50 protein-coding genes and 3 tRNA genes (1 of these 53 running past the window's edge) are annotated in these 56,750 nt (G+C 73.8%); 21 read left to right on the forward strand and 32 right to left on the reverse strand.

Going from position 1 to position 56,750, the window contains the following annotated elements; all coding sequences use genetic code 11:
- Positions 1-530 precede the first annotated feature (530 nt).
- A complete protein-coding gene (locus tag PKE99_RS31670; protein WP_271214951.1) occupies positions 531-1,421 on the forward strand; it encodes an HNH endonuclease signature motif containing protein in 891 nt (296 codons plus the stop codon).
- A 29-nt stretch (positions 1,422-1,450) separates the two neighbouring features.
- Here the strand turns inward: PKE99_RS31670 and PKE99_RS31675 are convergent, their stop codons facing one another.
- Together PKE99_RS31675 and PKE99_RS31680 are read right to left on the reverse strand one after the other, a co-directional pair.
- Complete coding sequence (locus PKE99_RS31675; protein ID WP_271214952.1) at positions 1,451-2,287, reverse strand: alpha/beta fold hydrolase; 837 nt, start codon at positions 2,285-2,287, stop codon at positions 1,451-1,453.
- A 128-nt stretch (positions 2,288-2,415) separates the two neighbouring features.
- Positions 2,416-3,129, reverse strand: a complete 714-nt coding sequence (locus PKE99_RS31680) for a TIGR00266 family protein (RefSeq protein WP_037047503.1) — start codon at positions 3,127-3,129, stop codon at positions 2,416-2,418.
- 143 nt (positions 3,130-3,272) lie between these two features.
- On the opposite strand from PKE99_RS31680, the gene PKE99_RS31685 reads away from it, so the two are divergent.
- Both PKE99_RS31685 and PKE99_RS31690 read left to right on the forward strand, forming a co-directional pair.
- The gene (locus PKE99_RS31685) at positions 3,273-3,701 is read left to right on the forward strand and encodes an ester cyclase (RefSeq protein ID WP_051737635.1); all 429 of its coding nucleotides are present in this window, start codon (positions 3,273-3,275) and stop codon (positions 3,699-3,701) included.
- Between the two features lie 119 nt (positions 3,702-3,820).
- Positions 3,821-4,486 carry a maleylpyruvate isomerase family mycothiol-dependent enzyme gene (locus PKE99_RS31690; protein WP_051737636.1) on the forward strand — a complete coding sequence of 222 codons (666 nt, stop codon included), beginning with the start codon at positions 3,821-3,823 and terminating at the stop codon, positions 4,484-4,486.
- Here the strand turns inward: PKE99_RS31690 and PKE99_RS31695 are convergent.
- The gene (locus PKE99_RS31695; protein WP_037047504.1) at positions 4,449-5,090 is read right to left on the reverse strand and encodes a LysE family translocator; all 642 of its coding nucleotides are present in this window, start codon (positions 5,088-5,090) and stop codon (positions 4,449-4,451) included. The two genes, PKE99_RS31690 and PKE99_RS31695, sit on opposite strands and share 38 nt — an antisense overlap.
- Before the next feature lie 166 nt (positions 5,091-5,256).
- On the opposite strand from PKE99_RS31695, the gene PKE99_RS31700 reads away from it, so the two are divergent.
- The 3 genes from PKE99_RS31700 to PKE99_RS31710 all read left to right on the forward strand — a co-directional run bounded on the left by PKE99_RS31700 (position 5,257) and on the right by PKE99_RS31710 (position 7,836).
- Positions 5,257-5,640, forward strand: coding sequence for a cupin domain-containing protein (locus PKE99_RS31700; RefSeq protein ID WP_037047506.1), 384 nt, complete (start codon positions 5,257-5,259; stop codon positions 5,638-5,640).
- Positions 5,641-5,783: 143 nt separating this feature from the next.
- The gene (gene rox, locus PKE99_RS31705) at positions 5,784-7,271 is read left to right on the forward strand and encodes a rifampin monooxygenase (RefSeq protein ID WP_081924251.1); all 1,488 of its coding nucleotides are present in this window, start codon (positions 5,784-5,786) and stop codon (positions 7,269-7,271) included.
- Positions 7,272-7,293: 22 nt separating this feature from the next.
- Positions 7,294-7,836 (forward strand): dihydrofolate reductase family protein, encoded by a 543-nt coding sequence (locus tag PKE99_RS31710; RefSeq protein ID WP_037047508.1) that lies wholly within the window; start codon positions 7,294-7,296, stop codon positions 7,834-7,836.
- A gap of 16 nt (positions 7,837-7,852) precedes the next feature.
- Here PKE99_RS31710 and PKE99_RS31715 read toward each other — a convergent pair.
- The 6 genes from PKE99_RS31715 to PKE99_RS31740 all read right to left on the reverse strand — a co-directional run bounded on the left by PKE99_RS31715 (position 7,853) and on the right by PKE99_RS31740 (position 12,065).
- A tRNA-Arg gene (locus PKE99_RS31715) sits at positions 7,853-7,923 on the reverse strand.
- Positions 7,924-7,959: 36 nt separating this feature from the next.
- The gene (locus tag PKE99_RS31720) at positions 7,960-8,394 is read right to left on the reverse strand and encodes a DUF6616 family protein (RefSeq protein WP_051737637.1); all 435 of its coding nucleotides are present in this window, start codon (positions 8,392-8,394) and stop codon (positions 7,960-7,962) included.
- Positions 8,395-8,751: 357 nt separating this feature from the next.
- Positions 8,752-8,824 (reverse strand) — tRNA-Leu (locus tag PKE99_RS31725).
- A 98-nt stretch (positions 8,825-8,922) separates the two neighbouring features.
- Complete coding sequence (locus PKE99_RS31730) at positions 8,923-10,284, reverse strand: NAD(P)/FAD-dependent oxidoreductase (protein ID WP_037047510.1); 1,362 nt, start codon at positions 10,282-10,284, stop codon at positions 8,923-8,925.
- Between the two features lie 78 nt (positions 10,285-10,362).
- Entirely contained in the window at positions 10,363-11,124 is a 762-nt protein-coding gene (locus tag PKE99_RS31735; RefSeq protein ID WP_051737689.1) for a uracil-DNA glycosylase, read from the reverse strand.
- Complete coding sequence (locus PKE99_RS31740) at positions 11,121-12,065, reverse strand: Ppx/GppA phosphatase family protein (protein WP_037047512.1); 945 nt, start codon at positions 12,063-12,065, stop codon at positions 11,121-11,123. Before PKE99_RS31740 ends, PKE99_RS31735 begins: the two co-directional genes overlap by 4 nt.
- Before the next feature lie 110 nt (positions 12,066-12,175).
- Here PKE99_RS31740 and PKE99_RS31745 point away from each other — a divergent pair, with 110 nt between their 5' ends.
- Both PKE99_RS31745 and PKE99_RS31750 read left to right on the forward strand, forming a co-directional pair.
- Positions 12,176-13,792 (forward strand): acyl-CoA dehydrogenase family protein, encoded by a 1,617-nt coding sequence (locus PKE99_RS31745; RefSeq protein ID WP_037047515.1) that lies wholly within the window; start codon positions 12,176-12,178, stop codon positions 13,790-13,792.
- Between the two features lie 180 nt (positions 13,793-13,972).
- Entirely contained in the window at positions 13,973-14,635 is a 663-nt protein-coding gene (locus PKE99_RS31750) for a DUF998 domain-containing protein (RefSeq protein WP_051737638.1), read from the forward strand.
- Positions 14,636-14,642: 7 nt separating this feature from the next.
- Here the strand turns inward: PKE99_RS31750 and PKE99_RS31755 are convergent, their stop codons facing one another.
- The 3 genes from PKE99_RS31755 to eno are packed head-to-tail and all read right to left on the reverse strand — an operon-like array spanning position 14,643 to position 16,943.
- The gene (locus PKE99_RS31755; RefSeq protein WP_037047517.1) at positions 14,643-15,125 is read right to left on the reverse strand and encodes a DUF501 domain-containing protein; all 483 of its coding nucleotides are present in this window, start codon (positions 15,123-15,125) and stop codon (positions 14,643-14,645) included.
- Complete coding sequence (locus PKE99_RS31760; RefSeq protein WP_037047518.1) at positions 15,122-15,649, reverse strand: FtsB family cell division protein; 528 nt, start codon at positions 15,647-15,649, stop codon at positions 15,122-15,124. The genes PKE99_RS31755 and PKE99_RS31760 overlap by 4 nt, the downstream gene beginning before the upstream one ends.
- A gap of 4 nt (positions 15,650-15,653) precedes the next feature.
- On the reverse strand, positions 15,654-16,943 hold the full coding sequence (gene eno, locus PKE99_RS31765) for a phosphopyruvate hydratase (protein WP_037047520.1): 1,290 nt from the start codon (positions 16,941-16,943) through the stop codon (positions 15,654-15,656).
- A gap of 174 nt (positions 16,944-17,117) precedes the next feature.
- Between eno and PKE99_RS31770 the strand changes: the two genes are divergently transcribed.
- The 4 genes from PKE99_RS31770 to efeB all read left to right on the forward strand — a co-directional run bounded on the left by PKE99_RS31770 (position 17,118) and on the right by efeB (position 21,058).
- Positions 17,118-17,528, forward strand: a complete 411-nt coding sequence (locus PKE99_RS31770) for a tetratricopeptide repeat protein (RefSeq protein ID WP_037047854.1) — start codon at positions 17,118-17,120, stop codon at positions 17,526-17,528.
- Between the two features lie 202 nt (positions 17,529-17,730).
- Positions 17,731-18,555 carry an iron uptake transporter permease EfeU gene (gene efeU, locus PKE99_RS31775; RefSeq protein ID WP_037047522.1) on the forward strand — a complete coding sequence of 275 codons (825 nt, stop codon included), beginning with the start codon at positions 17,731-17,733 and terminating at the stop codon, positions 18,553-18,555.
- A 20-nt stretch (positions 18,556-18,575) separates the two neighbouring features.
- The gene (efeO, locus tag PKE99_RS31780; protein ID WP_037047528.1) at positions 18,576-19,739 is read left to right on the forward strand and encodes an iron uptake system protein EfeO; all 1,164 of its coding nucleotides are present in this window, start codon (positions 18,576-18,578) and stop codon (positions 19,737-19,739) included.
- A 92-nt stretch (positions 19,740-19,831) separates the two neighbouring features.
- The gene (gene efeB, locus PKE99_RS31785) at positions 19,832-21,058 is read left to right on the forward strand and encodes an iron uptake transporter deferrochelatase/peroxidase subunit (protein WP_037047531.1); all 1,227 of its coding nucleotides are present in this window, start codon (positions 19,832-19,834) and stop codon (positions 21,056-21,058) included.
- A gap of 174 nt (positions 21,059-21,232) precedes the next feature.
- On the opposite strand, the gene PKE99_RS31790 is transcribed toward efeB, so the two are convergent.
- The 4 genes from PKE99_RS31790 to PKE99_RS31805 form a co-directional block, all read right to left on the reverse strand.
- The gene (locus tag PKE99_RS31790) at positions 21,233-21,922 is read right to left on the reverse strand and encodes a lysozyme family protein (RefSeq protein WP_051737639.1); all 690 of its coding nucleotides are present in this window, start codon (positions 21,920-21,922) and stop codon (positions 21,233-21,235) included.
- Between the two features lie 183 nt (positions 21,923-22,105).
- The gene (locus PKE99_RS31795) at positions 22,106-23,017 is read right to left on the reverse strand and encodes a nucleoside triphosphate pyrophosphohydrolase (RefSeq protein ID WP_051737640.1); all 912 of its coding nucleotides are present in this window, start codon (positions 23,015-23,017) and stop codon (positions 22,106-22,108) included.
- Positions 23,018-23,051: 34 nt separating this feature from the next.
- Positions 23,052-23,963: a SurA N-terminal domain-containing protein gene (locus PKE99_RS31800; RefSeq protein ID WP_051737641.1), complete on the reverse strand. Its 912-nt coding sequence runs from the start codon at positions 23,961-23,963 to the stop codon at positions 23,052-23,054.
- 50 nt (positions 23,964-24,013) lie between these two features.
- A complete protein-coding gene (locus PKE99_RS31805) occupies positions 24,014-24,592 on the reverse strand; it encodes an RDD family protein (protein ID WP_037047537.1) in 579 nt (192 codons plus the stop codon).
- A gap of 247 nt (positions 24,593-24,839) precedes the next feature.
- On the opposite strand from PKE99_RS31805, the gene PKE99_RS31810 reads away from it, so the two are divergent.
- Entirely contained in the window at positions 24,840-25,568 is a 729-nt protein-coding gene (locus tag PKE99_RS31810; protein ID WP_037047540.1) for a VOC family protein, read from the forward strand.
- On the opposite strand, the gene PKE99_RS31815 is transcribed toward PKE99_RS31810, so the two are convergent.
- From PKE99_RS31815 to PKE99_RS31855, 9 genes are all read right to left on the reverse strand, one after another.
- On the reverse strand, positions 25,565-26,203 hold the full coding sequence (locus tag PKE99_RS31815; protein ID WP_037047543.1) for a response regulator: 639 nt from the start codon (positions 26,201-26,203) through the stop codon (positions 25,565-25,567). The genes PKE99_RS31810 and PKE99_RS31815 overlap by 4 nt on opposite strands.
- Positions 26,185-27,309: a hypothetical protein gene (locus PKE99_RS31820; protein WP_037047546.1), complete on the reverse strand. Its 1,125-nt coding sequence runs from the start codon at positions 27,307-27,309 to the stop codon at positions 26,185-26,187. The genes PKE99_RS31815 and PKE99_RS31820 overlap by 19 nt, the downstream gene beginning before the upstream one ends.
- On the reverse strand, positions 27,297-28,406 hold the full coding sequence (locus PKE99_RS31825; protein WP_051737642.1) for a sensor histidine kinase: 1,110 nt from the start codon (positions 28,404-28,406) through the stop codon (positions 27,297-27,299). Before PKE99_RS31825 ends, PKE99_RS31820 begins: the two co-directional genes overlap by 13 nt.
- 78 nt (positions 28,407-28,484) lie before the next feature.
- The gene (mfd, locus tag PKE99_RS31830; RefSeq protein WP_037047549.1) at positions 28,485-32,048 is read right to left on the reverse strand and encodes a transcription-repair coupling factor; all 3,564 of its coding nucleotides are present in this window, start codon (positions 32,046-32,048) and stop codon (positions 28,485-28,487) included.
- A gap of 104 nt (positions 32,049-32,152) precedes the next feature.
- Positions 32,153-35,518 (reverse strand): S41 family peptidase, encoded by a 3,366-nt coding sequence (locus PKE99_RS31835; RefSeq protein WP_037047551.1) that lies wholly within the window; start codon positions 35,516-35,518, stop codon positions 32,153-32,155.
- Between the two features lie 60 nt (positions 35,519-35,578).
- The gene (locus PKE99_RS31840; protein ID WP_037047553.1) at positions 35,579-35,848 is read right to left on the reverse strand and encodes a DUF2277 domain-containing protein; all 270 of its coding nucleotides are present in this window, start codon (positions 35,846-35,848) and stop codon (positions 35,579-35,581) included.
- Between the two features lie 45 nt (positions 35,849-35,893).
- Positions 35,894-36,925: an NAD-dependent epimerase/dehydratase family protein gene (locus PKE99_RS31845; protein ID WP_037047555.1), complete on the reverse strand. Its 1,032-nt coding sequence runs from the start codon at positions 36,923-36,925 to the stop codon at positions 35,894-35,896.
- A 62-nt stretch (positions 36,926-36,987) separates the two neighbouring features.
- A complete protein-coding gene (locus PKE99_RS31850) occupies positions 36,988-37,659 on the reverse strand; it encodes a PIG-L deacetylase family protein (RefSeq protein ID WP_037047558.1) in 672 nt (223 codons plus the stop codon).
- Positions 37,660-37,786: 127 nt separating this feature from the next.
- On the reverse strand, positions 37,787-39,016 hold the full coding sequence (locus PKE99_RS31855; protein WP_037047560.1) for a class I SAM-dependent methyltransferase: 1,230 nt from the start codon (positions 39,014-39,016) through the stop codon (positions 37,787-37,789).
- 166 nt (positions 39,017-39,182) lie between these two features.
- On the opposite strand from PKE99_RS31855, the gene PKE99_RS31860 reads away from it, so the two are divergent.
- A tRNA-Gln gene (locus tag PKE99_RS31860) sits at positions 39,183-39,253 on the forward strand.
- Between the two features lie 222 nt (positions 39,254-39,475).
- Here the strand turns inward: PKE99_RS31860 and PKE99_RS31865 are convergent.
- The gene (locus tag PKE99_RS31865) at positions 39,476-39,913 is read right to left on the reverse strand and encodes an OsmC family peroxiredoxin (protein WP_037047562.1); all 438 of its coding nucleotides are present in this window, start codon (positions 39,911-39,913) and stop codon (positions 39,476-39,478) included.
- A 113-nt stretch (positions 39,914-40,026) separates the two neighbouring features.
- Positions 40,027-40,500, reverse strand: a complete 474-nt coding sequence (locus PKE99_RS31870; protein WP_037047564.1) for a L,D-transpeptidase — start codon at positions 40,498-40,500, stop codon at positions 40,027-40,029.
- Between the two features lie 147 nt (positions 40,501-40,647).
- On the opposite strand from PKE99_RS31870, the gene glmU reads away from it, so the two are divergent.
- Together glmU and PKE99_RS31880 are read left to right on the forward strand one after the other, a co-directional pair.
- Positions 40,648-42,144 carry a bifunctional UDP-N-acetylglucosamine diphosphorylase/glucosamine-1-phosphate N-acetyltransferase GlmU gene (gene glmU / locus PKE99_RS31875; protein ID WP_037047568.1) on the forward strand — a complete coding sequence of 499 codons (1,497 nt, stop codon included), beginning with the start codon at positions 40,648-40,650 and terminating at the stop codon, positions 42,142-42,144.
- Positions 42,141-43,121, forward strand: coding sequence for a ribose-phosphate diphosphokinase (locus tag PKE99_RS31880; protein ID WP_037047570.1), 981 nt, complete (start codon positions 42,141-42,143; stop codon positions 43,119-43,121). Before glmU ends, PKE99_RS31880 begins: the two co-directional genes overlap by 4 nt.
- A gap of 49 nt (positions 43,122-43,170) precedes the next feature.
- On the opposite strand, the gene PKE99_RS31885 is transcribed toward PKE99_RS31880, so the two are convergent.
- Positions 43,171-43,821: an Rv1352/Rv1906c domain-containing protein gene (locus tag PKE99_RS31885; protein ID WP_051737643.1), complete on the reverse strand. Its 651-nt coding sequence runs from the start codon at positions 43,819-43,821 to the stop codon at positions 43,171-43,173.
- A 291-nt stretch (positions 43,822-44,112) separates the two neighbouring features.
- On the opposite strand from PKE99_RS31885, the gene PKE99_RS31890 reads away from it, so the two are divergent.
- Positions 44,113-44,793 carry a 50S ribosomal protein L25/general stress protein Ctc gene (locus PKE99_RS31890; RefSeq protein WP_037047573.1) on the forward strand — a complete coding sequence of 227 codons (681 nt, stop codon included), beginning with the start codon at positions 44,113-44,115 and terminating at the stop codon, positions 44,791-44,793.
- Positions 44,794-44,796: 3 nt separating this feature from the next.
- A complete protein-coding gene (gene pth / locus PKE99_RS31895; RefSeq protein WP_037047575.1) occupies positions 44,797-45,393 on the forward strand; it encodes an aminoacyl-tRNA hydrolase in 597 nt (198 codons plus the stop codon).
- A gap of 45 nt (positions 45,394-45,438) precedes the next feature.
- Here pth and PKE99_RS31900 read toward each other — a convergent pair whose 3' ends face one another.
- Positions 45,439-47,106, reverse strand: a complete 1,668-nt coding sequence (locus tag PKE99_RS31900; protein WP_037047577.1) for a fatty acyl-AMP ligase — start codon at positions 47,104-47,106, stop codon at positions 45,439-45,441.
- A 49-nt stretch (positions 47,107-47,155) separates the two neighbouring features.
- Here PKE99_RS31900 and PKE99_RS31905 point away from each other — a divergent pair, with 49 nt between their 5' ends.
- Both PKE99_RS31905 and PKE99_RS31910 read left to right on the forward strand, forming a co-directional pair.
- On the forward strand, positions 47,156-48,511 hold the full coding sequence (locus PKE99_RS31905) for a dipeptidase (RefSeq protein ID WP_231498266.1): 1,356 nt from the start codon (positions 47,156-47,158) through the stop codon (positions 48,509-48,511).
- 61 nt (positions 48,512-48,572) lie between these two features.
- Positions 48,573-51,656 carry an AfsR/SARP family transcriptional regulator gene (locus PKE99_RS31910; protein WP_051737644.1) on the forward strand — a complete coding sequence of 1,028 codons (3,084 nt, stop codon included), beginning with the start codon at positions 48,573-48,575 and terminating at the stop codon, positions 51,654-51,656.
- Here the strand turns inward: PKE99_RS31910 and PKE99_RS31915 are convergent.
- Positions 51,638-52,468: an ABC transporter permease gene (locus PKE99_RS31915; RefSeq protein ID WP_037047579.1), complete on the reverse strand. Its 831-nt coding sequence runs from the start codon at positions 52,466-52,468 to the stop codon at positions 51,638-51,640. The two genes, PKE99_RS31910 and PKE99_RS31915, sit on opposite strands and share 19 nt — an antisense overlap.
- Positions 52,465-53,427: a daunorubicin resistance protein DrrA family ABC transporter ATP-binding protein gene (locus tag PKE99_RS31920; RefSeq protein WP_037047582.1), complete on the reverse strand. Its 963-nt coding sequence runs from the start codon at positions 53,425-53,427 to the stop codon at positions 52,465-52,467. The genes PKE99_RS31915 and PKE99_RS31920 overlap by 4 nt, the downstream gene beginning before the upstream one ends.
- A gap of 305 nt (positions 53,428-53,732) precedes the next feature.
- Here PKE99_RS31920 and PKE99_RS31925 point away from each other — a divergent pair, with 305 nt between their 5' ends.
- Positions 53,733-55,283: an MFS transporter gene (locus tag PKE99_RS31925; protein WP_051737645.1), complete on the forward strand. Its 1,551-nt coding sequence runs from the start codon at positions 53,733-53,735 to the stop codon at positions 55,281-55,283.
- Between the two features lie 53 nt (positions 55,284-55,336).
- On the opposite strand, the gene PKE99_RS31930 is transcribed toward PKE99_RS31925, so the two are convergent.
- On the reverse strand, positions 55,337-56,750 hold the 3' portion of the coding sequence (locus tag PKE99_RS31930; protein ID WP_037047584.1) for an ABC-F family ATP-binding cassette domain-containing protein. It continues 374 nt past the right edge of the window; the window shows 1,414 of its 1,788 coding nt (coding positions 375-1,788); its start codon lies beyond the right edge, outside the window; its stop codon occupies positions 55,337-55,339.

The following is a 56,750-nucleotide window of genomic DNA, read 5'->3' on the forward strand; positions in this document are numbered from 1 at the left end:
GCCGGACACGGCGGTGGGCTCGACCAGATCCGGGTCGACCTGTTCGTCGGCTTCCTCGACGGCTCCCTGCACACCCTCACCGACGACCAGATCACCGAAGCGATGCTCGCCAGCCAGGCACCCCGCCCGACCGAGCCCCTGTCCCGACGCCGCACCGGGCGCCCGGGCCCGGCACGGGCTCGCACCGGCGGCGGAGGCGCGCCCGGCAGCTCAGGAAGGCCGAGGCCGGAGCAAATTGACGCCGTCACGCACAGCATCCCTGGCCCATCCACCGAGCACGCCAACAGAGTCGCGCAGGCAAACGCGCCGGACCGCGCTGCCGCGAGCCTCGCCGCCGCGTCCTCGGCTGGAGCGGCGCGCGTCCGCCGAACACCTCGACCGAGCCGACCGAGCCGACAGGGCCCAACCCGACACAATCAAGCCGGCCGAACGGATCGACTGTGCCGGGAGTGCCGAGCGGGCCGGCTGGACCCAGTGGACCGAGCACGCCGGGCCAGCCGACCGTGAGGCGGCGAGGGGTGCACGTGCAAGTGCCCCTCGCAACGCTGCTCGGGCTCGATGACCGGCCCGCCGAACTCCCCACCCTCGGGCCCATTCCCGCCTCCCGTGCCCGCGACCTCGTGCGCGCCCAGCTGAGCGCGCCCTGGCGGTTCGCTCTCACCGACACTGAAGGCCGGCTGGTCCGCGCCGGCACGCTTCGACGGCGGCCGACTGTCGACGACCTCGCCTGCCTCGCAGAGACCGCCGACACTCAGAGCGTCGACACCGGGACAGGAGCGGCATCCCAGACGCCGGTGCCACCCACCGACCCCGCCGCACCGGGGCTGGTCGACCTACTCGTCGACGCCACGCTCCTGCAACGCCTCATCGGAGACCCCACAGCGGTCCCGCCCTCATGGCGACCGGTTCTCGACGAGATCGCGACGTCCCGCGGGCGGCCGCTCGACGACTCCCCCACCGACCGCTTCCCGCACGCGGCGCTGCGCCGCCACGTCGAGTTCCGCGACCGCACCTGCACCTTCACCGGTTGCGTCGCGCCCGCACACGGTATCGACCTCGACCACACCCACGACCATGCCCGCGGCGGCCCCACCACCGCCGACGACCTCGGGCCCGCGTGCCGCCACGACCACGGCCTCAAGCAACGCGGCTGGACCCTCGCCCAACCGGAGCCAGGCGTGTTCGTCTGGCGCAGTCCCCTCGGCCGCGAGTACCGCACCCGCTCCGACCCCCTACTCCCCCCACCGCCACCGCTGCTCCCCGTCGCCGAGGAGGACGACCCCTGCTGCGCCGACCCCCTCGACGACCTCGACCGAAGCGGACCCCTGATCGTCTGGCGGCCCGCCACCGACGACCACGACGACGAACCCCGACCACCACCCCACCCCGCCACCGACCTCGACGAGCCGCCGCCCTTCTGACGGCCCGCTCGCCCGGGCCGGCGGGATCGTCAGGCTCCGGCGCGTGCGGACTCGGGCGGTTTGCGGAGGATCGGCCGCAGCATCTCCGCCAGCGCCCGGGGATGGGTGACCTGAGGGACGTGGGCACCTGGGGTCTCGATGAATGGCGCGTCGAGTTTGTCGGCGAACCAGCGGGAGGCCTCGCAGAACCAGTGATGCCGCGAAGCCGGGTCGCAGTTGTCCGCGCCGGCGGCGACCACGCACGGAACCCCGACCTCGGCGAGTTCTGCCTCGCCGGGCAGGTAGCTCATCACGTCCGCGAGCTCCAGGCCGAAGAAGACCTCGCCGTTGCCCAGCATCCGGGTGCGCAGGTCGTCGTCGAGCGCCTCGAACACCTCGTCACCGGCGACCCAACGGAGGAACCTCTCCATGGCCACCGGCGGGCCGCCCTGAGCCATCCCCTGCTCGACGACCGCCTGCAGTTGCGCGCCCGCGGCTTCACCGCCAGCGGCGACCGCGGCGTAGGGCGGCTCATGGAAGATCGCGCCGCGAAGAACCTCGGGATGCCTGAGCGTGAGACTCGTGAGGATGATCGCGCCCGAGCTGTTCCCATAAGCCACTGCCGGGACGAGATCGAGAGCCCTGAGCAGGTCGGCGGCGTCGTCGGCCTGCTCGTCGATCGGCGCGGCGTCCCACCCCTCCGGCCGCGGGCTGCGGGAGTTGGCGCGCCGGTCGTAGGTCAGGACCGTGAACTCGTCCGCCAGGGCGTCGGCCACCTCGGTCCAGTGCCCGGCGTCGCCGGTCGCCCCGGAGATGAACACGACCGAGGGGCCCTCCCCGCGTCGCTCGTAGTACAGCGTTGTGCCGTTGGCCTCGATCGTAGCCATCTCGTCCTCCCTGACAGTGAGCGCGTGCCGGCGCGCCGGAGGACCGAGGGTGGGACTGCGTACGCACGGGGTCCACCGCCGGACGGCCGACGACGTGGCGTCCGTTCTCCCTCCGCTCGGTGCCGGCATCAGCCGTTGTCGGAGGGCGACGACCGCTCGGGCAGGTAGGGCTGGATCGCGGAGGCGAGCTTCTCGGCCGTCATCGACTGGAGCCAGACGTGCCCGGGGCCGTGGATCTCCGCCAGCATCAGCGAGTCGCCGAACAGCTTGTTCTTCACCCCGCGCACGGAGGTGAACTGGAGCTCCATCCCGGCGCGGTAGAGAGCGAGGTGCCCCGGGTGGATCCACATCGACTGTCCGGCCGGGATGTCGTACTCGGTGATCTCGCCGGCGAGTTGCACCCACGCCACTCCGTCGCCCGACAGCTTCTGGAACACCACGCCGGCGCCGCCGAAGATCCCGGCGCCGAGCTTCTTCTGCAGCCCGACCGACACCTCGACCTTCGCGGTGCTGGCCATGTAGGCGCCGGACTGCACCATGAACTCGTCCGCGGCGTCGACCCGCAGCTCCCGGATCGTGCCCGGGAGATCGGTCGCGAAGGCCACGAACCCGCCCGCCCGTGGGGCGGTGTACTCGGTGAGGAACAGCTGCCCGCCACCGAGGGCCCGCTTCAGACCGCTCATGAAGCCGCCCCGGCCGCCCGAGCCGAACCGGGTGGACGTCTCGAGGTCGAATCCGGAGGACAGCCAGGCGACGTCCCCGCCCTCGGCGATGACCTGCTCGCCGGGACCCATGGTGATCTCCAGGACGGGCATCGTCGTGCCCATGATCCGGGTCTGCATGGCAGGAAGGTAGAGGTGGCGCGCCGGCACCGGAAGGGTCCCGAACGCCCCAGGACAAGGGCCGAACGGCGGCAGCCGGACGCCGAACCGTCGCAGTACGGTGTCCGCCCCGCCCACCGGTCGCTCCCCGCGAGGAGGCCACGTTGACCACGACGACCACGAGCTCGCGCAACGAGACCGCGCTCGCCCGGGCCATCGAGCGCTGGAACGCCGGTGACCTCGAGGGCTACCTGGAGATCTACGCCGACGACATCCGGCTGCACGGCATGTCCCCGGAACCGTTGGACAAGCGGGGCGTGCGCGCGACGTACCAGGCCATGTTCGCGGCCTTCCCGCGGAATCACCTGGAGCTCCACGAGACGTTCAGTGACGGCGACCGGCTGAGCTGCCGGTTCACGCTGACGGGCCGGCACGACGGCGACTACATGGGCATCCCGCCGACGGGGCGCGACATCAGCCTGCCGGGCATCACGATCCTGCACTTCCGCGACGGTCGGTGCGTCGAGCGCTGGGTCTGCGCCGACACCCTGGGGCTCCTCGTCCAGCTCGGGGTCGTCCCGCCGCCGCACTGACGATCGCGGGCCCGGCCCCGCCGATGAGTTCCGCGCCCGTTCGCGGTCTGCCCGTCCGAGACCGAGAGTGGGGAGATCGAGCGTGCCCGAGCCCGTCCTGCTGACCCACCCGCGACGAGCTGTGGGCCGCCGTCCACGCGGAACGCGCCGCCCTGGCCGAGGACCTCGCCGAGCTCGACGACGGCGGGTGGGCGGCCCCGTCGTTGTGCGGCCGCTGGACCGTCGAGGATGTCGTCGCGCACCTCACCGCTGCCGCGAGCACCGGCACGGTCCGGTGGATCACGAGCATCGTCGGCGCACGTTTCGACGCCGACCTCCACAACGCCCGGCGGCTCGCGGAGCACCGCGGCGCCACCCCGGCCGAGACCCTCGACCGCTTCCGCGCCGTGGTCACCAGCACCCGGGCGGCGTCCGGGCACACGCCCGCGTGGCTCGGCGAGATCGTCGTGCACGGCCAGGACGTCCGCCGGCCCCTCGGGATCCGGCGGACGCCGTCGATCGAGTCGCTCACCGCCGTCGCCACGTTCTACGCGAGCCGGGACTTCACGGTGAACAGCAAGAAGACGGTCGCCGGTCTCCGGCTGGAGGCCACCGACGGGCCCTTCGCCCACGGCGACGGGCCTTTGGTCCGCGGTCCCTCCGTCGCGCTGACCATGGCCATGGCCGGGCGCGCGACCTACTGCGACGACCTCGACGGACCCGGTGTGCCGATTCTGCGCTGGCGCTGCGCGAACCAGCAGCTCGCCTTCAGGACGTCGCCGGGGTGTGCCCCACCGCGGTCCTGACCGCGAACGCACCCAGCAGGCTCCCCGCGACCCACCGCTGGACGGTCATTGCGCGCGGACGCGCCGCCAGGAACCGGGCGACGGACGCCGCCGCCAGGACGATCAGGGCGTTGACGGTCAGGGCGACGACGATCTGGACCGCGCCGAGCTGCAGGAACTGACCCCACGCCGCCCCGCCGGACGGATCGACGAACTGCGGCAGGAGCGCCGCGTACATCAGCGCGATCTTGGGGTTGAGCAGGTTGGTGAGCAGGCCCATGCCGAACAGCCGCCGGTCGGAAGCCGGCTCCAGGTCGCGCGCCTCGAACGGGGAGCGGCCGCCCGGCCGCAGCATGACCCAGGCCAGCCACGCGAGGTACAGCGCGCCCGCGATCTTGACGGTCGTGTACGCGGCGGGGACCGCGGCGAACAGGGCGGACAGCCCGGCCACGGCGGCCAGGAGGTAGCACAGGAACCCCACGCCCGTCCCGGCCAGGGAGACGAGTCCGGCGCGCCTGCCCTGGGAGATCGCCCGGGAGGCCAGGTAGATCATGTTGGGCCCCGGCGTGAGGACCATGCCGAGGGCGACCAGGACGACGCCGACGACGGCGGACGGTTGGATCACGAGCCGAGCCCCTTCCACGGTGCTCCCGCCACACAAGCACCCGGCCCGCGCGATCACCACGGGTTTGCGGGCGGACCCGAGGGGCGGAACGGCGGCTTGACGTGGCGTGCCGGGGTGGTAGGCCGGACGACACCGATCCGGAACACCCCCCGTCGGAGGGCACCTCATGACCGAGACTCTGAAGCCGGTGGACCTCACCGTCGTCGACACGACGACCGCGGAGTGGCAGGACTTCCCCGTGCCCGCCATCAACGCCCACCTCGAGCACGTGCCGCTCCTCGACGACCCGGACACGGGGATGATGGTGGTGAAGATGGTCTACCGGGCCGGGTTCACCAACACCTGGCACACCCATCCCTGCGGCCACGGCATCTACGTGCTCGACGGTGTCCTGAACACGCACCAGGGCGACTTCGGGCCGGGCAGCTTCGTGTGGTTCCCCGAGGGCGGGACCATGCAGCACGGCGCCACCAAGGACGCCGACTGCACCTTCCTGTTCATCACGAACAAGCCGTTCGACATCCACCACGTCGCCACGGCCGAGGGCTGACCGGGCGGACGGACGGAAAGAGGCCACTCCGGACCTCCCCGCCACTCTCAACGTATAGCGCCCCGGGGGCCTTGCGGCAAGACCCGGGCCGTGGCCCAGAATCGCCCGCCGAAGCCAGGACCTGCAGGAATCGGGGGGAATGCATGGCCGGCGTGATCATCGTGGGCGGCGGGCCGACGGGCATGATGCTGGCGGCGGAGCTGCGCCTGCACGACGTGGACGTGGTCGTGCTGGAGAAGGAGGCCGAGCAGCCGCCGTTCGTGCGCTCGCTCGGGCTGCACGTGCGCAGCATCGAGGTGATGGACCAGCGCGGGCTGCTGGAGCGGTTCCTGGAGCACGGGAAGAAGTACGAGGTCGGCGGGTTCTTCGCCGGCATCCCGACGCCGTGGCCGCGGCTGGACACCGCGCACGGCTACGTCCTCGGCGTCCCGCAGACCACCACGGACCGGCTGCTCGAGGAGCACGCCCTCGAGGTCGGCGCCGAGGTCCGGCGCGGTGCCGAGCTCGTCGGGCTGGTGCAGGACGCGGACGGGGTCACCGCCGCGCTCGCCGACGGCACCCGGTTGCGGGCCCGGTACCTCGTCGGCTGCGACGGCGGCCGGAGCACCGTCCGGAAGCTGCTCGGCATCGCCTTCCCGGGCGAGCCCTCGACCGTCGAGACGCTGCTGGGCGAGATGGAGGTGACCGCGCCGCCGGAGACCGTGGCCGCGGTGGTGGCGGAGGTCCGGGAGACCGAGAAGCGGTTCGGCCTCGGGCCGCTCGGCGACGGGCGGTACCGGGTCGTGGTGCCCGCCGTCGGGGTGACGGAGGACCGCGCCGTCCGGCCGACCCTCGAGGACTTCCGGCGCCGGTTGCGGGCGGTCGCCGGCACCGACTTCGGCGTGCACTCGCCGCGCTGGCTCTCCCGCTTCGGCAACGCGACCCGGCAGGCCGAGCGGTACCGCGAGGGCCGCGCGTTCCTGGCCGGCGACGCGGCGCACGTCCACCCGCCGACCGGCGGGCAGGGCCTCAACCTCGGCATCCAGGACGCGTTCAACCTCGGCTGGAAGCTCGCGGCGGCGGTCGCGGGCTGGGCGCCGGAGGACCTGCTGGACAGCTTCGAGTCCGAGCGGCATCCGGTGGCGACGGCCGTCCTGGACAACACCCGCGCGCAGATGGAGCTGATGTCCACCACGCCCGGGGCGCAGTCCGTGCGCAGGCTCGTCCAGGAGCTGATGGCCTTCGAGGAGGTCAACCGCCACCTGATCGAGAAGATCACCGCCATCGGCATCCGCTACGACTTCGGCGCGGGACCGGACCTGGTCGGCCGCCGGATGCGGGACGTCCAGCTCAAGAAAGGCCGCCTCTACGAGCTGACGCGGGCGGGCCGCGGGCTGCTCCTCGACCAGACCGGCCGGCTCTCGGTCGAGGGCTGGGCGGACCGGGTCGACCACGTCGTCGACGTCAGCGAGGAGCTCGACGTGCCCGCGGCGCTGCTCCGGCCCGACGGCCACGTGGCGTGGGTCGGGGAGGACCAGCAGGGCCTGCTCGACGCCCTGCCCCGGTGGTTCGGCGCCCGTGCCGACCTGCCGAGGGGCGGGCCCCTCGTCGTCGCTCGAGAGATCGTCCCGCCGACGCCGATGAGTTCGTGACCTGTTCCGGGTCGTCACCGGTATGAGCGATACGGCTGCCGGCCCGGGCAAGGTCGTCGTGAACAGGGCGATGTCGTTGGACGGCTTCATCGCCGGCCCCGACGACGCGATGGACTGGATCTTCGACCACCTGGACAACGACGCGTTCCCCGAGGTCATGCAGGCCACCGGCGCGATGCTGGTCGGCCGGGGCACCCACGAGGTCAGCAAGCGGATGTTCGCCGGAGACGCCGACTACGACGGGGGGCCGGTGTTCGTCCTGACGCACCGGCCGCCGGACGAGCCCGAGCACGGGGTCACCTTCCTCACCTGCGATCTCGGGGAGGCCGTCGCCACGGCGCGCGCGGCCGCGGGTGGGAAGAACCTGGAGATCCTCGGAGCCGACCTGGCGAGCCAGTGCTTGCGGCACGGTCTCGTCGACGAGGTGCTGGTGTACGTCCTGCCGGTGCTCCTCGGGGACGGCGTGCGCTTCTCGACCTCGGGGCTCGGCAGGATCGACCTCGAACCGTTCGACAACAGGCAGTCGGGTTCCGTGACCATGCTCCGCTTCCGCGTGCGGAAGTAGAGCTGGTCGGGCACGGTGCCCCCGGTGGGACTCGAACCCACACTGTGCCCCTTCGAAGGGGAAGCGGCCTGACGCTCTGACCATGGCCCTGACCTGCGCTGGGACACCCTGCTGGGCACACTTCTACCCATCGAGCTGGATCATGTCGGCATTCATCACGTCCGGTGTGATGATCCTGCCACTGAAATTGACCTGCTCGAAGTGGTCGAGGAAACCTGCTTCCTTCGCGCCGGCTTCGAGCTCGTCACTGAAAGCCTTGTCGGGCAGCCTCCAGACGGCCATGTACCGATAATCCATGCGCTCCGGACCGGTGTTGTCGTTGATGGCACAGCCGAGGAACTCGGCGCCCCGTTCGACCAGGCCCATGATGAACGGACCGATCTTCTCGTGGAAGAAGTGCTGTCGCTCCTCCAGGGAAAGTGCGAGCCAGGACGGCCTGGCTTTCCAGATCTCGGTGAGGATGTAGCCGCTCTCACTGCCCATGGTGTCCTCCTGGTTGCCGCCTGCCGCCCCCACGCGCTGGGTCCTGGTGCTGATCTCCTCGCGGCGCCGATCCACCCTTCCGACCCCTCGGCGGGGGCGCAAGGCACGCTGTCCCGCCCTGTGCCCGGGCCGACGGGCCGGTAGCCGTGTCGGCGCGTCGTGGGAGACCAGCACCCCGCCGCACCTCCACTGATCTCCGAGCGGTCCCGGGTGCGGGCGGAGCCCGCGACCACCTGCGTGCCTCTCGGCTCTGCCAGTCCGTCAACGACCTGGACCAGGCCGAGCCGGACCACTCCGCTGATGTGCGAGACGACGAGAGGATTCCGATGCGCGCGTAGTGGGCGGGAGCACTCGGAGACTCATCCGGACCGAGCACGGGACGAGAAGCGATCGCATCCGCAGCTCAGAGCCACCATCGGGCAGTCGCAGGGGTGCCCCCGGTGGGACTCGAACCCACACTGTGACCCTTTTAAGGGGCCTGCCTCTGCCGTTGGGCTACGGGGGCCCGACCGCAGCCTAACGACGACGCGGCCGGAGAACGCCGACGGCGCCCGCCCCCGGTGAAGGGCGGGCGCCGTCGAGCGCCTGTCGGCCGGTGCCGCGTCAGCTGGCCTTGGCGTCGGCCTCCTGCGCGACCGTCGGGGGCAGCGGGGTCACCGTGCCGCCGGCGATCCGGCTGAACTCCGCCTTCGGCTCGTGGATCTGGCCCAGCGCCACGACCTCCCGGCCCATGAGCAGCGCGGTGGTCCAGTCCATGACGATCCGGAAGCGGCGGTTCCACGTGGGCATGCGGCTCACGTGGTAGGTGCGGTGCATGAACCACGCCGGGAAGCCCTTGAGCTTGATCCCGTAGACCTGGGCGACGCCCTTGTACAGGCCGAGGCTCGCGACCGAGCCGGCGTAGCTGTGCCTGTACTGCTTCATCTCGTACCCGCGCAGGTACGCGACGATGTTGTCCGCCAGCACCTTCGCCTGCCGGACGGCGTGCTGCGCCGACGGGCTGGTGCGGGCGTTCGGGTCGTCCTTGGTGAGGTCGGGGATCGACGCGCAGTCACCCGCGCTGAACACGCCCTTCAGCCCGTTGACCGTGAGGTCGGCCGCGCACTCGACGTGCCCGCGGGGACCGCGGGGCAGGTCGGTCTGCTCGAGCATCGGGTTCGGCTTGACGCCGGCGGTCCAGACGATCGTGTCCGCGTCGAACTCACTCCCGTCGGACAGCACGACGTGCCCGTCGACCATCGACTCCACGCGGGTCTCGAGCAGGACCTCGATGCCGGCGTCGAGCAGGCGGCGCACGGTGTACGCGCCCATCTTCGGGCCGACCTCGGGCATGATCCGGTCCATCGCCTCGACGAGGACCCAGCGCAGGTCGCCCGGCTCGATGCCCTCGTAGTAGCGGGTCGCGTACCGGGCCATGTCGGCGAGCTCGGCGAGCGCCTCGACGCCCGCGTACCCACCGCCGACCACGACGAAGGTCAGCAGCCGGCTGCGCAGCTCGGGGTCCGCGGTGGTCGAGGCCGCGTCGAGCCGCGAGAGCACGTGGTTGCGCAGGTAGATGGCCTCGCCGACGGTCTTGAAGGCGATGCCCTGCTCGGGCAGGCCGGGGACCGGCAGGGTCCGGGCGACCGAGCCGGGGGCGACGACGAGGACGTCGTACTCCAGCGTCGTGGTGTGCCCGGCCGCGGTCTGCACCGTGACCTTCTTGTCGGCGTCGGAAACGGCGGTGACCCGGCCGGTCAGCACGCGGCAGCCGCGCAGCACCTTGTGCAGCGGGACCACGACGTGCCGCGGCTCGATCGAGCCGGCCGACGCCTCGGGGAGGAACGGCTGGTAGGTCATGTGGGACTGGGGGTCGATGACCGTGATGTCCGCCTCGCCGCGGCGCAGCTTCTTCTGCAGCCGCAGAGCGGTGTACATGCCGACGTAGCCGCCACCGACCACGACGATTCGTTGAGCGTGCGCCATACCTACATTCGTACCCCGGAGACGTAAGCCCGACCGCCGGATCCGACGTGATCTGCGTCCGAGGGGGTGTGAGTTCACCTACAGGCCGGCAGCGCGTGCCGCGGTGGCGAGGACCTCCTCGAGCATCGCCGGGGTCAGCTTGCCGGTGAAGGTGTTCTGCTGGCTCACGTGGTAGCTGCCGAACAGGTGCAGCGACCCCGCGGGCCGGACCGACGCCAGCTCGACGTGCGCGCCGTGGCCGAACCGCGGGCGCGGCCGCGGGATCGTCCAGCCGTGGTCGGCGAGCACCGGCAGCAGCGCCTGCCAGCCGAAACCCCCGAGGACGACGACGGCGCGCAGGCTCGGGCGCTGCAGCTCGATCTCGGCGTCGAGCCAGGGCCGGCACTCGTCGCGCTCGGCGGGGGTGGGCTTGTTCTCGGGCGGGGCGCACTTCACCGGCGCCGTGATCCGGGTGCCGATCAGCCGCAGCCCGTCGCCCCGGTGCACGGCCGTCGGTTGGTTCGTCAGGCCGACGGCGTGCATCGCCGCGTAGAGGACGTCGCCGGAGCGGTCCCCGGTGAAGATCCGTCCGGTGCGGTTCCCGCCGTGGGCCGCCGGGGCGAGCCCGACGATCAGCAGCCGCGCGTCGGCGGGACCGAGACCCGGCACCGGCCGGCCCCAGTACTCCCAGTCCCGGAAGGCCGCGCGCTTGTCCCGCGCTACCTTCTCCCGCCACTCGACCAGCCGCGGGCAGGCCCGGCACTGCGTGACCCGGGCGTCGAGGTCGGCGAGCGTCGGCGCGGCCGGCGCCGCGAGGCGGGGCCAGCCCGGCCCCGGCGGCCCGCCCGCAGGTTCGCTCAGGCGATCGATCGCGCGATCCCGTCGAGGATGTCGTGCTCGGAGACGACGAGCTTGCCGATGCCGGCGCGGGAGTGCAGCTCGTCCGCCAGCGCCTCGACGACGAGCGCGCCCGCGCCGATCACGTCGATGCGGCCGGGATGGAGCGCGCCGAGCTTCTCGCGCTCCTCGCGCGGCGAGGTGACCAGCATCTGGGCGACCCGGTGCACGTCGTCGCGGGTCAGCGTGGACAGGTGCACGGCCTCGGGGTCGTACTCCGGCAGGTCCTGCGAGATCCCGGAGAGGGTGGTGATCGTGCCGGCCACGCCGACCCAGCACTTCACGCCCTCGACCGGCACCGCCTCGAACGCCTCGTCGAGGATCTCGCGGGCGAGGGCCCGGGCCTTCTCGACGTCGTCCGGCGCGGGTGGGTCACCAGGCAGGCACCGCTCGGTGAGCCGGACGCTGCCGACGTCGACGGACCGGGCCGCCGCGACGCCGTCGCCGAGCGTGCCGACCACGACCTCGGTCGACCCGCCGCCCACGTCCGTGACGACGAACGGGCCGTCGTCCGGGTCGAGGTCGCCGACCGCACCCTGGAAGGACAGCCGCGCCTCCTCGTCGCCGCTGATCACCTCGGCGTCGACCCCGAGGACGTCCCGGACCATCCCGAAGAAGTCCTCGCGGTTGGTCGCGTCCCGGGTAGCGGAGGTGGCGACCATCCGGACCCGCTCGGCGCCCTTGCGGCGGATCGCCGCCGCGTAGTCGACCAGCGCGGCGCGGGTGCGCTCGAGGGCCTCCGGGTCGAGCCGGCGGGTCGCGTCGACGCCCTTGCCGAGCCGCACGATCCGCATCTCCCGGTGCAGGTCGCGCAGGTCCTTCGTGCCGTCGAAGGTCTCGGTGACGTCGGCGATCAGCAGGCGGATCGAGTTGGTCCCGCAGTCGATGGCGGCCACCCGGGACATGCGTGCTCCTGTGGGGTCGACGGTCGTTCCCGCTCACCGTATCGGCAGGCGGGGCGGTCCGGGCGGCCGCGCGCTCCCGGATCCGACGTCCACGGGGTTACCCTCCGGTAATGACCGTGGCACCGGGCACCGAGCTGGGCACGCACACCGTCGCGAACCAGGTCCCGCCGCTCGACGGGTTCGATCCGCTCGCGTGCGATCCGGGCCTGGCCGACGCGCTGCGCCGGGAGGGGGCGGCGCCGGACCTGAAGGCCCTGGCCCTCGCCGTCGGGTCGGCGGAGTACCGCGAGCACGCGCGGCTGGCCAACGAGCACGAGCCGGTGCTGCGCACCCACGACCGCTACGGGCACCGGATCGACGAGGTGGACTTCCACCCGTCGTGGCACGCCCTGATGCAGCTGTCGGTGGAGCACGGGCTGCACGCGGCCCCGTGGGCGGACGGCTCGCACCTCGCCCGTGCCGCCGGCTTCTACCTGGTCAGCACCCTGGAGCAAGGGCACTGCTGCCCGATCTCGATGACCTACGCCGCCGTTCCCGCGCTCCGCCACTCCCCCGAGCTGGCCGAGCGCTACGAATCCGGCCTGGCCGCCCGCACCTACGCGCCCGGCCTGGCCCGCCCGGAGACCAAGCCGGGCCTGCTCGCGGGCATGTCGATGACCGAGAAGCAGGGCGGCTCCGACGTCCGCACCGGCACCACGCGCGCCACCCCCAACGCCGACGGCACGTACTCCCTCGTCGGGCACAAGTGGTTCACCTCGGCCCCGATGAACGACCTGTTCCTCACGCTCGCGCAGGCGCCGGGCGGGCTGACCTGCTTCGTCCTCCCCCGCGTGCTGCCCGACGGCACCCGCAACGCCCTGCGCATCCAGCGGCTGAAGGACAAGCTCGGCAACCGCTCGAACGCCTCGGCCGAGCTGGAGTACTCCGGCGCCGTCGGTTGGCGGGTCGGCGACGAGGGCCGGGGGGTCGCGACGATCATCGAGATGGTCTCGATGACCCGTCTGGACTGCGTGCTCGGCGCGGCCGGGACGGTCCGGGCCGCGCTGTCCGAGGCCGCGCACCACGTGGCGCACCGTTCGGCGTTCGGCGCCCTGCTCGCGGACCAGCCGCTGATGCAGGCCGTCGTGGGCGAGCTGGCGGTGGAGTCCGAGGCCGCGACCACGCTCGCGGTCCGGCTGGCCGGGGCGGTCGAGCGGGGCGAGACGGCCTTCCTGCGACTGGCGCTGCCGGCGTCGAAGTACCTGGTGTGCAAGCGGACGCCGGCGGTCGTCGCGGAGGCGCTGGAGTGCCTGGGCGGCAACGGCTACGTCGAGGAGTCACCGATGCCGCGGCTCTACCGGGAGAGCCCGCTGAACTCGATCTGGGAGGGCTCGGGCAACGTCACCGCGCTCGACCTGCTCCGTGCCCTGGCCCGCTCGCCGGAGTCCGCCGACGCGGTGCTCGACGAGATCGCCCTCGCCGCGGGTGCCGACGCGCGGTTCGACCGGGCCGTGGACCAGCTCCGATCGGAGTTCCGGGACCCGGAGCCGCGGCGGGCCCGGCGACTGGCCGAGCTGCTCGCGCTGTGCCTGCAGGGGTCGCTGCTGCTGCGCACCGCCCCGGCCGAGGTCGCCGACGCCTTCCTGGCCGGCCGCCTGCAGCCCGACGGCCCGTGGCGCACCGCCGGCACCCTGCCCGAAGGCGTCCCTGCGAAGCCGCTGCTGAAGCGCGTCACGCCCGCCCTCTGACCGGCGATGGTCGCTATGGCGACCATCGACACCCACGAGGCGGAGCCCGGACCCCGAGGGCCGACGGTCCTGCGGCCCGCGATCCGCACGGCCCTGCCCGCCCGCGCGACCAGCCGCCACGCTCGTCCCGCCGGGTGGCCGCGCACGCGAGGCGGCCGCGTGCGACGCGGAGGAGGCCCCATGTCGATCACGCCCTCGCGAGCAGGCGCCCTGGCCGCCGGGACACGTGAGCGCGTCCGGCGCGTCCTGCTCGCCTGCGGCCCGCTCTCGGCGCTGGTCTACGTCGTGATGCACGAGGTCGCCGCCCTGCAGTGGCCGGGCTACAGCCGGATCGGGAACGCCATCAGCGAACTCTCGCTGCCCGGCGCACCCTCGCGCTGGGTTCTGGAGCCCTGGTTGGGCCTGGCGTACAACCCGCTGCTCGTCGCGTCCGGGATCGGGATCTGGCTGTCTGCCGGCGGCCGGCGTGCGGTGCACGCGATCGGCGCTCTCCTGGCCCTCTCCGGGGTCGCGGCTCCGCTCTGGGTGCTGTTCGGGAGCGCCAACCTGGGGGCGCACCTCGCTCTCAGTGCGGTGAGCGTGCTGGCCTGGCTGGGCGCGGTGGGGTGCGGCGGCGCGGTCGCCGGGCGCCGGTTCCGCCTCTACTCCCTGGTGACCCTCGCCGTGGTGCTGACCTTCTTCGGGCTGGCCTTCGGCTACGCACCCGCGGTCGCCGCAGGCCGGCCGACCCCGTTCATGGGGCTCGACGAGCGGGTCGCCTTCGCCGCCTTCTTCCTCTGGCAGACGGTGCTCACGGTGCTCCTGTGGCGGAGACGAGGTGCGGTGGAGCCGGTCGGTCCGTGAGATACCGTCAGGCGCAGTCGGTGCCGGTCCACCAGTCGCCGAGGAGCTCCAACGCCTCGTCGCCGAACGGGTTCACGCCCGGGCCCTTGGCCAGGCTGTGCGCCACGTGGACGTGCAGGCACTTCACGCGGCCGGGCATGCCACCGGCGCTGACGTCCGTGCCGAGCGGCTCGATCGCGTCCCGCTCGGCGAGGTAGGACTCGTGGGCCCGGCGGTAGCGCTCCGCCAGCTCGGCGTCCTCCTCGAGCCGCGCGGTCATCTCCTTCATCAACCCCGAGGCCTCGAGCGTCCCGATGCGGGAGGCCAGCCGCGGGCAGGTGAGGTAGTAGAGCGTGGGGAACGGCGTGCCGTCGGGCAGCCGCGGCGCGGTCTGCACGACGTTCGGGTGGCCGGACGGGCAGCGCGCCGCGACCAGCCGCATGCCCCGCGGGGCACGCCCGAGCTGCGCCGCGACGGTCTCGCGGTCGACCTCGGAGAGGGTCTCGGTCATCGGGGGGCGCCCTCCGTCACGTCGCTCCACAGGGTCCGGTACCAGGGTGTGCCCTTGCGCGCGGCCTCCACGTCGGCGGCCGAGGGCGTGTCCGGCAGCTGCACCACGTAGGGCACCTCACCGGGCCGGACGTACCCGAGCCGCGAGCGGGCCTCGGCCGCGACCTCGTCCGGGTTCGACAGCCGCGCCTTCTGCTCCTCCAGCTGCGCGACCTCGACAGCCAGGGCGCGCTGCTGCTCCTGGACCGCGGCCAGCTCCTGCCGCTGCGCCACGTAGTTGCGCAGCGGCACCGCCACGGTCAGCGCCAGCGCGCACACCACGATCGCGAGGATCGCCGCGCGCCGGGTCGAGGACAGCCCGAGCAGCCCGCTCGTGCGGGCCACCACCGTCCCCGCCCGGCTGCGGGTGCGGGTGAGCTGCGGCTCGCGCACACGCCGGCCGCCGGGCGCCGGGCGGGCCTGCCCGGCCCCGCCCCGGTCCGCCCGGGCGGCGGCCCGCTCGCGGACCCGCGCCTCACCCGCCACGCGGTCAGGCCCCCGGCGTGAACCGCGGGAAGGCCAGCTCGCCGGCGTAGCGCGCGGCGTCGCCCAGGCTCTCCTCGATGCGGAGCAGCTGGTTGTACTTGGCGACCCGCTCAGATCGCGCGGGCGCACCCGTCTTGATCTGGCCGCAGCCGGTGGCGACGGCGAGATCGGCGATGGTCACGTCCTCGGTCTCGCCCGAGCGGTGGCTCATCATGCAGCGGTAGCCGTTGTTGTGGGCCAGCGTGACCGCGTCGAGGGTCTCGGACAGCGTGCCGATCTGGTTGACCTTGACCAGCAGCGCGTTGGCGGCCCCGCGGTCGATGCCGTCCTCGAGCCGCTCCGGGTTGGTGACGAACAGGTCGTCGCCCACGAGCTGGACCTTGTCGCCGAGCGACTCGGTCAGCGAGACCCAGCCGTCCCAGTCGTCCTCGGCCAGCGGGTCCTCGATCGAGACCAGCGGGAACGAGTCGACGAGCTCGGCCCACACCTTGGCCAGGTCCGCCGAGGACAGCTCCTTGCCCTCGTAGCGGTAGACGCCGTCGGAGAAGAACTCGGTGGCGGCCACGTCGAGCGCCAGCACGACGTCCGTGCCCAGGGTGAAGCCCGCCTTGCCGATCGCCGTGGAGATCAGCTCGAGCGCGCCCCGGGTGCCGCCGGCGACGTCCGGCGCGAAGCCGCCCTCGTCGCCGAGCCCGGTGGCCAGGCCCTTCTCCTTCAGCACCGACTTGAGCGCGTGGTAGATCTCCGCACCCCAGCGCAGCGACTCACGGAAGGACTCCGCGCCGATCGGCGCGACCATGAACTCCTGGACGTCCACCGAGGTGTCCGCGTGGGCGCCGCCGTTGAGGATGTTCATCATCGGCACCGGGAGCACGTGCGCGTTCGGCCCGCCGACGTAGCGGTAGAGCTCCAGGCCCGACGACTCGGCCGCGGCCTTGGCCACCGCCAGCGACACGCCGAGCAGCGCGTTCGCGCCGAGGCGCGACTTGTCCGGGGTGCCGTCGAGGTCGACGAGGCGCTGGTCGACCAGGCGCTGGTCCACCGCGTCCATCCCGGTCAGCTCCGGGCCGATCTCGTCGAGCACGGCCGAGACGGCCTTCTCGACACCCTTGCCGCCGTACCGCTTCGGGTCCCCGTCGCGGAGCTCGACGGCCTCGTGCTCGCCCGTCGAGGCCCCGGAGGGGACCGCGGCGCGCTCCAGCGTCCCGTCGTCCAGCGCGACCTCGACCTCGACCGTGGGGTTCCCCCGCGAGTCGAGGATCTCGCGTGCGCCGACCTGCTCGATCACAGCCACCCAATAGCTCCTGTTCTCTCCGGCTCGCCGGAACTCGCGGGTCAGGGTAACCACCGGGCCCCGTGATCAGGGCGGCGAACCGCCGCCGAGCCGCGCACGTCACGCCCCGGTGGGCGGCGGCCGCGTGTCAAGACCTCGCGGATCGCCCGCCCGCGGCCTACCGTAGGAATGACCATGACGAGTCAGCCTGCACCGGGACCCGGTCCGCGCGCCCGCAACCGCGTCTTCGAGGGGTTCCGCCGGGCGGAGCTGCTGCTGGCCGACCGGCGCCCGCTCGACGCGTTGCAGGCCCTGCTCCCCGCCCTGGAGAGCCAGCCCAACGCACCGTCGGTCCACCTGCTCGCGGGCCGCGCCTACCTCGACTCGGCCCAGCTCGCCAAGGCCGAGGAGGCCTTCTGCCGGGTGCTCGAGCTCGACCCGGCGGACCACTACGCCCGCTTCGCGCTCGGCAAGGCACTGCAGCGGCAGGGCAGGCTGGGCGAGGCCAAGGGCCAGCTGCAGATGGCCACGGTCATGGACCCGCGCCCGGAGTACCAGGAGGCGCTGGGAGAGGTGCGCGCGCGGATCGCCCGCATCACCGAGTAGGCCGTCTCACGGGCAGCGCCGGCCGATCACCCGATAGATCACGGTTGCGCCTCACGTTCCGACATCGATCGCAAAACGGACATAAGCCCAGGTCGGCCCCTGTCCCCGGCCTACCGCGTCCCCCGTTCGAGAAGCTAGCCTCACCTCGGTCCGCTGAGCCTCACCTCAGCGGAGGTACGCCGACACAGAGGAGACCGGGACGGTGCTGGGCAACGCCCTGATCGGGTTGCGCGAGGGCCTCGAGGCCTCGCTGGTCGTCAGCATCCTCGTCGCCTTCCTGATCCGCACCGACCGCCGGCACGAACTGCCGAAGGTGTGGGCGGGCGTCGCGTTCGCGATCCTGGTCAGCGTCGGCGTCACGCTCGGGCTCACGCTGGCCGAGCAGGCCCTCACCTTCGAGGCCTCCGAGGCGCTCGGCGGCTCGCTCTCCATCGTCGCCGTCGCGTTCGTCACCTGGATGATCTTCTGGATGCGGTCCAACGCCCGCGCGCTGAAGTCCGAGCTCGAGGGCAAGCTCGAGGCGGCGATCAAGATGGGTCCGGCCGCCGTCGTCGTGATGGCCACGCTCGCCGTGGGGCGCGAGGGCCTCGAGACCGCCGTGTTCTTCTTCGCCGCGGCGCAGGCCGCGGGCGAGACCGTGCAGCCGCTGGTCGGCTTCCTGATCGGCATCGCGATCTCCGTGGTCATCGCCTACGCGATCTACCGCGGCGCCATGCGGATCAACCTCGCCAAGTTCTTCACGGTCACCGGGTTCTTCCTGATCTTCGTCGCCGCCGGGATCCTGGCCTACGGCGTGCACGACCTGCAGGAGGCCGGGATCCTGCCCGGCCTCACCACCCTCGCGTTCGACGTGAGCGCCGCGATCCCGCCGGACTCGTGGTACGGGACGCTCCTCAAGGGCGTCCTCAACTTCTCCCCGCAGACCACGGTGCTCGAGGCCGTCGTCTGGTGTCTCTACGTCGCCGTCGTCCTGACGCTGTTCCTGTTGCCCCAGCGCACGCGGTCCACCACCGCCGCCACCGCGTGACATCACCGAGGAGAACGCCCATGCCCCGCAGGACCCCGGATCACCGCAGAGCAGGCGCCGCCCTGCTCGCGGCCGGCACCGCCCTGCTGCTCGCCGGCTGCACCAGCACGGCCCAGCCCCCGGCCGCCCAGCAGGGCGGCGGCGGGCCGATCGCGGTGACCGCCAGCGACTCCGCCTGCCAGGTCTCGGCCACCGAGGCGCCCGCCGGCAACATCTCCTTCACCGTGAAGAACACGGGCACGAAGGTCACCGAGTTCTACCTCTACGGCACCGGCGACCGGATCATGGGCGAGGTCGAGAACATCGGCCCCGGCCTGTCCCGCGACCTCATCGTCGAGGTGCCCGACGGCGGCAGCTACACCACCGCCTGCAAGCCCGGCATGGTCGGCGACGGCATCCGCGCTCCCTTCACCGTGACCGGTACGGCCCAGCGCTCCACGGACACCAACGCGAAGCTCGCCGAGGCCACCGCCGGGTACACGCGCTACGTCACCTCCCAGATCGAGGCGCTCGTCGCCAAGAACAAGGAGTTCACCGACGCCGTCAAGGCCGGCAACGTGGACCAGGCCAAGGCCCTGTACCCGGTCGCGCGCACCTACTGGGAGCGGGTCGAGCCGGTCGCGGAGTCCTTCGGCGATCTCGACCCAAAGATGGACGGCCGCGAGGACGACGAGCGCGAGCCGGGCGTGGCGTTCACCGGTTACCACCGGCTCGAGAAGGACCTGTGGGTCGACGGCCTGCAGGCCGACTCGGGGCAGATCGCCGACCAGCTCGACGCGGACATCCTCGACCTGCAGAACCGCGTGAAGTCCGTCCAGTTCACCCCCGTCGAGCTCGCCAACGGCGCCAAGGAGCTGCTCGACGAGGTCGCCACCGGCAAGATCACCGGTGAGGAGGACCGCTACTCGCACACAGACCTCTGGGACTTCAAAGCCAACGTCGAGGGCAGCCAGGCCTCCGTCGCGGCGCTGCGCCCCGTGATCGACGAGAAGGACCCGAACCTGGGCCCGACGCTCGACCAGCGCTTTGCCGACGTGGAGAAGCTGCTCGAGGGCTACCGCACGCCGAACGGCGGCTTCGTGCTGTACACGCAGCTGACCCCGGAGGACACCAAGAAGATGGCCGACTCCGTCGACGCGCTCGCCGAGCCGGTCTCCCAGGTCGCAGGAGTCGTCACGTCGTGAGTGCGAGCCGGTCCCCGTCCTCGGCCCCGGAGAGCCCGCCCGTCGGGCCGCCGCCCACTGACCCGCCCAGCGGCGGGGACGGTGGGGGCGGCATGTCCCGGCGCAGGCTGTTCGGCTACGCGGGGGCCGGCGTCGCGCTGGCCGGCGCCGGCGCGGCGATCGGCTACGCCGCCGGGTCCTCCGGCGGCGGGCCGGACCGCCCGGGCGTCGTCCCGTTCCGGGACACGCACCAGGCCGGGATCGTCACGCCGGCGCAGGACCGGCTGCACTTCGTGGCGATGGACCTGACCACCACCGACCGCGCCGAGGTCCAGCGGCTGCTGCAGAAGTGGACCACCGCGGCCGAGCGGATGACGGCCGGGCAGGAGGTCACCGAGAACGGTGCAGTCGGGCTCAACAAGTACTCCCCGCCGACCGACACCGGCGAGGCACTCGGGCTGCCGGCCGCGTCGCTCACCCTGACCGTCGGCTTCGGCGCGTCGTTCTTCGAGAAGCTGGGCCTGCAGGACCGGATGCCGGCCGGGCTGGCCCCGCTGCCCTCGTTCACGGGGGACAACCTCGACCCGGCCCGGTCGGGCGGCGACATCTGCCTGCAGGCCTGCGCGGACGATCCGCAGGTCGCGGTGCACGCGATCCGCAACCTCGTGCGGATGGGCTTCGGCACCACGTCGGTCAGGTGGTCGCAGCTCGGGTTCGGCCGCACGTCGTCGACCTCGACGGCGCAGGACACCCCGCGCAACCTCTTCGGCTTCAAGGACGGCACCAACAACCTCAAGGCCGAGGAGCCCACCGAGCTCGACGCCAACGTCTGGGTGCAGCCGGGCGACGGGCCGGAGTGGATGACGGGCGGGTCCTACCTGGTCGCGCGCCGGATCCGGATGCACATCGAGATCTGGGACCGCACGTCGCTCGACGAGCAGGAGCAGATCGTCGGGCGGTCGAAGGGCGAGGGGAACCCGCTCAGCGGGCAGAAGGAGTTCGACCTCGCCGACTTCGCGGCCAAGGGCACCGACGGGCAGCCCGCGATCGCGACTGACGCGCACATCCGGCTCGCCTCGGCCGAGACGCAGAACGGCGCGAAGATGCTGCGCCGCGGCTACAACTTCGTCGACGGCTCGGACGGCTCCGGGCACCTCGACGCCGGCCTGTTCTTCCTCGCCTTCGTCCGCAACCCGCAGACCCAGTTCGTGCCGATCCAGCGGGCGTTGGCGAACAAGGACAAGATGATGGAGTACCTGGAGCACAACGGCTCCGCGGTCTTCGCCGTCCCGCCCGGGCTGCGGGACGGGGAGTGGTGGGGCCAGGGCCTCTTCGCCTAGCCAGCCTCGCAAGTCGCGCCACAGCCCCCCGCGAGTCGGGAGCTCTGACACCGCGAGTCGGGAGCTCTGACACCGCGAGTCGGGAGCTCTGACACCGCGAGTCGGGAGCTCTGGCACCGCGAGTCGGCAGTTTCAGGCGACCGAGTTGCACATCTCGGATGCCCGGCCCGGCGCTCAGCTCGCCGACGCGTACCGGTCGGCGGCGGCCCAGACGTCCCGCGCGTAGTCGACCGACCGGTTGTAGGCGAGCACGCCCTCCCACCAGCCGTCGCCGGCCGCGGTGTCCCGGTCGGCGGAGCAGAGGTACGCGGCTGCGGCCCGGGCCGCGGCGTCGACGTCCTGCGGGTTCCCCTCGCCGAAGCGGGCCCAGGTTCCCGGCAGGAACTGCATCGGTCCGACGGCCCGGTCGTGCTCCCTGTCGCCGTCGAGCCGCCCGCCGTCCGTGTCCGGGATCGCGCGGGTGCCGTTCAACCCGTCCAGCCGGATCCCGACGATCGGGGGCGTGGCGACGCCGTCGACGAGCCGCGCGCCGTGGATCCGACCGTGGTTCGACTCGACCCGCCCGATCCCGGCGAGGGTGTTCCAGGTCAGCCCGCAGCCGGGCGTCCGGTCCCGCTGGGTCTGTTCGGCCGCCGCGTACGCCTGGAGGGCCCGGGCCGGGATGCCCGTGGCCCGGGCGCGCTCGCTCGCCCACGCCGCAGGGTCCGCGTCCGAAGGCACGGGCGGCGCGGGTGTCACAGGGGTGCCGCGTGCGACGACGCCGGGCCGATCCTGCTCGCGGCCGGGCTGCCCGAGCGTCGCGACGCCGAGCACGAGCAGCCCCACGACAGCGAACACCCCGAGGAGGATCGCGAACGGACGCACGACTCCGACGCTACGGACGGGAACTGAGAGCGGTCTGAGCCCGACCTCCCGGGATGTGCGACTCGGACGCCCGAAACTCCCGACTCGCGGTGCCGGAACTCCCGACTCGCGGTGCTACAACTCCCGACTCGCGGTGCCAGAACTCCCGACTCGCGGTGCCAGAACTCGCGACTCGCGGGGGGGTCAGGCGGGCCAGGCGCGGCGCCAGGTCTCGGGGTCGAGGGAGTGGGGGTCGGCGCCCTGGGCGGCGGCGGAGCGCTCCGCGGCCCGGACCCGGTCGGCGAAGGCGCGGGCGGCGGAGCGCAGCTCGGCCTCCGGATCGGCACCACCCAGCTTGGCCTGCGCGACCTGCCGGAACAGCTCCTCCCCCACCCTGCCTCCGGCGGGCAGCAGGTCCTCGGGGAGCCCGGCGCGGGCGGTGCGGGAAACCAGCTTCGCGGCGAGCGCGACGGCCGGCTGCCCCAGCGGCACCCCGTCGACCGACGAGCTGCGCTGTTTCTCCGCGCGCTTGAGCTCCTCCCACCGTCCCTCCTGCGCGGTCGCTGTCTCGATCCGCTCGGACCCGGCGAAGACGTGCGGGTGCCGCCCGACGAGCTTGGCCACCAGCCCGTCGGCCACCGCGTCGATGTCGAAGGCGCCCTCGGCCGCCTCCTGCGCGACCCGGGCGTGGAACAGCACCTGGAGCAGCACGTCCCCCAGCTCCTCGCGCATGTCGGCGCGGTCGCCGTCCTCGATCGCCTGGTAGAGCTCGTAGCACTCCTCGACGAGGTACTGCAGCAGCGACTCGTGGGTCTGCTCGGCGTCCCACGGGCAACCGCCCGGCGAGCGCAGCCGGTCCATGACGGCCACGGCGTCGAGCAGCGCGGCACCCTCGGGCTCGGGCACGGCGACGGCGCCCGCGGTCGGCTCGCAGGTCAGCAGCACGGCGTCGTCGGGAAGCTGGCCGGCCACGGGCTCGGCCCCGGCCGCCTCCACGACGTCCGCGGGCACCGAGGGGTCCGCGTAGACGGCGGAGGCGGCGCGCAGGGCGGGCAGCGCGGCGGCCGGCAGGACGGCGCCGAGCCGCCGGGACAGGACGATCACCGTGGGAGCCACGTCCCCAGTCTCCCCCGGCGCCGGGCGCCGGGTCTCAGCCCCCGGCCGGGCCGATGATGGTGCCGGACTGCTGCCCCTCGGCCACGACCCTCATGCGCACCGGGTCCCACACCCCGAACCGTGGGTTGACCTGGACGTTCCCGGCGTCGGGCTGGGTCAGCCGCTCCCCGATCGACGCCAACGTGTCCTGGTCGATGGAGGTCGCGGCGGACGGGCCCTCCGCGGGCGCGTTCGTGACGCGGTCCGTCACGTGCAGCACCAGCCAGATCCCCTGGCCCGGGGAGGGCTGGAACGCCACGGTCTGCCCGGCGGGCGTGCCGAACAGGACGGTCGTGGCGGTGTCGGGGTCGGTCGCGGCGCGGTAGGTCTGGCCGGTCTGCGCGGTGCGCGGGTCGGCCAGCACCTCACGGGCCCGGTCCCCGCCGGCGGCGACGGCACGGGCCTTCTCCTCGGCGTCGGCCTGCGAGGTCGCCGCGACGAGGTCGGCGGTGACGGCGAGCCCGTCGACGTACTTCTCGGCCAGGGCGATCGCGAGCAGCCGGTCGCGGGCCCGCTCGCGCAGGGCGGCGCCCTCGAACAGGCTGCGGTCCAGCTGCAGGGCCGAGGGGTCGGCGAGCAGGGCGTCGACCCGGTCCTCGCCGACCGTGATGCCCTCGCGCGCCGCCGCCGCGGTGACCAGCTCGTGGCTGACCTGCGTGCTCACGACGTACCGGGCGACGTCCGCGTCGGCGATCTCGCCGGTGCTCTGCGCGGAGAGCTCGGCCTTGTGCGCCAGCGCGGTGTCGATCCGGCTCTGGACCTCCGCGAGGCCCACCGACCGGTCCGCCACGATCACCGCCGACCCGACCTGGCTGGGACCGCTGCCGCAGCCCGCGGCCACCGCCCCCACCGCGCACGCGGCGACGATCACTCGGCCGATCCGGCCCGGGCGTCCGATGCTCCGCACGGCCGTCACCTTCTCACGGCCGGACGTGCGACAGATCACCCCACCCGGATTCAGCCCACCCGGACGACGACGGTGTCGCACACCTTGTCGGCGAAGGTCTGGCGCCGCTCGTCCCACAGCGGCCAGAGGTAGCCCAGGTACAGCGGCGCCGCGTCGAGGACGTGCGCGAGCTGGTGGGCGAGCGTCGCCCAGAAGCCGAGCGTGCCGCCGTCGCGGGCCTGGACCAGTCTCGTGCCCATCAGCTGCTTGCCGAGGCTCTGCCCGGTGGTGCCCTGCCGGTAGCAGGTGTTCCACAGCGCGAAGGCGAAGGCGGCGAGGTAGAAGACGCCGGCGATCCCGAAGACCACCCCGAGATCGTTCGAGATGGCGAGGCCGAGCAGTCCCAGCGAGGCGATGACACCGGGGATCAGCCCGTCGACCAGCGCCGAGCCCACGCGGGAGCCCCAGGAGGCGTAGTCGGGCCGCGGCGGGACCGGCGGCGGGTAGGCGCCGTAGGGGGCCGGGTACTGCGGCGCGTACGGCCCGCCGTAGGGCGGCTGCGCATACTGCTGGGGCGCGTACTGCGGCGCGTACTGCGGCGGCTGCGGCTCCCACGGTGTGCGGGGCGGCTGCGGCGGGGTGACGGTCACGGGTCCTCCGGGCGGCTGGGTCGTCGGCGCGGGTGATCAGCGCGGCAGCCCGGACTCGACCGGCGGACCTCCGCCGTTAGCACCGCTCCGAGGACCGCGTGGGTGGGTGTCGGGCGATCGCCGGACCCCTACCCGCGCGAACCTGACATACCGTCGACCGTGCCCGGTGCCTGCGGTCCACCGCCCCGCAGGTGCCGGGCCCGCGTCGGTCCCTGCGATCCGCGGATCCGGCCCGTACGCTGCGGCGATGACGAACCGGCTGGCCAACGTCGTGGTCGACGGCACGGACCCGCGGCGGCTGGCCCGGTTCTGGGCCGAGCTGCTGGGCTGGCCGGTCGCTCACGAGTCGGACGACGAGGTGGACGTCCGGTCCCCGCACGCGCCCTGGACGTTCGACCTGGTCTTCGGGTCGGTGCCGGAGCCGCGGAGCGGGAAGAACCGCATTCACCTCGACCTCGCGAGCAGCTCGCCCGGCCACCAGCTCGAGCTCGTCGAACGGGCCGTCCGGCTCGGCGCCCGGCCCGCCGACGTCGGCCAGCACGCCGTTCCGTGGGTGGTGCTCGCCGACCCCGAGGGCAACGAGTTCTGCGTGCTGGAGCCCCGTGAGGAGTACGCCGGGGCGGGTGCGCTGGCCGCGGTCGTCGTCGACGTCCCGGACCCCTCGGCGGCCGCGGAGTTCTGGTCCGCGGTCGCGGGCCTGCCCGTGGGCCGGGACGACGGCACCGTGGCCGGTCTGCGCCCGCCGCCCGGCCTGCCGTGGCTCGAGTTCCTGCACTCGACCGCGCCGAAGACACGCAAGGACCGGCTGCACCTCGATGTCGACCCGGTCGGCGACCAGGCGGCCGCGGTGGCCGAGCTGGAGCGGCGCGGCGCGACCCGGGTGGACGTCGGGCAGGGCCCGGAGGTGTCCTGGGTGGTCCTGGCCGACCCGTGGGGCGGGGAGTTCTGCGTGCTCCGGCCCGGGGTGACGGGCTAGAGCCCCGCGAGGTCGATCAGGCCGTCCTGCAACGCACGGGCCACCAGCGCCGCCTTGGTCGTGGCCGGGCGGCCGGCGTCGGCGTACTTGATCCGCACCCGTCCGATGTAGGTGTCCACTGTCTTCACGGAGAGGTGGAACCGCTGCGCCACCAGCTGCTTCGAGTCGCTCTCGAACCAGGCCAGCAGGACCTCGCGCTCGCGCTCCGACAACACCGGGCGGTCCGGCCGGGGGTCGGCGGCCATCGCCCCGCCGAGCACCGGCGGCGTGTAGGGGCGGTCCTGGACCACCGCGCGCAGTGCCGGGATCAGGTGCTCCGGCCCCTCGGCCTTGGTCAGGTAGGTGGCCGCACCCAGCTCCAGGCAGCGCAGGGCGGTGTCGCTGTCGGCGTGCTGCGAGTAGACGACGACGCGGCGGCCGGCGTCGACGAGCCGGGCCAGGTCGCCGTAGGCCGGGGAGCCCGACCCCAGCTGCAGGTCGAGCACCACGGCGTCGGCGGCCGGCTCCTCGAGCGCCACCTCCACCCGCGCTCCCGAAGCCAGCACCCGGATCTCCGGCTCGGCGCGGGCGCACCAGGCGCGCACGCCGTCGACGATCGCCGGGTGATCGTCGACGATCACGATCGAGGGGCCCATCTCGCCTCCACCCATGTCGCACCGTCGGCCTCGACCGTGCTGGTACCCACATCCGCGACGTCCAGCCCCGGTACCCGCGCGGCGCCGTCCGTCACCACCCCGACCACCACCGCCCCGGCGACGCCGGCGAGCGTGACGCGGGCCGCCGCCCGGGCCGCGTGCAGGGCGGCCTCCGCCGTGGCGAGCAGCGCCCCGGCCGCGTCGGCCGGCAGGACGGGCCGCTGTCCCCGCTCGGAGTACCGCACCACCACGCCGCGCCGCTCCGCGATGTCGATCAGCACGGCGAGCTCGGCGGCCAGCGCGTCGGCGGCGTCGCCCTCCTCCGCGAACATCCGGCGCAGCCGTGCGGCCGCCCGGGCCGCGGCCTGCTGCACCTCGGGATCGGAGGGGGCGAGCGTGCCGTCGCCGATCCCCTGCAGCAGCGGCAGCGCCACCGCGCGGAGCTCGGCGTACCGGGCCTCCCGGTCGGTGTGCACCGTCCGGGCGACCTCCTCGGCCGTGCGCGCCCGCGCCTCCGACTCGGCGGCCTCCGCGGCCTGCCGGGCCACCGTACGCAGCGCCGACCCCGCGAGCGCGATGGCGAGCTGGAACGACGTGATGCCCACGGCCGTGACCCCGAAGGTCACCAGCGTGAGCTGGTCCGTCCGCCCCGTCGCGACCAGCAGCCCGAGCAGGAACAGCAGGTGCACCACGATCAACGCGACGAGCCCGCGCAGCCGGGCGCCCGCGAACAACAGCAGCCAGATCCACCCGACGACGCCGTACCCGACGTGCGCCGGCCCGACGACCTGCGCGGGGTCGAGGGCCAGGGCGATCAGGACCGCGAGCGCGAGGACGCCGAGCGCGACCGGCATCCGGGCCCGCCCCCAGAAGCGGTGCCGCGCCACCAGCACGGCGTCGACGGCCGCGACGGCGACGAGCAGCCCCCAACCGACGGGCGCGACCCACGGCGGGTGGAAGGCCGCCGCCCCGTCGAGCAGCTTCGGCAGGCTGAGCCCGAAGAGGATCACCAGCGTGATCACGGTCTGGGCGATCCGCAGGCCTCGCAGCAGACGGACCTCGAGATCGCTCGGCACCGCGTCGGCGGGCCCGCTCACCGCGGCCACTCCAGCCGCACCTCGGTGCCCTCCCCCGGCGCCGACCGGACGACGGCCCGGCCACCGGCCCCGGCCATCCGCTCGGTCACCGAGAGGGCCAGCCCGACCCGGCCAGCGGGAACCCGCGCCGGGTCGAAGCCTCGCCCGGCGTCGCGCACGGTCACCCGGACCCGGCCCACGTCGACCACCGCACCGACCTGGGCGGTCCCCGTCCGCGCGTGCCGGGCGACGTTCTCCAGCGCCTCGGCCAGCGCACCGCCCACGGCGCCGGCTGCCGCCTGGGGCAGCCAGAGATCGCCGTCGGCCCGGAGGTCGACCGGGATCCGAGCGCCCTCGACGGCGTGGCGGACCACCTCCTGCAGGCAGCCGGCGGGCGTGGTTGCGCCGTTCAGCGCGGCGACGTCCCGGGCCACCTGATCGCGCAGCCACGGCTCCCGGCCGTCGACGCCGCCGAGCCCGACCATGAGCAAGGTGCTCGCGGCGGTGTCGTGCACCGTCGCCCAGTGGGCACGCTGCTCGGCGCGCCGCGCCCGGGCCAGCTCGGCCTCCCGCTCGGCGGCGAACCGGCGCGCCATCCGCTCGTCGGCCACCTCGCCCCCGCGCTCCACCAGCCGTCGGACCAGCCGGGACAGCGCCACCTCGACGGCCGTCCAGATCCCGCCGACGGCGAGCGCCTGCCCGACCGTGACCTCCGGCGCGAGCGCGGCCCCGACCACGAAGGCCAGGCACACGGCGGCCGCGGCGAGCGCCCCGGGCAGCGGCCGCACGTGCCACTGCAGCGCGACGACGGCGACCGACGCCACCGGTGACACCCATCCCAGCATCCGCAGCAGCAGCGCCGGGTCCACGAGGAGCGGCTGGGCCAGGCACAGCGCGCACATCACCGCGATATCGACGATCCAGACCCAGGTCCGCGGCCGGGTCCGCATCAGGTACAGGTAGGCGACGCTCCACCCGAACAACGCGACCGCGACCGCGCCGCAGACCACCGGCCCGGCCGGGGGGTCGGCGAACGGCGCGGCCAGCGCCATCAGCATCCCGACCAGCGCCCGGGCGCCCGCCGCGTAGCGCAGGGCGAACCGGTCGATGAGGGTCGCTGTCGACATGTCGGGAGGCTGGTCGCAGGGCGCGACCACGCCGTTACATCCCGCTGCTCAGGGGCTGGACGACTGTCAAGCGTTCCCTCAGGCGTTCACCGTGACCGGGGCCGCCAGCTCCTTCACCAGCGCCGTCAGCCAGTCGAGCAGCTCGGTGTCGCGCAGCGCCGCCCCGCCGATCCGGTTGCCCGCGGCCGGCTTCGGCACGGTGACGAGCCGCGCCGCCGCCTTGTACTGCCCCTTGGGGTGCAGCCGCTTGAACCGCATCTGCCTCGACTCCGGCAGCTCGACCGGGCCGATCCGGATCTGCGTGCCTGCGACGGCCACCTCGGCGATGCCCAGCTCGCGGCACAGCTGCCGGAACCGGGCGACCGCGAGCAGGTTGAGCACCGGCTGCGGCGGCTCGCCGTAGCGGTCCTTCAGCTCGTCGACGATCGCCTCGAGGTCCGCCTCGTCCGCCGCCTCGGCGATCTTGCGGTAGGCCTCCAGGCGCAGCCGCTCGCCGTCGACGTAGTCGTGCGGGACGTGCGCGTCGACCGGCAGGTCCACCCGCACCTCGGCCAGCGGCTCCGGCTCCTCCTCGCCCGGCGCGCCGCCCGCCTGCTTGCGGAAGGCCGCGACGGCCTCGCCGACCAGCCGGATGTACAGGTCGAACCCGACGCCGGCGATGTGGCCGGACTGCTCCGCGCCCAGGATGTTGCCCGCGCCGCGGATCTCCAGGTCCTTCATCGCGACGGCGGCGCCCGAGCCCAGCTCGGAGTGCTGCGCGATCGTGGCGAGCCGGTCGTGCGCGGTCTCGGTGAGCGGGTGCTCCGGCGGGAACAGGAAGTACGCGTACCCGCGCTCGCGGCCACGCCCGACGCGGCCGCGCAGCTGGTGCAGCTGGGAGAGGCCCAGCGTGTCCGACCGCTCGACGACCAGCGTGTTGGCGTTGGAGATGTCCAGGCCGTTCTCGACGATCGTCGTGCAGACCAGGACGTCGAACTCCCGGTGCCAGAACGCGTTGACCGTCCGCTCCAGCACGTCCTCGTTCATCTGGCCGTGCGCGACGCCGATCCGCGCCTCCGGCACGAGCTCCTGGATCTTCTTGGCCGCCCGGTCGATCGAGGTGACCCGGTTGTGCACGTAGAACACCTGGCCGTCGCGCAGCAGCTCGCGCCGGATCGCGGCGGCGACCTGCTTGTCGTCGTAGGCACCGACATAGGTCAGCGTGGGGTGCCGGTCCTCGGGCGGGGTGGTGATCGTGGACATCTCGCGGATGCCCGCGAGGCTCATCTCCAGCGTCCGCGGGATCGGCGTGGCGGAGAGCGTGAGCACGTCGACGTGCGTGCGCAGCGCCGTGATGTGCTCCTTGTGCTCCACGCCGAAGCGCTGCTCCTCGTCGACGATCACCAGGCCGAGGTCCTTCCAGCGGATCCCGGTCTGCAGCAGCCGGTGCGTCCCGACGACGACGTCGACGGTCCCCGCGGCCAGCCCCTCGATCGTCTCCTTGGCGTCCCCCGGGTCGGTGAACCGGGACAGGCCCTTCACGGTGACCGGGAAGGCGCGCATCCGGTCGGCGAAGGTCTGCAGGTGCTGGGTCGCCAGCAGCGTGGTCGGCACCAGCACGGCGACCTGCTTGCCGTCCTGCACCGCCTTGAACGCCGCGCGGACGGCGATCTCGGTCTTGCCGAAGCCCACGTCGCCGGAGATCACCCGGTCCATCGGCACCGGGCGCTCCATGTCCCGCTTGACCTCGTCGATCGCGGCGAGCTGGTCCGGCGTCTCGGTGTACGGGAAGGCGTCCTCGAGCTCGCGCTGCCACGGCGTGTCCGACCCGAAGGCGTGCCCGGGCGACGACTGCCGCGCCGCGTAGAGCTGCACCAGGCCGGCGGCGATGTCCCGGACGGCCTTGCGCGCGCGGCCCTTGGTCTTGGCCCAGTCCGCGCCGCCGAGCTTGTTGAGCGAGGGCTGCTCGCCGCCGACGTACCGGCTGATCTCGTCGAGCGCGTCCGTCGGCACGAAGAGCCGGTCCGCGGGCTGGCCGCGCTTGCTGGAGGCGTACTCCAGCACCAGGTACTCGCGGGTCGCGCCCTGCACGGTGCGCTCGCGCATCTCCACGAACTTGCCGATGCCGTGCTGGTTGTGCACCACGTAGTCGCCCGGCTGCAGCGCGGCGAGATCCACGGCGTTGCGACGACGGGCGGGCATCTTCCGCGTGGTCGTGTCCAGACCGGCGCGCGTGCCCGTCAGGTCCGCCTCGGACAGCAGCACCAGGCCGATCTCCGGCGCGGTGAAGCCGTCGGCGATCCGCCCGCAGGTGACCGTGACCAGACCCTTCTCCGGGGCGTCGGTCAGCTCCTCGAGCAGCGTCGCGGGCACCTCGGCCTCGCCGAGCTGCTCCAGGCTGCGCTGCGCCGTGCCCTGACCCGCGACGACCAGGACAGCCGCCCCACCGGCGGCGGTGTGCGCGCGGAGGTCGACGAGCGCGCGGTCGGTGTCGCCCCGGTACGACTCGATCTCGTGCATGCCGGGGACCACGGCGTCGTCGGCCCCGGAGAGCAGCGGGGACAGGCTGACGACGGGCCGTCCGGTGGCGGTGGCGTGCCCGAGGACCTCGGTGAGGTCCCGGTAGGCCGAGGCACCGACGTCGATCGGGGCCGTGCCGCCGGTCCCCGCGGCGAGCCAGCTCGCCTCCAGGAACTCCTGCCCGGTCCGGACGAGGTCGTGGCTGCGCGTGCGGACGCGCTCGGGGTCGGCGACCAGCACGCGGGAGTGCGCGGGCAGCAGGTCGGTGAGCAGCTGCAGCTCCCCGGCCACGAGCGCCGGGATCAGCGACTCCATGCCCTCGGCCGGGATGCCCTCGGCGAGGTGCTCCAGGAGCTCACGCAGCTGCGGGTTGTTCTCGTGCTCGCGGGCCAGCGCGGCGGCGCGCTCGCGGACCGGGCCGGTGAGCAGCAGCTCGCGGCAGGCGGGCGCGACGACCTCGGTGACCTCCGGCTCCTCCATCGACCGCTGGTCGGCGGCGGAGAAGGCGCGCAGCTCGGAGACCTCGTCGCCCCAGAACTCGATGCGCACGGGGTGGTCGGCGGTCGGCACGAACAGGTCGAGGATGCCGCCGCGGACGGCGAACTCGCCGCGCGCGGTGACCATCTCGACGCGGGTGTAGGCCAGCTCGACCAGCCGCTCCAGCAGCTGCTCGAACTCGTACTCGGTGCCGACCCGCAGCGTGATCGGGTCGAGCGTGCCCAGCCCGGGCGCGATCGGCTGGATCAGGCTGCGCGCGGCCGCCGCGACGAGCCGCGGCGGGTCCTCCGAGCCGAGCGCGCGGAACAGGGTGAGCCGGCGGCCGACGGTGTCGGGGCGCGGCGAGAGCCGCTCGTGCGGCAGGGTCTCCCAGCTCGGCAGCACGGCCACCGCGGCCGGGTCGATCAGCTCGGCCGCGGCCGCGGCCAGCTCCTCGGCCTCGCGGTCGGTCGCGGTGACGGCCAGGACCGTGCCGTCCCCGGCCAGCCCGGCGGCCAGAAAGGGACGCAGCGCGGCCGGACCCTCGGCGCGGACCGCCGGCGTGTCGGCCGTGCGGGTGTCGACGGTGCGGGCGGCGTCGAGCGCCGCACCCAGGCCGGGGTCGGAGAGGGCGGCGGTGAGCAGACCGGACAGGCAGACGGCCACGGGACTCCTCGCGAGAGCATGCGGACAGACCCCTGCCCGGGTCGGGTGCCCGGACGGGGGTTGTTGATATCGACGATACGCCCGCCCCTTTTCTTCCCCTCCGGTCAGGGGCGGGGCGGCAGCGCGGGCTTGGCCCGGCTCGGACGGGTCGCCGGGTCCGGCGGGCCCACCGGCGGCCTCGACTCCAACGCCTCGAGGGCGATCCGGACCGCCGTCTCGAGCTGCGTGTCGCGGCCGGCCACCCAGTCCTGCGGCCGGACGACGACCTCGACGTCCGGGTCCACGCCGTGGTTCTCCACGGACCAGTGCAGGTCGTCGAACCAGAACGAGTACCGCGGCTGGGTCACGCGGGTGCCGTCGACCAGCGAGTACCGGCTGTCGATGCCGATCACGCCGCCCCAGGTCCGGACGCCGACGACCGGGCCCAGGCCCATCCGCTTGAACGCGGCCGTCACGATGTCGCCGTCCGAGCCGGCGTGCTCGTCGACCACCGCCACGATCGGCCCGCGCGGGGCTCCGTCGGGGTAGGTGGCGGGCGCGCCGTGCCGCACGACGTCCCACCCGATCACCTTGCGTGCCAGCTTCTCGATCACCAGCTGGGACGTGTGCCCGCCGGAGTTGCCGCGGACGTCGAGCACCAGCCCGTCCCGCCGGGCCTCCCGGGCGAAGTCGCGGTGGAGCTGCGCCCAGCCCGACGCGACCATGTCCGGAACGTGCAGGTAGCCGAGCCGGCCGTCGGACCGGTCCGCCACGAACGCCCGCCGGCCCGCGACCCAGTCGTGGTAGCGCAGCGTGGCCTCGGTGCCGAGCGGCCGCACGACGACCCTCCGCACCTCCCCGGCCGCTGTGCGGATCGTGAGCTCGGTCAGCGTGCCCGCGGTCCCGACGAGCAACGGGGCCGGGCCGAGCTCCGGGTCGACGGGCCGGCCGCCCACCTCGAGCAGCACGTCGCCGGCCTTGACGTCGACGCCCGGGTCGGACAGCGGGCTGCGCGCGCTCGGCGCCGAGGTCTCGGGCGGGAGCACGCGAGTGATCCGCCAGCCGCCGTCGCCGTCCGGCTCCAGGTCCGCGCCGAGCAGGCCGGGCCGGCCCGTCCAGTCCCCGCCCAGCCCGCGACCCACCACGTAGGCGTGCGACGAGCCCAGCTCGCCCTGGACCTCGTAGAGCAGGTCGACCAGGTCGTCCGCGCTGCCGACGGCCTCGACCAGCGGCCGGTACCGCTCCAGCTCGGCCGCCCAGTCGACGCCGGCCATGTCCTCGACCCAGAAGTGGTCCCGCATCAGCCGGCCCGCCTCGTCGAACATCTGGCGCCACTCGGCGGCCGGGTCGATCGTCACGGAGATCCGCCGGACGTCGATCTCGAACTCGTCCGCGTCGCCCTCCGACGGCACCGAGAAGCCCGACCGGTCCGGGCGCAGCACCCGCAGCGTCTGGCCGTCGCGCACGACGAGCCGGTTCCCGTCGCCGCTGACCGCGTAGCCGTCCGCGGGGTCGGCGATGGTGTCGACCTTGCGTTTCTTGAGGTCGTAGCGCTCCAGGACCGGGCGGGGGTCGTCGCCGCCGTGCCGGCCCTCGCCCAGCACGCCGGTGACCGGCACCCACAGCCACAGCAGGCAGTCCTTGGCGGCGCCGAGCGCGCGGTAGCGGCCCTCGGGGACCGGGATCGGGACGACGCGGGCGGTCAGGCCCTCGACGTCGATCACCGTCTCCGGCGGGCCGTCCTTCTTCTCGTCCTTCGCCCCGTCCCCGGCCTCGCCACCGGCAGCCTTCTCGGCGGCCTTCTCCGCGGCCTTCTCCGCGGCCGCGGCCTCGTCGCTGCTCTCCGGGGCCGGGAGGTCCTCGGGCTCCTCGTCGGCGGCGGAGACGGGACGCCCGTCCGGCCCGGCGCCGAAGGGCGACGGCGTCCGCGCGGCGAGCGGCACCAGGAACGGGCGCCACGAGGCCGGGAAGGTCAGGTCGAAGGAGTGCTCGTCGTAGATCGGGTCGAAGCTGCGGCGCGAGAGGAAGACCAGGTACTTCCCGTCGTCCGTGAAGACCGGGTCGGTGTCGACGAACCGCGGCTCGGTGACCGCGACGAGCGTGTCCGGGTGATCGTCGTGGGCGAGCCGCACCAGCATGATCCGGCTGAGCTCGGGCTCCACCGGGTCCTCGTAGGCCAGCCAGCGGCTGTCCGGGGAGAAGGCCAGCCCGGCGATCTCCCCCGCCGCGCCGCGGGCCGGCTCGCGCAGGGCACCGGTGGCGGTGTCGAGCAGGAGGAGCCGGCCGTCGTGCGTGGCCAGCGCGGCGAGCGACCCGTCCGGCGAGGGCTCCAGCTCCAGCACCCGCCCGAGCTCGCCGGAGCCGTACCGGACCGGTTCGGGTGCGCCGTCGGCGTGCGGGTCGAGCGGGGAGATCGCGACGGCGTCCTCGCCCGTGGCGTCGTCGACCCAGATCGCGCGGTCGTCGCCGAGGGGCTGGGCCATCCGCGCCCGGACGCCCTGCTCGGCGAGCAGCGTGCGCGCCGGGCCGTCGCGGTGGGTGAGGCGGTGCACGGTGCCGCGCACCCCGACGATGCTCGCGCGCCCGGTCCGGTCCGGGTAGGCGCCGTTGACCCAGCGGGCCGTGGTGATCCGGTGCGGCTCGCGGTCGGTCCGGGGCCCGCCGAGGCGGACGTCGAGGCGCCGCGGACCGGTGTCGCCGGTGTCGAGGGACTCGAGGAGGTACAGCTCGCCCGCGGACTCGTAGACCACGCGGGTCCCGTCCGTGGAGGCGTGCCGGGCGTAGAAGGCGGGCGCGCCCTCGCCGCCGTGGTCGGTGTGCCGGCACAGGTCGGAGAGCGTGGCACGGTCGACCGAGTAGAGGTTGCCCCAGCCCTCGTGGTCGGAGAGGAAGGCGATCCGGTCGCCGACCAGCATCGGCGCGTCGAGCTGCCCCGCGAGCTCGGCGAGGATCCGCCGGAACTCGCCGTCGCCCTCGGGGTCCCACCACAACGTGCCCGCGGTGCCGCCGCGGTAGCGCTTCCACCAGGCCATGTCGCGGGCCATGGTGCGGCCGACGAGCACGCCGGGATCGCCCTGCGCGACCGCCGACACCGGCCCGTAGTCCAGCCGCCGCGGCCGCCCGCCCTCGGCCGGGACGGCGTACGCCCAGGTGTTCGCCCCGGTGTGCTCCCCGATCGCGGAGACCGCCAGCACCTGCCCGTCGGCGGTCCAGCCCGCCAGCCGGGTCCGCATGTCGCCCCAGAACGTGATCCGGCGGGCCGCGCCGCCCTCCGCGTCGGCGACCCGGACCTCGGGCGCCCCGTCCTTCCACGACGTCCAGGCGACCAACGTGCCGTCCGGCGAGAACCGCGGCCGCGCGGCCGGGACGTCGTCGGCGGTCAGGCGGAGGGCGCGGCCCCCGGCGAGCGGGGCGGTCCAGACGTCGTCCTCGGCGACGAACACGACCGTGTCGCCGGCGAGGTGGGGGAAGCGGAGGTAACTGCGGGACACGGCGCCACCGTATCCGCCGGGTCCGACAGGACCGTGGGACGTGGCGCCGGGCCACCGGTGTCAGCGCGCGTAGCGCTCCTGCGCCCTCGCCCGGGCCTTGGCCGCCTCCACCTCACGGTCCTTGGGCGGGGCGGTGGTCACGAGGTCGTCGAGCAGGTGCTGGGTGACGTGCGCGATCTCCGCCACCGCCCGGTCGAACGCCTCCTGGTTCGCCTGCGACGGCTTCGCCGACCCGCTGATCTTGCGGACGTACTGCAACGCCGCCGCCTCCACCTCCGCAGTGGTGGCGGGCGGCTCGAAGTTGTGCAGGGTGCGGATGTTGCGGCACATGCGCGCTCTCCCGGGCTCGACGTCGGCACCCGCCGTTGTAGCAGCTCAGGACGCGCGGATCACGTGCATACCAGCGTCGAGCGAGCCCTCGGCCTGGCGCGCCTTCAGCACCGCGAGCCGGGTGAACCGGTTCTCGAACGCGTCGCGGGTGAGCCCGCGCGCCCGGTACTCGGTCGCCAGCTGCTGCGCCCCCGCGGGGATCGTCCAGCTCGCCTCGAAGCCCAGCTCCTTGCGCGCCCGCGAGAAGTCGACCCGGTAGGAGCGCGGGTCGTTGCCCGCCTCGCCGGTGATGGCCAGCTCCGCCCCGGGCACCGCCTCGACCACGGCCTGGGCGATCTCGGCGACCGTCCGGTTGTTCTGCTCGGTGCCCACGTTGTAGGCCCGCCCGCGGACGACGTCGGCGGGCGCGGCCAGCGCCGCCACGACGGCCCCTGCGATGTCCTCGGCGTGGGCGAGCGGACGCCACGGGGTGCCGTCGGAGAGAACCTTGACCACGCCCGAGAGCACGGCGTGCCCGGTGAGGTTGTTGAGCACGATGTCGGCCCGCAGCCGCGGCGAGAACCCGAAGGCGGTCGCGTTGCGCATCGACACGGGGACGAAGTCGGCGTCGGCCAGCTCGGCGAGGTCGTCCTCCACCCGGACCTTGGACTCGGCGTAGGGCGTGACCGGCTTGAGCGGCGCGTCCTCGTCGACCAGGTCGTCACCGGACTGGGCGCCGTAGACGGAGCAGGTCGAGGCGTAGACGAACCGCCCGACCCCCGCGTCCTTGGCGAGTCGCGCGAGGCGCGTCGAGGCGTGGTGGTTGATGTCGTAGGTGATCTCCGGCGCGAGCGAGCCGAGCGGGTCGTTGGACAACGCCGCCATGTGCACCACGGCGTCGAACCCGACGAGCTGATCGACCGTGACGTCGCGGAGGTCGACGGCCAGCCCGGGGACGTCCGGGGTGTCGAGCGAGCCGAGGACGCAGGCGGCGAACAGCCCGCTGTCGAGACCCGTGACGTCGTGACCGGCGCCGGCCAGGATCGGGGCCATCACGGTGCCCAGGTAGCCCTGGTGGCCGGTCAGCAGTACGCGCACTGGTGTTCTCCTCGTCGCCGTTCCGCGGTGCACCGGGTGACTCGTCCGCGGCGCGCGGAGCATTAGTCGACCGGGTCGATCCCCGTGAGCGGCGCGACTCCCAGGACCAGCTTCTGGGCGTGGAAGGCCTCCGCGTACCGCGCGTGGCACTGCACGCCGCGCACCCGGGCGAGGCCGGCGAAGGTCTCGGCGTCGAACCAGGTCCGGTCCCGCTGGCTGCCGTAGTGCTCCAGGAGCTTGGTGATCTTCTCCCGCAGCACGGGCTCGGCGAGCGGCAGGTAGACCGACGGCTGCGCGAGGTCGCTCTCCCACTTGAGGATCTCGTAGCCGAGGGCGAGGTGGTCCCGGAAGACCGTGGGGATGATCTTCGACAGGGTCCGGTGGTCCTGGTGCGCGTCGTGGGCCGTCGGCCCGAGGATCAGGTCCGGCTCCCCCATCGCCCGGATCTCCTCGACCGCCTGCTTCGCGCGCTCCCACCGGACGGGGACGCGGCCGTCGGGCAGGTCGTGCACGATGACCTCGAGCTTCGCCCCGGGACAGAACGCGGCGAGCGCCTCCCGTTCCTCCTCCTCGCGGAGGGAGGCCCCGCCGGTCAGCACCATGGCGACGACGGAGACACCCGGGTGGGCGCGGCAGAGCTCGAGCAGTGCTCCGCCCGCCCCGATCGCGATGTCGTCGCAGTGGGCTCCGAGCAGGACCAGCCGGTCCAGGCGCTCGGGCAACAGGCTCAGCATCGTCGGGTTCAGCGCTCCTCGCGGACGGGACGGCACCGGACGGGCGCCGTGGTGCGGTCGGTGACGCCCACCAGCATCCCCCGCCGCACCCCGCGCCGACAGGGCCGAACGATCACTCTCGGTGGTCTCAGACGACCTCGAGGGACGGGATCGGGAAGACCAGCCGTCCGCCCCACTCCCGGACGGGCGCGAGCTGCTCGACGAGCTCGTCCCGCAGGTTCCAGGGCAGCACGAGGACGTAGTCCGGCCGGTCGGCCTCGATCCGCTCGGGCGGCAGGACGGGGATCCGCGTTCCCGGGGTGAACCGGCCGTGCTTGTACGGGTTGCGGTCGACGGTGTACGGGAGCAGGTCGGGCCGGATGCCGCAGTAGTTGAGCAGGGTGTTGCCCTTCCCGGGCGCGCCGTACCCGACCACCGACCTGCCCGCCCGCCGGGCCTCGATCAGGAAGGCCACCAGGTCGTCACGCACGCGCGAGACGGCCTCCGCGAAGCCGTCGTGGCCGTCGACCGTGTGCAGCCCCGCCTTCTCCTCCGCGGCGAGCACCTCGCGGACGCGCTCCGACGGCTCGCCCGCGACGGCGGCCGGCCGGGCCCAGACGCGGATCGACCCGCCATGGGTGTCCAGGAGCTCGACGTCGACGACCGTCAGACCGCCCGACGCGAGGGCCCGCTGCGCCGTGAGCAGCGTGTAGTACTGGAAGTGCTCGTGGTAGACGGTGTCGAACTGGGTCCGCTCGACGAGCGTGAGCAGGTGCTGGACCTCGATCGACACCCAGCCGTCGTCGGCGACGAGGGCACGCAGGCCCTCGGTGAACCCGACGACGTCGGGGATGTGGGCGTAGACGTTGTTGAGCGCGACGAGATCCGCCGGCCCGTGCTCCGCGCGGACCTGCACCCCGGTCTCCGGGGTGAGGAACGCGGTCAGGGTGGGCACGCCCCGCTCCCGCGCGGCCTCACCCACGTTGCGCGACGGCTCGATCCCCAGGCAGCGGACACCGCGCTCGACGACGTGCTGCAGCAGGTAGCCGTCGTTGCTGGCCACCTCGACGACGAACGAGTCCGGCCCGAGTCCGAGCCGCTCGCTCGACGCGTCGACGAACCGCTTCGCGTGCTCCACCCAGGAGGTCGAGTACGACGAGAAGTAGGCGTACTCGGTGAAGGTCTCCTCCGGGGTGATCAACGGAGGCAGCTGGGCGAGCAGGCACTCCTCGCAGACCCGGACGTGCAGCGGGTAGGTCGGCTCCGGCCGCTCGAGCGCGTCGGCGGTGAGGAACAGCTCGCACGGGGGCGTCGCCCCGAGGTCCAGGAAGCTGCGCAGGTTGCGGGACCCGCACAGCCGGCAACGGAGATCGGTCACGGTTCTGATGCCCCCACGACGACGGCCTGCACGACACGTCCGGGTTCGCCCGCCCCCGTACCACCGTTACCCGGCGGTGCCGCCGTTCGGCCGATCCTCGACGGGGCGGCCGGGCCGGACGCGCCGCCGCAGCCGCTCCAACGGCCCGTGACAGGATGGAGGCCTGTCCGCCGTGGTGTAACGGCAGCACCTCGGATTTTGGTTCCGATGGTCCAGGTTCGAATCCTGGCGGCGGAGCAGGTCCCGCCGAGCGCACCGGCCGACCCGCACACGCGGAAGGGCGGCCCGCCGGATCGCGGCGGGCCGCCCTTCACGTCGGTCGCGGCCCCGGAGCTCCGGACGGAGCTCAGAGGACGCAGGCGGGCTTCGGCGGGGGTGGCGGCTGGGGCCGTCCGTTTCCCGTGCACCCCGGGCTCGTGGTCGTGCGCATGCCTCGTCCCTCCCGCCCGACGGGCGCGCTCAGTCCAGCGCGGCGTCGAGCGTGATCGTGGTGCCCGTCAGCGCCTTGCTGACCGGGCAGCCGTCCTTGGCGGCCCGGGCGGCCTTCTCGAAGGCGGCGGCGTCCATGCCCGGGACCTCGCCCCGGACGGTGAGCACGATGCCCGTGATCCGGAACCCGCCGCCCTGGTCCGGTCCGAGCGAGACGTCGGCCTTCACGTCGAGCGACTCGGGCGTGGCGCCCTCCTGCCCGATCAACGCGGAGAGCTGCATCGCGTAGCAGGCGGAGTGGGCCGCGGCGATGAGCTCCTCGGGGCTGGTGGTGCCGCCGGCGTCGTCGGCCGCGCGCTTGGGGAAGCTCACGTCGTAGGTGCCGACCTTGCTGCTGGTCAGCTCGACCTGGCCGGATCCCTGCTCCAGGGTCCCGCTCCAGGCCGTCCGTGCGGTGCGAGTGGGCATTCGGATCTCCCGTCGACGATCGTCCGTACGGAGGAACCCACCGCGCGCTCCCGGGTACACGGAACCCGACCCCGGGGTCGCCGACCGGTCGGATCGGGACGACGAGCGGACGATCACCGCACCTGGACGGTGTCGCCGACCTGGAGGAAGTCGTAGAAGGCGCGGGCGTCCTCGCGGGCGAGCCGGACGCAGCCCGCGGACGGCGTCTGCAGGTTGCCCTCGTGGAACGCGATCCCGCCCTCGGCGAAGAACACCGCGAACGGCATCGGCGCGTCGTTGAACTCCTTGCTGCGGTGCTTGTCGTTCTTCCACTCGACCTCGAAGTCGCCCCGCGGCGTCTCGTGGCCGGGCCCGCCGGGGCTCGTGGCGACGGGACCGCGGACCACGCGCCCGTCGTCGATCAGCCAGGCCTTCTTGCCGGCGAGGTCCACGCACGCACGCGCCTCGGCGGTGCACGGCGTCCCCTCGACGGGACCGGGTCCCGCAACGGCCTGCCCCTGACCGGCGGCGAGCGTCCCCACCCCGACCAGACCGGCCGCGACCGCACCGCGCAGCCGCGGCGAACGAGCCCTGCTGTGCCTTCCCATGTGTCCGCTCGGCACCTTTCATCCCGTTCGACCCGGCCAGCAGCACAACGACCGTGACCTGCCGAGGTAACGAGCCGAATATTCGGCCCGACAGGCCCGCGTAGGATTCGCCCCGCATCGGGGACCCGACCATCTCGAGGAGCGCCCATGCCCGACCGCCCTTCCGTCCGTCCCACCGCCGCCGTCGTGCTGGCCGCGGGTGAGGGGACCCGGATGCGGTCCGCGACCCCCAAGGTGCTGCACGAGATCGGCGGCCGGAGCCTGCTGGGGCACGCGGTGCACGCGGTCGCCGAGCTGGAGCCCGAGCACCTCGCGGTGGTCGTCGGGCACGCCCGCGAGCAGGTCGGCGCCGCGCTCGAGCGCATCGGGGACGAGGTGGCGCGCCGGGTCCTCCCGGCCGTCCAGGAGCAGCAGAACGGCACCGGCGACGCCGTGCGCTGCGGCCTCGCCGCCCTCCCCGGCGAGCTGTCCGGCACCGTCCTCGTGACCTACGGGGACGTCCCGCTGCTCGACGCCGTCACGTTCGCCGAGGTCCTGCGCGTGCACGAGACCGCCGGCGCCGCCGTCACGCTGCTCACCACCGATCTCGACGACCCCACCGGCTACGGCCGGATCGTCCGCGACGCCACCGGGTCGGTGCTGCGGATCGTCGAGCAGAAGGACGCCACGGACGAGCAGCGGGCGCTCACGGAGATCAACTCCGGCGTCTACGCCTTCGACGCCGCGTTCCTCACCGCGGGGCTCGGCCGGCTCGACACCGCCAACGCCCAGGGCGAGCTCTACCTCACCGACCTGGTCGCGCTCGCGGTCGCGGACGGCCTGCGCGTCGAGGCGGTGCGGGTGGACGACCCGTGGCTGGTCTCGGGCGTCAACGACCGCGTGCAGCTCGCCGCGGTCCGCGCCGAGCTGAACCGGCGGGTGCTGGAGCGGTGGATGCTCGCCGGCGTCACCGTCGTCGACCCGGCCACGACGTGGGTCGACGTCCAGGTCCGGCTGGGGCGGGACGTCGTCGTCGAGCCGGGGACGCAGCTGCGCGGGCACACCACCGTGGGCGACGCGGCGGTCGTCGGGCCGGACACCACGCTCACGGACGTCGAGATCGGCGAGGGCGCCTCGGTGGTCCGGACGCACGGCTCGTCGTCCTGGATCGGCCCCGGCGCCTCGGTCGGCCCCTTCGCCTACCTGCGCCCGGGCGTCCGGCTGGGCGCGGACGGCAAGATCGGCACCTTCGTCGAGGTGAAGAACGCGGAGATCGGCCGCGGCTCCAAGGTGCCGCACCTCACCTACGTGGGCGACGCCACGATCGGCGAGCAGAGCAACATCGGCGCCTCCTCGGTCTTCGTCAACTACGACGGTGTGACCAAGCACCGGACGACCATCGGCTCGCACGTCCGGACCGGATCGGACACGATGTTCATCGCCCCGGTGAGCATCGGCGACGGCGCCTACACGGGCGCCGGCACGGTCGTCCGCGAGGACGTTCCACCGGGGGCGCTGGCGGTGTCGTCCGGGCCACAGCGCACCATCGACGGATGGGTCGTACGGAAGCGACCCGGCACGCCGGCGGCCGAGGCCGCCGAGCGAGCCAGCGACACGGCCGCCCGGGACGCGGCCGAGAGCGGCCGAGGAGGCACAGCGCAGTGAGTGCGATGTCGGGTCAGCCCAAGAAGAACCTGATGTTCTTCTCCGGGAGGGCGCACCCGGAGCTGGCCGAGCAGGTCGCCAAGGAGCTCGACGTCACCGTCACGCCGCAGTCGGCGTACTCCTTCGCGAACGGCGAGATCTTCGTCCGGTTCGAGGAGTCGGTCCGCGGGTGCGACGCGTTCGTCCTGCAGGCGCACAGCGCGCCGATCAACGACGCGATCATGGAGCAGCTGATCATGGTCGACGCGCTCAAGCGCGCCTCGGCCAAGCGGATCACCGTGGTCATGCCGTTCTGGGGCTATGCACGCCAGGACAAGAAGCACCGCGGCCGGGAGCCGATCTCGGCCCGGCTCATCGCGGACATGTTCAAGACGGCCGGTGCGGACCGGATCATGACGGTCGACCTGCACACGGCCCAGATCCAGGGCTTCTTCGACGGCCCGGTCGACCACCTCTTCGCGCTGCCGGTGCTCGCCGAGCACATCAAGCAGCGGTACTCCGACGCGGACCTCGCCGTGGTCTCCCCGGACTCGGGCCGCGTGCGGCTGGCCGAGCGCTGGGCGGAGACCCTGGGCGGGACGCCGCTGGCCTTCATCCACAAGACCCGCGACCCGCTCAAGCCCAACGAGGCCAAGGCGAACCGGGTGGTCGGTGAGATCGAGGGCCGCACCTGCGTGGTCATCGACGACATGATCGACACCGGTGGCACGGTGGCGAAGACCGTCGAGGTGCTGCTGAAGGAGGGCGCCAAGGACGTGATCATCGCGGCCACCCATGGCGTGCTCTCCGGCCCGGCCGTCGAGCGGCTCTCCTCCTGCGGCGCCCGCGAGGTGATCTTCACCGACACGCTGCCGATCCCGGACGAGAAGCGGTTCCCGACCATGACCGTGCTCCCGATCGCCCCGCTGCTGGCCGAGGCGATCCACCAGGTCTTCGACGACGGCTCGGTCACCAGCCTGTTCGACGGCAACGCATAGCCCCTGTGAGTGGCGATAGTCGCTCTGGCGACTATCGCCACTCACGAGGTCAGGAGACCTTGGTCCAGCTGCAGCCGCCGGACAACTCCAGGTACTGCCCCTTCGCCACCGACGCGTACATCTGACCACTGCTCGCGTTTCCGTCGACGAACGAGCTGATGCTGTCCGCCGCGTTCGTGTACGTCTGCCAGATGCACGAGCCGTACGTCCCGCCGCCCGACGTCTTGTAGCGGCCGGCCTCGATGTCCGCGCCTGCCTGATAGACCCCGTCGGTGAGATCGCCCGCCGACGACCCGCCGGACGAGCCCGACCCCGCGCTCGGCACCGGCACCTCCTTGGTCACCGTCACCGGCGCCGGGGCGGCGGCCGTGACCGTGACCGTCTCGGGCGCGGCGGCGGGCGCGGTGACCGTGACGGTCTGCGGCGCCGGAGCCGGGGCGGCGGCTGTCGCAGTCGCGGCGTTGCCGAGTGCGGCGCCGCCGATGCCGACACCTATCAGCAGCCCCACCGCCAGCCCCGCCGTGGCCCACGGCCAACGCCGCGTGCCACGGCGCCCGACGCCCGCGCGGTGTCCCGCAGCCTGCTCGCGGGTCCGCAGGGCGGACGGCCACGGGGCCGCCGGCGGCACCACCGGAATGACGTCGGTGATCGGGTCGGCGGTGGGGTCGGTCTGCGGGCGGGCCTGCGGCGTGACGATCATGGCGTTCCCCCGAATGCGCGGAGCGGGTACGGACGTCCGGCTCATCGCCGCAGGCAGGACGGGTCTTAGCCACGCCTTCCGGGATTCATCGATTCTGGGTAGCGCGGCCGGCGTGTCGCGCTTGGCGGACCCTGCGACGGGGCGCCGTGGAGGCGGGCGTACTCTTGTCGGCGGTTCCGCGGCGAGGGCGGGTTGTTCGACGAGCCCGCCGTCATCGACGTGTGGTCGGCTACTCCGCCGCCTCCTCGCCGCGCGCACGCGACATCAGCAGTTCGAGGAGAGAGACCCACCGTGGCCCAGTCCAAGATCGCCGCCGAGACCCGGACCGAGTTCGGCAAGGGCGCCGCGCGGCGCACCCGCAAGGCGGGCAAGATCCCCGCCGTCCTGTACGGGCACGGCACCGACCCGCAGCACCTGACGCTGCCGTCGCTCGAGTTCGCCGCCGTCGTCCGCGAGCAGGGCCGCAACGCCGTGCTCGAGCTGGACATCGCCGGGGGCAGCAGCCAGCTGGCGCTGACCAAGACCGTCACCTTCCACCCGATCCGCCCCTACATCGAGCACGTCGACCTGCTCGTCGTGCAGAAGGGCGAGAAGGTCGTCGTCGAGATCCCGGTGATCATCACCGGCGAGGCCGTGCCGGGCTCCCTGGTCACCCAGGACCTGAACACGATCGAGGTCGAGGCCGACGCCCTGGACATCCCCGAGAACGTCGAGATCTCGGTCGAGGGCGCCGAGGTCGGCACCCAGTTCCTGGCGGGCCAGGTCGCGCTGCCGACGGGTTCCGAGCTGCGCACCGACCCCGAGTACCTGGTCGTCAACGTGGTCGCCGCGCCGACCGCCGAGGACCTCGAGGCCACCGAAGACACCGAGGGCGCCGGCGTGGTCGAGGACGCCCCGGAGACCCCGGCCGACGAGTCCGAGGCCCCGGCCGAGGGCGAGTCCGCCGAGGGCGACGCCTCCGCCGAGAGCTGATCCGTGGCGCCGGCACCGTCCGCCGGCACGGCATTGGTGGTCGGGCTCGGGAACCCCGGGCCCGGCTACGCCGACACCCGGCACAACGTCGGGTTCGGCGTGGCCGAGTTGCTGGCCGAGCGCGCCGGCGCGCGGTTCTCGCTGCACAAGCGGTCCAACGCCGAGGTCGCCGAGGGCAGGCTCGCGGGCCGCAAGGTCGTGCTGGCCAAGCCGCGGACGTACATGAACGAGTCCGGCGGCCCGGTCGCCGGGCTGGTCCGGTACTTCTCGGTGCCGCCCGAGGAGCTCGTCGTGGTGCACGACGACCTGGACCTCGGGTTCGGAGTGATCCGGCTGAAGCGGGGCGGCGGCGAGGGCGGGCACAACGGCCTGCGCTCGATCAGCCGCTCGATCGGCACCAAGGACTACCTGCGGGTGCGCTTCGGCATCGGCCGCCCGCCCGGCCGACAGGATCCGGCGGACTTCGTGCTCAAGCGGTTCTCCGCGACCGAGCGCAAGGAGCTGGACCTCGCGGTCGACCTGGCCGCCGACGCGGCCGAGGCGCTGCTGGAGCAGGGCCTCGAACCCGCGCAGAACCGTTTCCACGCCCTCTCCGGCTGACCGACCACGGGCCCTCCCGCACCAGCGCGGGAGGGCCCGTCAGCGTCAGGAGCGGGAGGTGAGCAGGTCGGCGGTGGCGGCCCGGCGCAGCTTGCCCGAGGGCGTCTTGGGCAGGCTGCCGGGCGGGAGCACCTCCACCCGCGCCGGCCGCACCCCGACCGCGGACACCACCCGCGAGGTGACGTCCTTGCGGATCAGCGCGGCCTCGGCCTCGTCGTCGGCCTTGCGGGCCTCGACGGCCACGGCGAAGGACTCGCGCCGCTGCCCCTCCCCCGCGAACAGCCGGACGGCCACGGCGTTGCCCGCCCGCACGCCGTCGGCCTCCGCGGCGGCGCGCTCGATGTCGGTCGGGTAGATGTTGCGCCCGCCCATGATGATCACGTCCTTGCGCCGCCCGCACACGACGACCTGGCCGTCCTCGACGACGTAGCCCTCGTCGCCGGTGTCGAACCAGCCCTCCGCATCCTGCGTCGCGACGGGGCCGTTGACCGTCAGGTAACCCGGCGTCACGGACTCGCCGCGCAGCTGGATCACCCCGACCCCGCGGGTGCCGAGCACCTCCCCGGACTCGCCGACGACGCGGGCCTCGATCCCCGGCAGCGGCGGCCCGAGCAGCGGGAACGCGCGGGTCGGTCCCTCGCCGGCGGGCTCGGCCCGGCGGGCGGACTCGAGGGCGTCGGCGTCGATCTCGTCGACGGCCAGCCCCGTCTCGACGGGCGCGAACGCCACCCCGAGCGCCGTCTCCGCCATCCCGTAGGCGCACAGCACCGACTCGGGCCGCAGCCCGAAGCGCGCCCCGGCGTCGACGAAGGCCCCCACGGCGAGGGGGTCGACTGGCTCGGCGCCGTTGAGCGCGATGCGCAACGACGACAGGTCCAGCTCCTGGTCGGCCCGGGCGAGCTGGCGGGCGAGCACGGCGTAGGCGAAGTTCGGCGCGGCCGTGACGGTGCCGCGGTACTTCGAGATCAGCTCGGCCCACAGCAGCGGCCGGGACAGGAAGTCCACCGGTGTGACCGTGACCAGCTCGAGGGCGGTGACCATCGGGATCGTCAGGAACCCGACCATGCCCATGTCGTGGAAGAGCGGCAGCCAGGAGATCATCACGTCCCGCTCGACGTCGAGGCGGGCCGCCTCGCGCATCGCCGTGATGTTGGCGTGCAGGTTGCGGTGCGTGATCCGCACGGCCTTCGGCTCCGCGGTGGACCCGCTGGTGAGCTGCAGCAGCGCCGTGTCGTCCTCGGCCGCGGCCTCGGCGTCGGGCGTGACCGTGGTCGGGTCGCCGTGCAGTGCCTCGACCAGCCGGAACGGGATGCCGCGCTCGGTGAGCACGGGGGCGAGCCCGTCGAAGGGCGGACCGAGCAGGACCATGCTCGCGTCGATCATCCGCAGCACGGCGACGGTGTCCTCGGCCCAGTGCATGAGGTCGGTGCGCGCGGTCGGCTGGTGCAGCATCGTGACGCTGCCGCCGGTGAGCCACACCGCCTGCGCGAGCGGGGCGATCGACGCCGGGTCGGCCGCCAGCACGCCGACGGCGCCGCCGCGGGTCAGGGCGGGGGTGTTCCCTTCGGGCCGGCGCAGGGCGTCGGCGATCCCCAGGGCGGTCCCGTGCACCTCGCTCCACGGTCGACGGACGGGGGCGGCGGGCTCGCCGGTCGTCATGCCGCGGGAGGTGTCGGCGGCGGACTCCAGCAACGTCGCGAGGAACCGGGACATGGTGCGCAGCCTAAGGCCCGGACCGGCGGACCCGCGTAGGGTCGGGCCCGTGGCTCACACCCGTGACTCGATCGCCGCGGCCGTCGAGGCCGTGATCCCCGGCGCCCGCTCCGACCTCGAGCGGCTGGTGCGCATCCCCAGCATCTGGGCCGACCCGGCGCACGCGGCCGACACCGAGGCGAGCGCCGCGGCCGTCGCGGAGCTCGCGGGCGCCCTGAACCCCGCGAACCTCCAGATCCTGCGCGCCGAGGGTGGCGCGCCCGCCGTCGTGGCGCAGTGGCCGGCGCCCGAGGGGCAGCCGACCGTGCTGCTCTACGCCCACCACGACGTCCAGCCCACGGGCGGCGACGAGCACTGGACCAGCCCGCCCTTCGAGCCCACCGAGCGGGACGGACGGCTCTACGGCCGCGGCGCCGCGGACGACAAGGCCGGCGTGATGACCCACCTCGCGGTGCTGCGCGCGTACGAGGGGAAGCCGCCCGTCGGCGTCACGCTGTTCATCGAGGGCGAGGAGGAGTCCGGCTCCCCCACGCTGCCGCAGCTGCTGCGCGAGCACCACGAGCTGCTCGCCGCGGACGTCATCGTCATCGCCGACGCCGCCAATCCCGCGGTCGACGTCCCCGCTCTCACCACGAGCCTGCGGGGCCTCGTCGACGTCGTGATCGACGTGTCGCTGCTGGAGCGGCCGCTGCACTCGGGCGTCTTCGGCGGGCCGGTCGGCGACGCGCTCACCGCGTTGACCCACGCCCTGGCGAGCCTGCACGACGAGAAGGGCGAGGTCGCCGTCCCCGGGCTGCACGCGAACACGGGCACGGACGCCGCCGCCCTGGACATCCCCGAGGCGGAGTGGCGCGCCGAGGCCGGCCTGGTGGAGGGGGCCGAGCTGCTCGGTACCGGCACGCTCGCCGAGCGGATCTACCACAAGCCCGCGATCGCCGTCCTGGGGATCGACGCGCCGTCCGTCGCGCAGGCCTCGAACGTGCTGCTCCCGCGCGCCCGCGCCATGGTCAGCATGCGGCTCGCCCCCGGCGAGGACGCCCTGGCCGCGCGGGAGAAGCTCGCCGAGCACCTGCGGGCGCACGCGCCGTGGGGCGCGCAGGTCACGGTCGAGCACGGGTCGGGCGTGGCCGAGCCCTTCTCGCTCGACGCCAACGGCGGAGCCTACGACGCGGCCAAGCGCGCCTTCTCCGAGGCCTACGGCACCGCGACCGTCGAGATGGGCATCGGCGGCAGCATCCCGTTCATCGCCGAGTTCGCCCGCACCTTCCCGGGCGCGGCGGTGCTGGTCACCGGCGTGGGCGACCCGGCGTCGCGCTGGCACGGGATCGACGAGTCGTTGTCCCTCTCGATGTTCGCCACGGGGGCGCGGGCCGAGGCCTTCCTGCTCGACGAGCTCCGCCGCTGACCATCCGACTGTCGGCGATATATCGCTAGCGCCCGGCGGCGGCGCCCGGCAGACTGAGCCGATGCGGATCGGCGTGCTGGGCCCGGTGGCGGCGTGGGCCGCGTCGGGCGCCGACGTCGCCCCCGCCGGCCTCCGCCTGCGCGGGCTGCTCGCCCGGCTCGCGCTCGCGCCCGGCCGCACCGTCACCGCCGAGACGCTGGTCGACGACCTGTGGGGCACCAGATCCGACTCGGCGCCGGCCTCGGCGAACGCCCTGCAGGCGCTGGTCTCCCGGCTGCGCCGCGCCCTCGGACCCGAGCTGGTCGTGACCGTGCCCGGCGGGTACCGGCTCGACCTGCCACCCGGGGACGTCGACTGCGTCCGGGCCGCCCAGCGGATCGCCGAGGCCGAGCACGAGGCCGATCCGGAGACCGCCCGCGAGCTGGTCGGGCAGGCGCTCGCGCTCTGGCGCGGCCCGGCCCTGGCCGACGTCCGCCGGTTGCCCTTCGCCGGCCCCGCCGCCGACCGGCTCGACGGCACGCGGGCGGCCGCCGTCGAACGCGCCGCCGGGCTGGACCTGCTGCTCGGGCGCGCGGCCGGCAGCGTGGAGCCGCTGGCCGCGCTGCTCGCCGACCAGCCGCTGCGGGAGAGCGCCGCCGCCGCACTGGCCCGGGCCCTGCACGCCACCGGCCGCCAGGCGGACGCCCTCGCCGTGCTCGACCGCACCCGCGACCGGTTGGCCGAGGAGCTCGGCGTGGACCCCGGCCCGGAGCTGGCGGGCGCCCGGCTCGACGTGCTGCGCGGGGTGCCCGCGCCGGCCCCACCCGCCCCGCGCCCGTCACGGCCCGCCCCGCCCCGGCCGCTGACCAGCTTCGTCGGCCGGGAAGCGGACGTCGGACGGCTGCGCGAGCTGCTCGGGACCGCGCGGCTCGTCACGCTGGTGGGCCCAGGCGGCGCGGGCAAGACCCGGCTCGCGCGGGAGGCCTGCCCCGAGGGCCCGGTCGCCGAGCTCGCCCCGCTCACCGGTTCCGATCAGCTCGCGGAGACCGTGCTCGCCGCGGTCGGCAGCCCGGAGCTGGTGATCCGCCAGGAGGAGCACCCCGACGCCGTCGAGCGGCTGGTGGCCGCGGTCGGCCGGCGCGATCTCGTCCTGGTCCTGGACAACTGCGAGCACCTGATCGGCGCCTGCGCCGACCTGGCGGGCACGCTGCTCGGCCGCTGCCCGGCGGTCCGGATCCTCGCGACCAGCCGCGAGCCGCTGGCGGTGCCCGGGGAACGGCTGCACCCCGTCGAGGCGCTCGACGACGCCGCGGCCGTCCGGCTGTTCGCCGACCGCGCCGAGGCCGTCGCCCCCGGGTTCGACGCCGACGCGCACGCCCCCGCGATCACCGAGATCTGCCGCCGGCTGGACGGCCAGCCGCTCCCGATCGAGCTCGCCGCGGCCCGGCTGCGCGCGCTCAGCCCCGAGGAGATCCTCTCCCGGCTCGACGACCGGTTCCGGCTGCTCACCACCGGCGCCCGGACCGTGCTGCCCCGGCACCAGACCCTGCGGGCGGTCGTCGACTGGAGTTGGGACCTGCTCGACGACGCCGAGCGCGCCCTCGCCCGCCGGCTCGCCGTCTTCTCCGGCGGCGCCACGGCCGACGCCGCGGACCAGGTGTGCGGCGACGGACTGGACGACCCGTTCACCACGCTCGCCGCACTCGTCGACAAGTCGCTCGTCGTCGCGGTCCCCCAGGCCGGGGCGCCGACCCGCTACCGGATGCTGGAGACCATCCGCGAGTACGCGCGGGAGCGGCTGTCCGCCTCCGGCGAGGAACCGGCGACGGCCGCGCGGCACGCGGCCTGGACCGTCGCCCTGGTGGAGCGGGCCGAGCCCGAGCTGCGCGGCCGGGACCAGCTGCGGTGGCTCGGGGTCCTGCGCGCGGAGGCGGGCAACATCACCGGGGCGTTGCGCCGGGCCGTGGCCGAGCAGGACGTCCCGACCGCGTACCGGCTGGTGGCGGGCATGTTCTGGAGCTGGTTGATCCGCGGGGCCACCGAGGAGTCGATGAGCTGGGTACGGGCCGTCGGCGACCTGCCCACGGACGACGCCCCGGTCGACGTGCTCGCCCGGGTCACGGCGTTCCGGGCCCTCGAGGCGCTCGGCCGCGGGGAGATGGCGGAGGCGCAGCGGCACGTCGCGCGGGCGACCGCGCAGGCCGAGTCGGTCCCGCAGCCCCGCCATCCCGCGCTCGACCTGCTGATGCCGCTGGGCGAGGCGTTCGCGATCCAGGACCAGGCTCCGCTGACCTCGGTCAGCACCGCGCACCCGGACCCGTGGGTGCGGGCGTTCGCGCTGGAGATCCGCGCGACGCTGTCCGAGAACGCCGGCCTGATCGACCTCGAGCGCGAGCTGGTGCGCGCGGCGCACACCCTGTTCACGCAGGTCGGGGACCGGTTCGGGCTCGGGATGACGCTCACGACGCTCGGCGAGCTGGAGGCGTGGGCGGGCAACGCCGAGGCCGCCGCGACCGCCTTCGAGGAGGCCATCGCCCTGGCCACCGAGCTGGCCAACGACGACGACCTGCCCCAGTACCTCGTCCGCCGCGGCAGCCTCGCGGCCCGGGTGGGCGACCACGCGTTGGCCCGCAAGCTCTACACCGAGGCGCTCGAGATGCTCGACGGCGCCGAGTACGCGTCGCCGGAGATGGTGCGCGTCTCGCTCGCGGAGCTGGACCGCCTGGAGGGCGACCTGGTCGCGGCGCGCGCCCGGCTCGCGGAGATCGACCCGACGGCGGGCGGCGGGATCGCCGTCCCGCAGCGGCGCGCGCACCTGAGCGCGCAGCGCGCCCTGGTCGAGCTGGCCGCGGGCGACCTCGGGCGCACGGCGGAGCATCTCGCCGAGGCCGTCGAGGCCGGCGACGAGAGCCGGGACGGCCCCGTGGTCGGGATGGTCGCCGAGACCGTCGCGCAGCTGGCCATGGCCCGCGGCGACCGCGCGGGGGCCGCCCGGGCACTGGGCGTCGCCGAGGCCCGCCGCGGCGTCCTCGACCTGGGGGACCCCGCCGTCGTCGCGCTGCTGGGGGCACTTGGCCCAGGGGCGGACGCGCTGCGGCGGGAGGTCGCGGACCTCCCGCCGCGGGACGGGCTGGACCTGCTCCGGGATCAGGTCCGCTTGCGGTAGAGCGTCACCGCGATCGGCGCGAACACCAGCGTGATGCCGGCCGCCCACAGCAGCGCGGTGCCCGCCGGACCCGCGACCGGGCCGCCCAGCAGCAGGCCGCGCACGGCGTCGGCGGTCTTCGACACCGGGTTCACGTCCACCCAGCCCTGCAACCAGCCGGGCATGGTCGACGCCGGCACGAACACGTTGCTACCGAAGGTGAGCGGCAGCGAGATCAGCGCGCCGAGCCCCTGGACCGAGCGTGGGTCCTTGACCAGCATCGCCAGCGCGGTGAACACCCAGCACAGGGCGAACGCGAAGGCCATGACCAGCAGCAGCGCCGCCACGATCGCCAACGGACCGGCCGAGGTGCGGAACCCGAGGATCGCGCCGAACACCAGCATGATCACGCCCGACGTCGCGTAGCGCGCCAGGTCCGCGCCGATCGCGCCGAGCAGCGGGGCGGCCCGGGAGATCGGCAGGCTCCGGAACCGGTCGAAGATCCCGGTGTGCAGGTCGTCGGCCAGGCCGGTGCCAGTGCCGGCCGAGGCGAAGATGACGGTCTGCACCAGCACCCCGGGCAGCGCGAACTGCAGGTAGGCCGACGTGTCGCCGGCGATCGCGCCGCCGAAGACGTACACGAACAGCAGCAGGAAGATGACCGGCTGCAGGGTGACGTCGATCAGCGCCTCGGGCGAGTGGACCGTCTTGACCAGCCCGCGCCAGGCCAGCGTGGCGCCGTGCCGCAGCGTCGACGGCCCGTGCCGCGCTCCGGTACGTGGCGGGGGTTCGGGAACGGTCGTGGGGACGGGAGCGGTGGCGGTGGTGGTCATGCGGCCTCCTCGGGCGCGGGGCCGGCCTCGGCGGGGCGGCCGGTCAGGGTCAGGAAGACGTCGTCGAGGCTGGGCAGCCGCAGCCCCAGCTCCGCGACGGGAACGGCGGCCTCCTCGAGCCGGGCGCCGAGCCGGTGCAGCAGGGCGGGATCGCCGGACAGGGTCAGCTCGCCGGTCGGGTCGATCGCAGGCGTCTCGGTGGCCAGCCCGCAGAGCAGGGTGGCGACGGCGCCGACGTCGGCGCGGTGCAGCGGCCGCACGTGCAGCAGCTGCCCGCCGACCTCGGCCTTGAGCGAGGCCGGGGTGCCGCTCGCGATGACCTGCCCGCGGTCGAGGACCACGAGGTCCTCGGCGAGATGGTCGGCCTCCTCCAGGTACTGGGTGGTGAGCAGGACGGTCGTCCCCTCGGCGGCCAGGGCGCGGACGTGCTCCCACACCTCGTTGCGGTGCCGCGGGTCCAGGCCGGTGGTCGGCTCGTCGAGGAACAGCACGTCGGGACGGCCGACGAGGCTGGCCGCGAGGTCGAGCCGCCGGCGCATGCCGCCGGAGTAGGTCTTGACCCGGCGGCCGGCGGCCTCGGCCAGGCCGAACCGGTCGATCAGCTCGTCCGTGCGGCGGCGGGCGTCGCGCCGGGACAGGTCGAGCAGGCGCCCGATCAGCCGGAGGTTCTCGACGCCGGACAGGGCGTCGTCGACCGCGGCGTACTGGCCGGTCAGGCCGACCCGCAAGCGGACGTCCGGGGCCTCGGTCACGACGTCGTGGCCCAGCACGGTGGCCCGGCCGCCGTCCGGGCGCAGCAGGGTGGACAGGACGCGGACGGTGGTGGTCTTGCCGGAGCCGTTCGGCCCGAGCAGGCCCAGCACGCTGCCGCGCCGGACCTCCAGGTCGACGCCGGCGAGGGCGGTGGTGGCGCCGAAGGTCTTCACGAGACCCTCGACGCGAATGGCCGGTTCGTTCATGGCCACCACTGTCGGCGGCGGCGCTGCCATCCGGCTGACAGCGGACCGCCGCGCCGTGTCAGCCTCTGCTGGAGCGTGTCAGCGTGGCCGCCCCTCCCGATCGCTGCGCCGATCGGCGTATCTCGGGCCGTGACCGACCGGGTTCGTACCGTGGCGTCCGGTTTGCCGGCGGGGCCGTGGATCCGGGCCGTTGACCATCGCTGTGACCGCGATTACGGTCCCGCTTAACGATCGTTCGGCAGATGGGTACCCGCCCGTCTCCGCTCCCGGGATGCAGCGCCGCCGAGGGAACGAGGACCTCCACTGTGGATTCGACCGTACGCTCCACCCTGCCCGGAACCGGAACGGAGGCGTCCGCGCGTCGCCGCTGGGCCTTCCTGATCGACCGCAGGCTCGACCGCTACCCGACCGGTGGCGAGCGCTACGCCCGCCTCGTGCTCGCCGTGCTCGCCACGGTCGTCATCTACTACGAGCAGTACACGCTGGGCGCCGTCTCGACGCTGGTCTCCCAGCAGCTCGGGATGTCGTTCCTGTTCCTCACGACCGGTCTCGCCGTGGCGAACCTGTTGGGCGCCTTCGGGTCCCTGGCCGCCGGGCTCGCCGACCGGCTGGGCCGGGCGAACATCGTGGTCTACGGGATGCTGGTGGTCGGCGCGGTCACGGCCTTCGCCGTCACGCAGGTGCAGGACAAGTGGACCTTCATGATCCTCTCGACGATCGTCGCGATCATGGAGGGCATGCTGCTGGTGGCCACGCCGGCGCTGGTCCGCGACTTCAGCCCGCAGATGGGCCGGGCCCGGGCGATGGGCTTCTGGAACGTGGCGCCGCCGGCGGGCTCGCTGCTCGCGTCCGCGGTCGCGGCGCTCACCCTGGGCTCGCTCGTCAGCTGGCAGAGCCAGTTCCGCATCGCCGGCATCGCCGGGATCGTCGTCGCGCTGATCGCGCTGGTCTGGATGAAGGAGCTCAACCCGGCGCTGCGCGACCAGGCCGCGGTGTCCGAGGAGGACCGGGAGCTGCTCGAGGCGCGGGCCGCGCGCGGCGAGGTGAACGTGGACCTGGCGCACCCGTGGCGCCAGCTGCTGAAGGTCGACGTGGTGGTCCCGGCCGTCGGGTTCTCGATCGCGCTGCTCTTCTACTACACGATCGTCGGCTTCGCGCCGGTGCTGTTCACGACGGTCTGGGGCTTCGACCTCGCCGAGGCGAACAGCGTGATCGCCTGGGCCTGGGCGTTCAACGTGCTGCTCTCGCTCACCTACGGCGCGCTCGTCGACCGGTTCCTGGTGCGCAAGCCGTGGATCCTCGGCGGCGCGCTGCTGTGCATCGCCATGCAGATCGTGCTGATCACGCTGGTGGGCGGGAAGCCGAGCTACCTCACGCTCGCGATCATCATGGCCGTGCTGGCCACCTCCTGGGCCGGGTTCGCCGTGCCCTGGTACGCGGCCTTCACCGAGACCGTCGAGGCCCGCAACCCGGCGCTCACCGCGACCGGTCTGGCGATCTGGGCGTGGATCATCCGCGTGGTGGTGTTCCTGTCGTTCCTGATCGTGCCGCACGTCGTGACCTCGGCGAACACGCTGGTCGCCGCCGAGCCGTACGTCGCGGAGGCCGAGCGGCTGCAGGCGGCCGGGCAGGCGATCCCGCCGGACCTGGCGGCGAAGCTGGGCGAGATCCAGCAGGCCGCGGCCGTGACGGGCGACCAGTGGCGGCTGTGGATGTGGATCGCGGTGGTGTGCGCGGTGGGGCTGGCCGCCACCGTCCCGCTGCTGCGCGGCCGGTGGAGCGTGCAGAAGGCACGCGCCGACCTCGCCGAGCACGAGCGGCGGCGTGCCGAGGAGCTGGCGGCACTCGGCGGCTGATCCCACCCTGTGAGTGGCGATAGTCGCTATGGCGACTATCGCCACTCACGATGTCAGGCCTCGGCCTTCTCCGCGGCCTCGAGCCACTCCAGCTCGACGGTCTCCCGCTCGGCCTCGACGGACTTCAGCTCGGCGGACAGCTCCATCAGCTTCTGCGGGTCCGTCGCGGCCTCGGCGAGCTTCGTGTGCAGCTGCTCCTCGCGCTTGGTGAGCTGCTCCATCTTCCGCTCGAGCCGCGCGGCCTCCTTGCGGGCGGCGCGCTGCTCGGCCGCGTTCACCGTCGGCGCGGCCCTGGGCGCCGGGGCCGCGGCGGCCTGCGGGGCCTCGGTGGAGGCCCCGGCCGCCTGCCGGCGGCGGAGGTACTCCTCGATCCCGCCGGGCAGGTGCGTGATCCGCCCGTCGCCGAACAGCGCCACCACGGTGTCGCACACCCGCTCCGTCAGGTACCGGTCGTGGCTGACCACCACCAACGTGCCCGGCCAGCCGTCGAGCAGGTCCTCGAGGTTGGTCAGGGTGTCGACGTCGAGGTCGTTGGTCGGCTCGTCGAGCAGCAGCACGTTGGGCTCGGCCATGAGCAGCCGGGTGAGCTGCAGCCGGCGCCGCTCGCCGCCGGAGAGCCGGCCCACGGGCGTCCACTGGCGGGCGGGCGGGAAGCCCAGCCGCTCGGCGACCTGCGAGGCCGTCATCTCCTCCTTGCCGAAGCGGACGTACTTGGCGACGGCCTCGACCGCCTCCAGCACGCGCATGTCCTTCGGCAGGTCGACGAGGTCCTGGGTGAGCTGCGCGAGCTGCACCGTCTTGCCCTCGACGCGCTTGCCGCCGTCGAGCGGGCGCTCCCCGGTCAGCGACCGCAGCAGCGTGGTCTTGCCGGACCCGTTGACCCCGACGATCCCGATCCGGTCCCCCGGCCCGAGCCGCCAGGTCTGGTGGTCCAGCAGGGTCCGGCCACCGATCGTGACCGTGGCGTCCTCGAGCTCGAGGACGGTGCGGCCGAGCCTGTTCGTGGCGAAGTTCAGCAGCTCGACGCTGTTGCGTGGCGGCGGCACGTCGGCGATCAGGGCCTCGGCGGCCTCGATCCGGTACCGCGGCTTCGACGTCCGCGCGGGCGGCCCGCGCCGCAGCCACGCCAGCTCCTTGCGGGCCAGGTTGCGACGGCGCGCCTCGGCGGCGTCGGCCTGCCGGGCCCGCTCGGCGCGCGCGAACACCCAGTCCTGGTAGCCGCCGAGGTAGCTCTCGACGCGCCCGTTCGCGACCTCCCAGGTCCGGGTGCAGACGGCGTCGAGGAACCAGCGGTCGTGCGTCACGACCACGACCCCGCACCGCCGGGACAGCAGGTGCTCGGCCAGCCAGCTGACGCCCTCGACGTCGAGGTGGTTGGTGGGCTCGTCGAGCACGACCAGGTCGGGCTCGCCGAGCAGCGCGCGGGCCAGCGCGACGCGGCGCTTCTCGCCGCCGGACAGCCCGTCG

Origin of the sequence: Pseudonocardia halophobica (assembly GCF_027922425.1) — a bacterium.
Classification (GTDB): domain Bacteria; phylum Actinomycetota; class Actinomycetes; order Mycobacteriales; family Pseudonocardiaceae; genus Pseudonocardia; species Pseudonocardia halophobica.

What these genes read in the sequence shown, in the direction of transcription:
- PKE99_RS31675 (WP_271214952.1), bottom strand. Translation starts at nt 2,287, where the DNA reads ATGGCTACGATCGAGGCCAACGGCACAACGCTGTACTACGAGCGACGC.
- PKE99_RS31680 (WP_037047503.1), bottom strand. Translation starts at nt 3,129, where the DNA reads ATGCAGACCCGGATCATGGGCACGACGATGCCCGTCCTGGAGATCACC.
- PKE99_RS31700 (WP_037047506.1), top strand. Translation starts at nt 5,257, where the DNA reads ATGACCGAGACTCTGAAGCCGGTGGACCTCACCGTCGTCGACACGACG.
- rox (WP_081924251.1), top strand. Translation starts at nt 5,784, where the DNA reads ATGGCCGGCGTGATCATCGTGGGCGGCGGGCCGACGGGCATGATGCTG.
- PKE99_RS31710 (WP_037047508.1), top strand. Translation starts at nt 7,294, where the DNA reads ATGAGCGATACGGCTGCCGGCCCGGGCAAGGTCGTCGTGAACAGGGCG.
- PKE99_RS31730 (WP_037047510.1), bottom strand. Translation starts at nt 10,284, where the DNA reads ATGGCGCACGCTCAACGAATCGTCGTGGTCGGTGGCGGCTACGTCGGC.
- PKE99_RS31740 (WP_037047512.1), bottom strand. Translation starts at nt 12,065, where the DNA reads ATGTCCCGGGTGGCCGCCATCGACTGCGGGACCAACTCGATCCGCCTG.
- PKE99_RS31745 (WP_037047515.1), top strand. Translation starts at nt 12,176, where the DNA reads ATGACCGTGGCACCGGGCACCGAGCTGGGCACGCACACCGTCGCGAAC.
- PKE99_RS31750 (WP_051737638.1), top strand. Translation starts at nt 13,973, where the DNA reads ATGTCGATCACGCCCTCGCGAGCAGGCGCCCTGGCCGCCGGGACACGT.
- PKE99_RS31755 (WP_037047517.1), bottom strand. Translation starts at nt 15,125, where the DNA reads ATGACCGAGACCCTCTCCGAGGTCGACCGCGAGACCGTCGCGGCGCAG.
- PKE99_RS31770 (WP_037047854.1), top strand. Translation starts at nt 17,118, where the DNA reads ATGACGAGTCAGCCTGCACCGGGACCCGGTCCGCGCGCCCGCAACCGC.
- efeO (WP_037047528.1), top strand. Translation starts at nt 18,576, where the DNA reads ATGCCCCGCAGGACCCCGGATCACCGCAGAGCAGGCGCCGCCCTGCTC.
- efeB (WP_037047531.1), top strand. Translation starts at nt 19,832, where the DNA reads ATGTCCCGGCGCAGGCTGTTCGGCTACGCGGGGGCCGGCGTCGCGCTG.
- PKE99_RS31810 (WP_037047540.1), top strand. Translation starts at nt 24,840, where the DNA reads ATGACGAACCGGCTGGCCAACGTCGTGGTCGACGGCACGGACCCGCGG.
- PKE99_RS31815 (WP_037047543.1), bottom strand. Translation starts at nt 26,203, where the DNA reads ATGGGCCCCTCGATCGTGATCGTCGACGATCACCCGGCGATCGTCGAC.
- PKE99_RS31825 (WP_051737642.1), bottom strand. Translation starts at nt 28,406, where the DNA reads ATGTCGACAGCGACCCTCATCGACCGGTTCGCCCTGCGCTACGCGGCG.
- PKE99_RS31840 (WP_037047553.1), bottom strand. Translation starts at nt 35,848, where the DNA reads ATGTGCCGCAACATCCGCACCCTGCACAACTTCGAGCCGCCCGCCACC.
- PKE99_RS31850 (WP_037047558.1), bottom strand. Translation starts at nt 37,659, where the DNA reads ATGCTGAGCCTGTTGCCCGAGCGCCTGGACCGGCTGGTCCTGCTCGGA.
- PKE99_RS31865 (WP_037047562.1), bottom strand. Translation starts at nt 39,913, where the DNA reads ATGCCCACTCGCACCGCACGGACGGCCTGGAGCGGGACCCTGGAGCAG.
- PKE99_RS31870 (WP_037047564.1), bottom strand. Translation starts at nt 40,500, where the DNA reads ATGGGAAGGCACAGCAGGGCTCGTTCGCCGCGGCTGCGCGGTGCGGTC.
- glmU (WP_037047568.1), top strand. Translation starts at nt 40,648, where the DNA reads ATGCCCGACCGCCCTTCCGTCCGTCCCACCGCCGCCGTCGTGCTGGCC.
- PKE99_RS31885 (WP_051737643.1), bottom strand. Translation starts at nt 43,821, where the DNA reads ATGATCGTCACGCCGCAGGCCCGCCCGCAGACCGACCCCACCGCCGAC.
- PKE99_RS31900 (WP_037047577.1), bottom strand. Translation starts at nt 47,106, where the DNA reads ATGTCCCGGTTCCTCGCGACGTTGCTGGAGTCCGCCGCCGACACCTCC.
- PKE99_RS31910 (WP_051737644.1), top strand. Translation starts at nt 48,573, where the DNA reads ATGCGGATCGGCGTGCTGGGCCCGGTGGCGGCGTGGGCCGCGTCGGGC.
- PKE99_RS31915 (WP_037047579.1), bottom strand. Translation starts at nt 52,468, where the DNA reads ATGACCACCACCGCCACCGCTCCCGTCCCCACGACCGTTCCCGAACCC.
- PKE99_RS31920 (WP_037047582.1), bottom strand. Translation starts at nt 53,427, where the DNA reads ATGAACGAACCGGCCATTCGCGTCGAGGGTCTCGTGAAGACCTTCGGC.